Raw genomic sequence first — 48128 nt, 5'->3', positions numbered from 1 at the left:
CCGAGGCGCGCACGCGCCGGCTCGACGCCATCGGCGCCGAGCGCAGCAACTGGTTGCAGCGGGCCGAAAACGCCTCGACGCAGATTGCCTCGCTGGGCGAGCGCAGGGCCGAGGCCGAGGCCGAGCGCGAAACGCTGGCCGACGCCCCCGACGAGATCGACGCCAGGCGGCGCGCGCTGCTGTCGCAGCTGACCGAGGCCGAGACCTTGCGCAAGGCGGCCGCCGACCGTTTGCAGGAGGCCGAGAACAAGCAGGCCGAGCTGGACAAGGCCGCCACCGCGGCCATCCAGTCGCTGGCCGATTCCCGCGAAACCCGCGTCCGCGCCGAAGAGCGATTGACCGCCGCCGATGAGCGCCGGCTCGAGGTCGAGGCGCGCATCCAGGAAACGCTGAACACGCCGCCGCATCTGGTCATTCGCCATACTGGCCTGGAAGCCGACAGCCCGATGCCGGAAATGGCCGAGATCGAGCGCCAGCTCGACCGGCTGAAGGTTGAGCGCGAGCGGCTCGGCGCCGTCAATCTGCGCGCCGAGGAAGAGCAGAAGGAATTGTCGGACCGGCTGGAGACCATCGTCTCCGAGCGCGAGGACATCATCGAGGCGATCCGCAAGCTCAGGCAAGCGATCCAGAGCCTGAACCGCGAAGGCCGCGAACGGCTGCTTGCCGCTTTCGAGGTGGTCAACGGCCATTTCCAGCGGCTGTTCTCGCATCTGTTCGGTGGCGGCACGGCCGAATTGCAGCTGATCGAATCCGACGACCCGCTGGAAGCCGGGCTCGAAATCCTGGCACGTCCGCCCGGCAAGAAGCCGCAGACCATGACGCTGCTGTCCGGCGGCGAGCAGGCGCTGACGGCGATGTCGCTGATCTTTGCCGTGTTCCTGACCAATCCGGCGCCGATCTGCGTGCTCGACGAAGTCGACGCGCCGCTCGACGATCACAATGTCGAGCGCTTCTGCAACCTTATGGACGAAATGGCCGCGACCACCGAGACGCGCTTCGTCATCATCACCCACAACCCGATCACCATGGCGCGCATGAACCGCCTGTTCGGCGTGACCATGGCCGAGCAGGGCGTCAGCCAACTGGTCTCGGTCGATCTGCAGGCCGCCGAGGCGATGCGCGAGGCGAGCTGACGCAGCATGCTTTGTTGATTTCGTCGGCGATGGCCTCGATCCGACTGTTGCAACAGGACCGTCGCCCTTGCGACCTGCTTGCGACGCGCATTCTTTAAGGTTCGAAGAGGAATTTAAGCGCCACCTGAGAGCGAACGCCAAAGTCCACTTGCAAAGCGCCCGGCCAACGCGAAAGCGATGCCAACAAGGCACAGATGGCAATAGGCTCCCACCGCAATTCAGCTGCCACGTTTATCGGAAGCCCAGGAAGCTCAGTATCGCAATCACGATAACGACTGCTCCGATGAGCCAGATTATGTTGTTCACCGTATCTCTCCCGAATTAGTTGCTGGGAGTGAACTCGTAAGAGCCTACTAATGTTCCCGCATTTTCTGCGTCGAAACAAAATGGCGGCCATCGCTTCGTCGATTGCCAGACCAAGGTCCGAACAGGGTATGACTGAAGTCCTGACGTCCGAGCCATAGGCCTGAAGGCGGGCAACCTATGCCCTCCCGATACATTGGAACCGGGCTGCCGAGCATGAGTCCCTTCATCGGTGGTCAATCGGGTGCCCGCCATTCCTGAGAGGTTAGCGGGCACCCGATTGTCGTGACACCGCCAAGCGGTGTTCGTTCAATAGAGAGGCTGACAGTGACCTTTGTCCAGAGATCAGTGCGTGACGGCGCAACCCGACCCGCAAACGACAACGACAGTCCTGCGGAAGTTTCTTCCGTTCTTGACCTCATACCATCGGCTGACGACGACAAGGTCGCTGAGCTTGTCAGGCGAACAGAGCGCCTGGCAATCGCAGTGGTTATCGGAATCGCGGTTCTGCTGATCTTGGCGCCGGTGGTTTACCTTGCACTTTCTTACGGGATCTGAGACGGCCCGACCTAGGAGATCTAAGATGGCCTGATTGGTCGTATTCTCGTAAATCTGAAAAGTTGTGCCGACAGTCCTCCTCGCAAGACAAGTGTTTCCCGTTACAGATCATGAGATCGAACGCGACGACATAGAATGGTCGCGCGCAGGGCTGCTTTGTCGAGTTGCGTAACCTTGGTGGCCGGCTTGAAAGAGCGTGCTCACCAGAATTTGCCAACAAGAGCTGTTGTCGCAATTACTTCCTTCACACGCCGTGTTGCGCGGGAGCAGCCGTCACTGATCGCGCCCGTGGACCGACGACGCTACTCGGAACCAAAGGGATGGGGCGCGGTTATCCCCGCGAAGGGATAATTAGCAGATGGAGATATTACAATGAAAACAATGATCGTGAGCGCCTTGGCGCTGTTCCTTGCCATGCCGACGGTAGCTCCGGCAGCTGAAGCTGACGTGGTCATCACGACCCACCATCGTCATCATCACAGGAACGTCAGAATCATCAATGACCAAGGTCAACGCCTTCATCACCGCAGACATGGCACGGTTGCCTTCTACGACCACGGCCGCAGACATCATCGCCGGGATACTGTTATAGTGACCGGCTCGATCGAGCGTAGCCATCATCGCTATTATCGACATCATCGGCATCATCCCGTCGTCATCCAGGACGACAACGATTACTGATCCTCTCCGCACGGCCCCGGCTCTGTCGACGGAGTCGGGGTCGCGTGGGAGTCAGATAGCTCCTGACGGCAGCCATCCATAAGGTCGGTAAATTTTATTTCATGTAAATTGGCTGGGGCTCCTGGAGCTTTCGAAATTTCGTCCAGCCGAATTGCGCCCGCTCATCAAGTTGCAGGTTAAGTCTGCTAGTCTGGCGCAATCTGGCAGTTCGGGCCGACCCATTTGTTCATCGAGGTGTCGAGTTCATTTCCCATGTCGGCGGCGCTACATACCGGATAACGATCGTCACCCTGGCGGCGCATGCTAAGGGACTTGTATTGGCGCAACAGCGCATCGTGGTCGGGCGGCTGTTGGTCTTTCTGCTTCAGGGAAAGCTGCATCATGCAGTTGGCAAAGGCATCGGTGCCTTCCTGAAAACCAAACCCGGCACACTGGCGCTTGTTTTCTGACTGTTGACCGGCATTGCCCTGGTCTGTTGTGCAGCCCACCAAGGAAGTCACTACGGCCAGAAACGGCACAACCGCAACAGCGCGCATTCGTCTTTTCCTCTTAACTTTGATGCTTTTAAAGTTTCCCCAAATGTCGGCCAACCGCAACCCATACACGGCGCGGGTAGAACGATTCCCACAGGCCGGATGCCATGTCGATTATCCGCTTGGGTGTAACACTTAGAATTCGTAATTTCTAAGTGCTTGAACACCGACGAACAGGGATGGCTGGGGCGCCAGGATTCGAACCTGGGAATGTCGGTACCAAAAACCGATGCCTTACCACTTGGCGACGCCCCAGCAAACGAGCTTTGCCCGCTGCGCGCGGCCTTATAGGACGAGCGGCACGAAAGCTCAATGCCGAGTTGGCCACTGTGCAAAACTGATCCACCGCTTGGCGCGGGGACGCGCTATTCGCCCCAGACCGCCAACTCGTTGCCAGCGGGATCGGTGAAATGGAACCGCCTGCCGCCCGGGAACGAGAATATCGGCTTGACGATCGTGCCGCCGGCGCTTTCGACAACGTCGAGCGTTGCTTCCAGATCCTGCGAATAGAGCACCGGCAATGGTTTCGCCGGCGCCTCCGCTGCATCGGCCTGGAAGCCGCCATCGAGCCCTTCGCCGAAGGCCGAATAGGTCGGCCCGTAATCGGTGAACGACCACGAGAAGGCGGCGCTGTAGAAAGCCTTGACGCTGTCCAGCGTTGCGCCGGTCGCGGGCAGTTCGAGATAGTCGAGTTTTCCGTTGAGTTTCATCACGCTGCTCCCAACTTGTTCCCTATATGTTCTATATCTTGGGCAGCGATCCGGCAAGTCTTTTCGACGCAGCTTTTGCTTAATCGATTGTAGTCGCCGGGCTTCGCTGCCACACCTTGCCTTTCGCACTGCAGCATAATAACGCTCGGGTCGGAACGCGGGGGAACCGGGTCTTGGCCCCGGTGTTCTATCTTCCGAGGACTTGGAGGGCGAGCATGACCAAATGGGTCTACACCTTCGGCGATGGCGCCGCGGAGGGACGTGCGGGCGACCGCAACCTTCTCGGCGGCAAAGGCGCCAATCTGGCCGAGATGTGCAGTCTTGGCCTGCCCGTGCCGCCGGGCTTCACCCTCACCACCGAAGTCTGCAACGCCTATTACGCCAACAGCAACAGCTATCCGGCCGCGTTGCAGGCCGATGTCGTCAAGGCGCTGGACCATATCGGGCAGCTGACGGGGCGCCGTTTCGGCGATCCGTCGAAGCTGCTTCTGGTCTCGGTCCGCTCCGGGGCCAGGGCCTCGATGCCGGGCATGATGGACACCGTGCTCAATCTCGGCCTCAATGACGAGACGGTCGAGGCGTTGGCAGCCGATTCCGGCGATGCCCGCTTTGCCTATGACAGCTACCGCCGCTTCATTCAGATGTATTCCGATGTCGTCATGGGTCTCGACCACGAAGTGTTCGAGGAAATCCTGGAGGACCAGAAGGCGAGCCTCGGCCACGAGCTCGACACCGAACTGACAGCGCAGGAATGGCAGAGCGTCATCGCCCTTTACAAGGCCAAGGTCGAGGAGGAACTCGACAAGCCGTTTCCGCAGGACCCGCACGAGCAGCTGTGGGGGGCGATCGGCGCGGTGTTTTCCAGCTGGATGAACAACCGCGCCATCACCTACCGGCGCCTGCACGACATCCCGGAAAGCTGGGGCACGGCGGTCAATGTCCAGGCCATGGTGTTCGGCAATATGGGCGAGACGTCGGCCACTGGCGTCGCCTTCACCCGCAATCCCTCGACGGGCGAAAAGATGCTCTATGGCGAGTTCCTGGTGAACGCGCAGGGCGAGGATGTCGTAGCCGGCATCCGCACGCCGCAGAACATCACCGAGGCGGCGCGCATTGCCGCCGGCTCGGACAAGCCGTCGCTGCAGAAACTGATGCCGGACGCGTTTCGCTCCTTCGTCGACATCTCCGACCGCCTGGAACAGCACTACCGCGATATGCAGGACCTCGAATTCACCATCGAGCGCGGCAAATTGTGGATGCTGCAGACGCGTTCCGGCAAACGCACCGCCAAGGCGGCGCTGAAGATCGCCGTCGAGATGGCGCGCGACAAGCTGATCACGACGGAGGAGGCGGTCGCCCGCATCGATCCGGCCTCGCTCGATCAGCTGTTGCATCCGACCATCGACCCCAAGGCCGCGCGCGATGTCATCGGCGTCGGCCTGCCGGCTTCTCCGGGCGCGGCGACCGGCGAGATTGTTTTCTCCTCGGGCGATGCCGAGGATCTGAAGACGCAAGGTCGCAAGGCAATCCTGGTGCGCATCGAAACCAGCCCCGAAGACATTCATGGGATGCATGCTTCGGAAGGCATCCTGACCACGCGCGGCGGCATGACCAGCCACGCCGCCGTGGTCGCGCGCGGCATGGGCAAGCCTTGCGTTTCGGGCGCCGGCTCGCTGCGTGTCGACTACAAGGCCGGCACGCTGATGTCGATGGGCCAGACCTTCCGCAAGGGCGACATCATCACCATCGATGGCAGCAACGGCCAGGTGCTGAAGGGCGCCGTGTCGATGCTGCAGCCGGAACTGTCGGGCGATTTCGCCGCCATCATGGAATGGGCCGATGCGGTGCGCCGCATGAAGGTGCGCACCAATGCCGAGACGCCGCTCGATGCGCGCATGGCGCGCTCCTTCGGCGCCGAAGGCATCGGCCTCTGCCGCACCGAGCACATGTTCTTCGACGGCGAGCGTATCGTCGCTATGCGCGAGATGATCCTGGCCGATACCGAGAAGGACCGCCGCACCGCGCTTGCCAAGCTGTTGCCGATGCAGCGCTCGGATTTCCTCGAACTGTTCGAGATTATGGCCGGCCTGCCGGTGACGATCCGGCTGCTCGATCCGCCGCTGCACGAATTCCTGCCCAAGACGGAAGCGGAGGTGGCGGAGGTCGCCGCCGCCATGAACGTCTCGCCCGACAAGCTCAGGCAGCGCACAGAAGCCCTGCACGAGTTCAACCCGATGCTCGGCCATCGCGGCTGCCGTCTCGCCGTCTCCTATCCCGAGATTGCCGAGATGCAGGCGCGCGCCATTTTCGAGGCAGCCGTCGAGGCCGGCAAGAAAGCCGGCGCGCTGGTCGTTCCCGAGATCATGGTGCCGCTGGTCGGCCTGGTGAAGGAGCTCGACTACGTCAAGGCGCGCATCGATGCGGTCGCCAAGGCTGTCATGGACGAGACCGGCGTCAAGATCGACTATCTCACCGGCACGATGATCGAGCTTCCGCGCGCGGCGATCCGCGCCCACGTCATCGCTGCTACGGCCGAGTTCTTCTCCTTCGGCACCAACGATCTCACCCAGACCACTTTCGGCATCTCGCGCGACGATGCGGCGTCCTTCCTCGAGACCTATCGGCAGAAAGGCATCATCGAGCAGGACCCGTTCGTCTCGCTCGACATCGAGGGCGTCGGCGAACTGGTGCGCATGGCTGCGCAAAAGGGCAGGGCGACACGGCCCGACATCAAGCTCGGCATATGCGGTGAACATGGCGGCGATCCGGCCTCGATCCGCTTCTGCGAAGAGGTCGGCCTCGACTATGTCTCGTGCTCTCCCTACCGCGTGCCGATCGCGAGATTGGCCGCAGCCCAAGCCGCGGTGCAGATTGCCAAAACAGCAGTGCCGCGCCCCAAAAAGAGCGCCGCGGCATCCTGATTTCGACACAGTCCTTTCGGTATCGATGAAACGGCCACCCGTGGGTGGCCGTTTGGCGCTAAGCTTACGATTTTGTAAGCAAATTCACGCTGATGTGCGCGCCCCAACACGCAATCCCGACATCGTTTCTTCCCAATTTCACGGCCCCCCAACCCGCCCGGTGCCGAGAAAAAGATGTTACAGATTTCGCCCAGACCCTTCCGCTCGATCCTGATTATCCAGACCAAGTTCATCGGCGATATTGTTCTGTCCTCCACGCTCGCCAAGAACCTGCAGCTCGAATATCCCGGTGTCAGGATCGTCTTTCTCTGCGAGGCGCGCCTCGCCAGTTTCGTCACCGCGCACGGCATCGCCGCCGAGGTCGTCAGCTTCCGCCGCGCCGCCATGCGCGGCACCCCGCTGGAGCGTGGGCGCGAGCTCTATTCTATGATCAGCAAGCTGCGCCAATTCCGTTTCGACCTGACCATCGACCTCACCGATTCAAAGACATCGCGGCTCATCGTCAGGTTCCTCAACGCCAGCACCCGCATCGGCTACAATCCTCCGGAAAGGCCGCTGCGCTGGCATGAGCGCCAGCCCGCCAATGTCTTTGCCGAGCCGTTCGGTTTTGGCGAACGTCACTATCTCTACCGCTACCTTTCGCCGCTCGAGCCGCTCGGCGTCGGCCTGCGCGTGCGGGTGCCGTCGATTCGGCCATTGCCGATGGAGACGGCGAGGGCCCAGGCATTGCTGGACAAACACCATTTGCGGCCAAACGGCTTTATCGCGGTGCATGCCGGCGCAAGTTTTCACGGCCGGCGCTGGCAGCATGAACGCTTTGCCGCCGTGATCGACACGATTTCGCGCGAAACCGGACTGGATTTCGTACTCGTCGGCGGCCCTGACGAGCGCAAGCCGGCCGAGCAGATCCTCGCCAGTGCCGCGTCGATCGTCAACCTCGTCGGCGCGCTGTCGCTGGAAACGCTGCTGGCGGTGTTGCAGCAGGCGCGGCTGTTTGTCGGCAATGAGAGCGGCCCCATGCACATGGCAGCAGCGGCCGGAACGCCGGTTGTCGGCCTTTTCGGCCTGACCAGCCCGGCCGTCTGGGGACCGGTCGGCGTGCCCAGCCTCGCCTTGCAGCCATCCATGCCGTGCAATTGCGTGGCGGGCAGCCTGTGCAATCCGCTCGATCCCAGCAAGGCCTGCTGCGTCTGGCGCCTCGAGGTCGAACCGGTCGTCGCGGCCGTGCGCGAAGTCCTGTCACGCACGCATGTGGAACTGGAACACGCCGTCTGACGGTGCGCGGCGGTCACATTGTCGGGATATCAGCTTTCTCACGGCCACTATCCCGATTTCCGCCTTGTTGCGGGTCCTGGGATGCGGCTATGACAGCGCCGATTCTCAGACAAGACAGGCATCCCTTGCAAAAGCTGTTTTGCGCCTTGGCGCTATCTATCGTGGCCGTGTCCTCGGCCCAGGCCGCGCCGCTTGTCGAGCCGGCGCTGCATCTGAAGGCTGAGGACGGTAGCAGTGTCGGCCGCGTCGCGCTTACGCTCGACGCCTGCGGCGGCCAGACCGATACGAGGATCCTGTCGGCGCTGGTGGAGAACCGGATTCCGGCGACGATCTTCGTCACCGGTATCTGGCTGAAGCGCAACGCCGCCGCCGTCGAGATCATGCGCGCGCATCCGGACCTGTTCGAACTGGAAAACCATGGCGGCCATCACATCCCGGCCGTCGACACGCCGCGCAAGATCTATGGCATCCGCAGCGCCGGCAGCCCGGAAGCGGTGCAGGCCGAAGTCGAATCGGGCGCTGCCGCTCTCGCTGGCACCGGCGAGCCGGCGCCGAAATGGTTTCGCGGCGCGACCGCCGAATACAGCCCGTCGGCTATCGCCATGATCCGCAAGCTTGGCTTCAAGGTCGCCGGCTTTTCGATCAACGGCGATGGCGGCTCGTTGCTCGGCGCAAAAGAAACCGCCCGGCGCATCGCCGCCGCCAAGGATGGCGATGTCATCATCGCCCACATCAACCAGCCGACCCACGCCGCCGGCGAGGGCGTCGTGCAAGGTCTGCTCGCGCTGAAGGCCAAGGGGCTGATGTTCGTGCGGCTGGATGACGCCGACGGTGTCGGCAACGACGGGACGACTGATTAGGATCAGGCGGCGGCAGGCAGTTTCACCGCCTTTGGACTGACGTCGCCGACGTTTGAGATTAGCCGAGGCCTCTGAGCTTCGTCATCCCAGGATGAAACAGGAGCGAAGCTCCGTCGCGAAGACCCTGGGATGACGAAGCGAGCAACGGCGGCTTGAGTCGCTTGCTCAGGCCGGTGCTGCTTCGATCGTCACCCTGTCGGGATAGAAGGCGCCGTGGTCGCGAATCTCAGCCATTTCGTCGAACGGCTGCTCATAGCCCCACATTGCGTCCTTGCCGGTCTCGCTGGCCGGCAGCACGCTCCAGTAGCTGGCGTCGCCCTTGTAGGGGCAGTGGGTCGACAGGGTGGTTTTGCCGAGCTGGGTGAAGTCGATGTCTTCGAAGGGGATGTAGAATGCCTGGCGGTAGGGCGGTTCGGACAGAAGCTTCGCCCGCGTCGATGAGGCGATCACCGTATCGCCGGCACGCACGACCACGGTACCGCGATAGGGTTCGACGGTGATGACCTTGCCGGGATTGCTCTGAAAGCCGGGGGCGGGGTTGGCGATCTGGTCCATGCGGGGTTCTCCTTGTTCGATTGGGAGCACAGTCCGATTGAGAGCGTGCGGGATGCTTCCCATGTCTCTAAAATGTGTCTGGAGAACCCGTTGCGCAAGCCTTCGCCAGTAGCCCAGAGCTGGCCTTCCGATCACTAAAAACGATCCCGCGTGGAATGCTCAGGCTGCGGTCTTGAACACGTCCATGAGGCCGGCATAGGCCGCGGCAATACCGGCTACCGGGTTGGTGCTTCTTGACGTCGTCTCGACCTTCAGTGGGCCGCCGCCTGTCGGCAAGGTGAGCAGCAGGAACTGGCGATTGCCGCCATCGCCGATCGATGCGGCGGCGACATGCTGGCCTTCGCCTTCGTTCTGGACGCACATTTTGAACAGCAGCGTGCCGCCGACCGCTTCAAGGGCGCCGCCGACCACCTCGACAAATTCGTCTTCGGAGACCTTTTTGGCCTCCGGCACGAGATCGGCCAGACTTGCGGCAAGCGTGTCTTCAAGCTCTTTGTCGTCGAGTTGAATATCGTCCAACTGCACGTCTTGGGCCTCGCTGTCATCCAGCTGCCTGTCGTCGATCTGCCTGTAATCGATCTGCTTGCCGTCGATCTGCTTGCCGTCGAGCTGCGTGTCCATGCGAACCTCTTTCAGTCGCCAATCCGCACCCCTACCCCGTTAACGAACCTTAACGTCGACGATGGCCGGATTGTGGCGGTTTTCCCCGCCTTTCGATCACTGCTTGCTTCAGCCGTTAACGGTTGGAGACGTCATGGCTGGACAATCCGTCCGTTCGTCCCACAATGGAACAAAAGACGGGAAAAACGAGGAAGCAATGGGAGGAACCAGATGCTCGGACTGATGCAGGAATGGCCGCTGCTCTGCCACAAGCTGATCGACAATGCCGAGCGGCAGCACGGGACGCGCGAGATCGTCTCGCGCTCGATCGAAGGTCCTGTCGTTCGCACCACCTATGCTGAAGTTCATCGCCGCGCGCTCAAGGTCGCTCAACGGTTGGAGCGCGATGGCTTTGTGCTCGGCGACCGCATCGCGACCCTGGCCTGGAACACGGCGCGCCACATAGAGGCCTGGTACGGCATCATGGGCATCGGCGCCATCTACCATACGCTCAACCCGCGTTTGTTCCCCGAGCAGATCGTCTGGATCATGAACAATGCGCAGGATAGAGGGATCTTCGTCGACCTGACCTTCATGCCGCTGCTGGAAAAGATCGCCGGCGCGGTCAAATCGCTGAAAAAGGTGATCGTCCTGACCGACAAGGCGCATCTGCCTGAAACGACGCTGTCGAATGTGGTTGCCTATGAGGACTGGTTGAACGAGGCCGATGGCGACTTCGCCTGGAAGGTTTTCGGCGAAAACACCGCAGCCGGCATGTGCTACACCTCCGGCACGACGGGCGATCCCAAAGGTGTGCTCTACAGCCACCGCTCGAATGTGCTGCATGCCATGATTGCTGCCATGCCCGACGCCATGGGCCTCTCCGCGCGGGACACGATCCTCCCCGTCGTGCCGATGTTTCATGCCAATGCCTGGGGCCTTGGCCAGAGCGCGCCGATGATCGGCGCCAAGCTGGTCATGCCCGGTTGCAAGATGGACGGCGCCTCGATCTACGAGCTGCTCGACACCGAGAAGGTGACCTTCAGCGCCGCCGTGCCGACCGTCTGGATGATGCTGCTGCAGCATCTGGAAGACACCGGCAAGAAGCTTCCCTATCTCAGCAAAGTCGTCATCGGCGGCTCGTCCTGCCCGCGCGCCATCATCAGGAAATTCCAGGACAATTACGGTGTCGAAGTCATCCATGCCTGGGGCATGACCGAAATGTCACCGCTCGGCACGCTGTGCACCATGAAGCCGCAGTATCAAGCGCTCGAGGGCGAGGACCGGCTCGATATCCAGGGCAAGCAGGGCTACCCGCCCTTCGGGGTCGAGATGAAGGTGACGGATGACGACGACAAGGAACTGCCTTGGGACGGCAAGACCTTCGGCCGGCTGAAGGTGCGCGGTCCAGCCGTCGCCAGCGCCTATTATGGCGGCGTCGGAGCCGAGCAGTTCGACAAGGACGGCTGGTTCGACACTGGCGATGTCGCCCATATCGATTCCGGCGGCTACATGCAGATCACCGATCGCGCCAAGGACGTCATCAAGTCGGGCGGCGAGTGGATATCGACCATCGACCTGGAGAACCTCGCCGTCGGCCATCCCGATGTCGCCGAGGCCGCGGCGATCGGCGTCCATCATTCGAAATGGGGCGAGCGGCCCTTGCTGGTCGTGGTCGCCAAGCCCGGCAAGGAGCCGAGCAAGGCCGATATACTGGCGTTCATGGACGGCAAGGTGCCGAAATGGTGGATACCCGACGACGTCGCTTTCGTCAGTGAAATCCCGCACACCGCCACCGGCAAGATCCAGAAGATCACCTTGCGCAAGCAGTTCAGCGACTACCGCCTGCCGACGGATTGACCGGGACCGTGCGTTTCCTTGACCTTCAAGCTACCGGCCGCAAAAACGTTAGGGCAGGGGATGTTCAATTTGAGCATCCTTTGCTCTAAGCGTCTGTGCGGGTTGGGGCGGTGCTGAAGACAATGGAAATTGACGAGCGGCAGACATCGAAGGCGGCCGGCTGGTCGCGGCGCACGGGCGCTTTTGCCCTGGTCCTGCTGCTCACCGTGCTGGCCGGCCATCATTTCGAACTGGTCGAAACGCCGGCCTTCCTGTGGGTGCTGGCGATCGTCGCCTTGCTTGCCGCGTTCGCTTTGCTGTTTGCCGGCCTCGCTTTGTCCCGGCTGTGGCATTTCGGTGACCGTGGCGGCCGCGACCTCTCGGTCGGCGCCCTGCTGGCGCTGCTGGTGCTGACGCCCTACGGCTTTGCCACCTATTTGGCGGCGACCACGCCGCCCCTGAGGGACATTTCGACGGACCTCGACAATCCGCCGGTGCTCGAGACCAGCGACCGCACCAAGGACATGAACGTGCTCGCGCCGCCAACGCCTGGCGAAGTGCGCCTGCAGGCCGACGCCTATCCGCTGGTCACCGGGCACAGCTACAATCTGCCGTTCGAAACCGTCGTCGACGCCGTTGAAACCGTGCTCGACCGCCGCGATTGGCAACTTACTGCGCCATATCCGGTGACGGACGGTCAAGACGAGGTGACGATATCGGCCGTTGCCCGGAGCTTCGTCGTAGGCCTGCCCGCCGACGTCGCCATCCGGGTCAGCAATGATGGCGACACCATCGTCGTCGACATGCGCTCAGCCTCCCGCTACGGCCGCTACGACCTCGGCGACAATGCGGCGCGCATCGTCGGGTTCCTCGCCGAACTCGACCAGGAGGTTGCAGGGCAGGTGGGTGCCGCGCCGGCTGAGTAGTTCTACCCCACCGGCACAAAAACGCCGTCGATGGCCGGGTCACCCTGGGTAGCAACCAGGCCGCGCGCCACCAGGTCCTCGAGATGGGCAAGCACCGACAGGCCGGCGGCGCCATGCAGGCGCGGGTCGGTGTCCCGGTAGATAGCCTTGACCATGTCCGGGATCGTCCGGTCGCTGTCGCGGATCCGTTCGAGGATCGCCCGTTCGCGCATCTTGCGATGGGTCTTGAGGCCGCGCATGAAGCTGCGCGGCGCGGTCACCGGGCCGCCATGGCCGGGCAGCAGCAGGCGATCGCCGCGCGCGATCAGCCTGTCGAGCGAGGCCATGTAGTCGGCCATCGCTCCGTCCGGCGGCGCCACGATCGATGTCGCCCACGCCATCACATGGTCGGCTGAAAACAGGATGCCGGTGCCTTCGAGCGCAAATGCCGCGTGATTGGCGGTGTGGCCCGGCGTCAGCACCGTCCGGATCGTCCAGTCATCGCCCTCGACCAGCGCATTGTCGGGCAACGCGATCTCCGGGACGAAAACCGTGTCGGCGCTGGCGTCGAGCGGGTTGATCTCGCCGATCCGCAGCGGCCTTGCCGGGCGGTGCGGGCCTTCGGCCAGTACAATAGCGCCGGTGTGCGCTTTCAGCCGGGCGGCCAGCGGAGAATGGTCGCGATGCGTGTGGCTGACGAAGATATGGCTGACCGGCCGGTTTGCGATCACCTTGAGCAGCGTCTGGAAATGCGCCTCGTCATCGGGGCCGGGATCGATCACCGCCAGCGTATCGCGCCCGACGATGTAGCTGTTGGTGCCGTGAAAGGTGAACGGGCTGGGGTTTTTGGCGGTGACGCGCAAGACGTCCGGCGCAACGGTGACGCCCTCGCCATATGCCGGATCGAAGCTGGTGTCGAATTTGAGCGCCATGGCGGTGTCGTTGAATCTCTGTTCAGGAAGACGGCAAAACTGATTGCCGCATAACACGGAAGCCAATATAGAAAAACGCAAGGCCGCGATCTGCGGCAATCCGGATTGGGGAAGACCATGGCACTTGCAACGACGATGCGCCCGCTTGTTTCTCTCGCTTTGCCCCAGGAGGGCGCGCAGCGCCTGGCAACCCAGCTTTTGCTGGCCATCGCCGGAACGCTGCTTTTGACCCTGTCGGCCAAGACGAAAGTCGTGCTCGGGCCGGTCGACATCTCGCTGCAGACGCTGGCCGTCCTGCTGATCGCCACTGCATTTGGCCTGCGGCTTGGCGTCGCTACCCTGCTTCTCTACATGGCCGAAGGCGCCATGGGCTTCCCGGTCTTCCAAAGCACGCCTGAAAAGGGCATCGGCATCGCCTACATGATCGGCGGCACCGGCGGTTATCTCGCCGGCTTCGTCGTCATGGCGGCCATTGTCGGCTGGGCCGCCGACCGCGGCTGGGACCGCCACCCGATCAAGTTGTTCAACGCCATGCTGGTCGCCGAAATCGTCATGATGGCCATGGGCTTTGCCTGGCTGGCCACCCTCATCGGCGCGGAAAAGGCGTGGCAGTTCGGCGTTTTGCCGTTCGTCCTCGGCGACCTGATCAAGGTTGCGCTCGCCGCCAGCCTGGTGCCGGCGGTATGGTCGCTGCTGCCCAAGCAGCCCTGAAACCGGACAAATGAATGAGCCGGCGGGTCCAAGGCCCGCCGGCTTTTTGTTGTCACGCGTCCGCCAGCCGATGGTGCAAGCCGGTTGCCAAATCGCCACGCCCATTTGCACCGTCAGCTTGTGCCTGGTCGGTCAAATTGCCGCGAGGCGGCAGATGCAGAGCAATTCTGGCGCCGATCCACGGCCGAGATTGAATTGACAAGCCATTGCGCGAAACCTAAGCACGGGCAACTTGATTTCGAGGCGGGGGCCGGTAATTCAAGGAGAGCTTGTTGAAGGGAATAATCCTTGCAGGAGGCAGCGGGACGCGTCTGTATCCCCTTACATTAGCGATCTCTAAGCAGATTCTGCCGATATACGACAAGCCGATGATTTTTTATCCGCTGAGCGTCTTGATGCTCGCCGGTATCCGCCAGATTTTGATCATTTCGACACCTCGCGACTTGCCGGTGTTTCGGGAGTTGCTGGGCGACGGTTCGGAATTCGGGGTCGAATTCTCCTATGCCGAGCAGGCGCAGCCCAACGGGCTTGCCGAGGCCTTCATCATCGGCCGCGACTTCATCGGCAAGGATAATGTGTCAATGATTCTCGGCGACAACATCTATTTCGGCGAGGGCCTGTCGCAGCTCTGCCGCACTGCTGCGCAGCGCCAAAGCGGCGCGTCGGTGTTCGCCTACCATGTCGAGGACCCGCAGCGCTACGGCGTGGTGTCGTTCGACAAGCTCAGCGGCACGGCTTTGACGATCGAGGAGAAGCCGCGGGAGCCGAAGTCCAACTGGGCGGTCACCGGCCTCTATTTCTACGACAATGAGGTCGTCGACATCGCGTCGACGATCAAGCCCTCGGCGCGCGGCGAACTCGAGATCACGGCGGTCAACAACGTCTATCTCGAGCGCGGGAAATTGCATGTGCATCAGCTCGGCCGCGGCTATGCCTGGCTCGACACCGGCACGCATGACAGCCTGCATGAAGCCTCTTCCTTCGTGCGCACGATCGAGCACCGCCAGGGGATCAAGGTCGCCTGTCCTGAAGAAATCGCTTTCGAGCAGGGCTGGCTGACCGCCGACAAGGTGCTTGAGCGCGCCACGCGCCTGGGCAAGAACGAATACGCCGCCTATCTGCGCCGGCGTGTCACCGAGCTGACGGAGACATAGGGTGCTGGAAGTCAGGCAGCTCGGTTTGGACGGCGTGCTGGAAATCGTGCCGAAGCGGCACGGCGATGCGCGCGGTTATTTCATCGAAACCTGGAATGCCGAGGCCTTTGCCGAGGCCGGCATCGATCTGCGTTTCGTCCAGGACAATCATTCCTATTCGGCTGCCGCAGGTGTCGTGCGGGGGCTTCACTATCAACTGCCTCCACACGCGCAGGACAAGCTGCTGCGCGTAATCAGAGGCCGCATTCTCGACGTGGCGGTCGACATCCGCCGCAGCTCGAAAACCTTCGGAAAATGGGTCGCGCTCGAAATATCGGCCGAGAGAGGCAACCAGATCCTCGTGCCGAAGGGTTTCGCGCACGGTTTCGTCACGCTCGTGCCGGACACCGAGGTTCTGTATAAGGTCACCGACACCTATTCGCCGGCGCATGATCGATCGATCCGTTTCGACGATCCTGATATCGGCATCGATTGGCCGTCGCCGGCCGGCGCCTTCGAGCTCTCGGCCAAGGACCTCAAGGCGTCGGCGCTTGCTGAGGCCGAGGTGTTCGCATGACGCGCGACGATGTGAGGAGAGCGCCATGAATTTTCTGGTGACAGGCGGTGCCGGCTTCATCGGCTCGGCCGTGTGCCGGCATTTGTGCGCCAATCCGGCCTACCATGTGACCAATCTCGACAAGCTCACCTATGCCGGCAATCTGGCCTCGCTGCGCACCATCGAGAATGCACACAACTACAAATTTGCGCAGGCCGACATCTGTGACGAGCGGGCGGTTCTCGACATCCTCCACCGCGACGAGATCGACGTCGTCATGAACCTCGCCGCCGAAAGCCATGTCGACCGCTCGATCGACGGACCCGGCGCCTTCATCGAGACCAACATCGTCGGTACCTACCGGGTGCTGAATTCGGCGCTCGAATATTGGCGCGGCCTTGACGAGGACAGGAAGGCGCGCTTCCGCTTCCACCATGTCTCGACCGACGAGGTGTTCGGCGATCTGCCCTTCGATGGCGGCATGTTCGTGGAGGAGACGCCTTACGCGCCATCCTCGCCCTATTCCGCCTCCAAGGCCGCATCCGACCATCTGGTGCGGGCCTGGTACGAGACGTACGGCCTGCCGGTCGTGCTCTCCAACTGTTCGAACAATTACGGGCCTTATCACTTCCCCGAAAAGCTGATCCCGCTGGTCATCCTCAACGCGCTCGACGAAAAGCCGCTGCCGGTCTACGGCGCTGGCGCCAATGTGCGCGACTGGCTGTTCGTCGAGGATCACGCCCGTGCTCTGGAACTGGTCGCCACAAAGGGCCAGCCCGGCGAAAGTTACAATGTCGGCGGCAATTCCGAGCGTACCAACCTTGGCGTCGTCGAGACGATTTGCGGCCTGCTCGACATCAGGCGTCCGCGCAGCGGCGGCAGGAGCTACCGCGATTTGATCAGCTTCGTCACCGATCGGCCCGGCCACGACCGCCGCTATGCAATCGATGCCTCCAAGATCGGCCGGGATCTCGGTTGGGCGCCGGCGGAGAGTTTCGACAGCGGCCTTGCAAGGACCGTCGACTGGTTCCTCGACAACAAATGGTGGTGGGGACCGATCCGCGAGCAGCGCTACGCCGGCGAGCGGCTGGGGCAAGTCCGGTCGCGCGGCCAGGTTGAAGGCAGGAAGGGCGCGGCGTGAGGCTGGTTGTCACCGGACGCGACGGTCAGGTCGCTGCCAGCCTGCTGGAGGCCGGGCAGAGGCGCGATGGCATCGAGGTCGTCACCCTCGGCCGCCCAGTGCTCGATCTGGCGCGGCCCGATACGGTGTTCGACGCACTCGCGGCAGCGCGGCCGGATATCGTGGTGTCGGCTGCCGCCTACACCGCCGTCGACCAGGCCGAGGACGAGCCCGATCTTGCCTTCGCTGTGAACGCCGTCGGCGCCGGCAAGGTCGCCGAGGCGGCCGCGAAGCTCGGCGTGCCCGTAATCCATCTGTCGACCGACTACGTCTTCGATGGCACCAAGGACGGCGCCTATGTCGAGACCGACGCCACCGCACCGCTCGGCGTCTACGGCGCCTCCAAGCTTGCCGGCGAGCTGGCCGTGGCCGCCGTCAATCCGCGCCATCTGATCCTGCGCACCGCCTGGGTCTACAGCCCGTTCGGCAAGAATTTCGTGAAAACCATGCTGCGGCTGGCCGGCGACCGCGACGAGATCGCCGTGGTCGCCGACCAATGGGGAAATCCGACATCCGCACTTGATATTGCCGACTCGATCCTGCATGCGGCGGCGGTGTTGCGCGGCGACGACAGCTTCGACGGCTATGGGATCTACCATCTCGCCGGAGCCGGAGACGTCAACTGGAGCGGCTTTGCACGCCACATTCTGGAGGCAAGCCTGTCACATGGCGGGCCGTATGCTGCGGTACGGGATATTACGGCGCGCGACTACCCGACCAAAGCGCGTCGCCCGGCTAATTCGCGTCTTTCGACGCAAAAATTCACAGCCGCATTCGGATCGGAGGCACAGGGGTGGCAGCAATCGACAGGGCTTGTGGTGCGCCGCATCTTGCAAGCCCAGCCGGCAGCATGGAAAGACGTAGCGATTGTGTCTGTTAAGCGATGAAACAGCTTGTCGCTATCTTTATGTCGGCCGAGTCGCCATATCGCGGCGCCTTCATGTCTGTCGCGGAAATTACCAAGCCTGAGCAAGTTACACTGAAGGAAGTATCATAATGTCGGGTGTATCAATGGTTTGGCTTCGGCTCGCGCAGTTTGACATACGGCTTCGTTACCGGAATTCGACTTTCGGGCCTTTCTGGATTACGCTGAACACGGCAATATTTGCCCTTTCAGTTGGGCTTCTATATGCTGTCTTGTTTAAGCAGCCTATCAGGGAGTTCATACATCACTTGGCTACGAGTGTAGTCTTGTGGCAATTTCTATCTGGAGCAATAATTGAAGGTTCGGAAACTTTAATTGGATCTCACGATCTTCTTCTAAATACGAAGATCTCGCCGGCCTCATGCATATTTCGTTGTGTCTCTAAGAACATAATAATATTGATGCACAATGTGCTAATTATATTCATAACTCTAATTATTGCCTATCCGAACTCCGGCTTGAACATACCAATGTTCATCGTCGGAACCGCGCTGTTGGCTGCCCATGCCGCCTGGATATCGACCATCGTAGCGATTGTTTCTGTGCGATACAGAGACGTTCCGCTGATCACCGCTGCCGTTATGCAGCTTCTGTTCATGCTTTCGCCGATTATCTGGACGGCAAAGGTTCTCCCTACCAGCTCTCCGTTCCTGGTCTACAATCCTGTCGCCTACATCATCGATGCAGCGCGAACTCCACTGATGAGCGACGGCACCGACTACATGAGCGTGCTCGTGTCCGCCATTATTGCCGGCGCGGGGAGCATCGCCGCCTATCTTCTCTATCGAAGGACGGAGCACCGAATTCCGTACTGGCTTTGAATTCTGACGCCGTCACACAATTATATTGGAAGCCCCATGTCACCGCCATCCATTCATCTGAGCGACGTCACCGTCCGAATTCCGGTCTGGTCCGCTCCGGCAAATCGTTCTCTCAAGCAAGCCGCGCTCCGTTTCACCACGGGCGGGCGTTTGCTGGCCGGTGACTCCGGCCGTTTCGAAGTCGCGGCTCTCGATGGCGTGTCGCTCGATCTTAAACCCGGCACCCGGCTGGGGCTGAGCGGGCACAACGGTGCTGGCAAGACGACACTGTTGCGCGTCTTGGCAGGCATTCTCAAACCCACCAGCGGGACAGCTGTGATCAACGGGGACTCGGCCGTCCTGATAACGCCCTCCATGGGTTTATCTCCCGAACTCACGGGCCGAGAGTTCATCCGGCTCCAGAGCCTCATGACCGGTATCGCCCCCCGTGAAATCGAGCGCCAGACCGAATCGATTATCGAGTTCTCGGAACTGGGCGATTTCATAAATTTGCCGGTACGCACCTACTCGTCCGGCATGCAGACACGGCTGTCGTTTTCGGTTGTCACCGCATATCCGACCGATATCGTGCTTCTTGACGAGGGGCTGGGCACGGGCGACGCGTCATTTCAAAAGAAGGCCAGAGAGAGAATGGAGCATTGGCTCAACAATGCCGCCATTGTCGTGCTGGCATCGCATTCCGATGCCCTGATCCGGTCGATGTGCAGTTCCGCGGTGTTTCTCGAGAAAGGTCGCGTCGTGAGAGAGGAGACCTTTGGCTAATGCGTCGTCAGCTGACTGCAACGCTCGCCGGCGCCGGCGCCCGCATCTTCGGGCACCAGGATTTGAAACAATCCTACCATAAGGTCTTCGACCCCGACGTTCCCCTGCAAAGCTATAGGGGCAGGCTTGCCTATTGGTGCATGTCGGCGGCGCACCGCCTTGGCTTCCTCTCCGACCTGCAACTGTCCTACCTGTCGCAGCTGCCGCTCGTCCCGGCGGTCGCTCCGCCAAACCATGTCTATGATCACGAGTTCTTGAACCTGCGGCTGAATCGAATCTACGACATGCCGGACGTCGAGATAGACGAGCGCCGGCCGCAGACGATCAATGTCCTGGTTCCTGCTTTCGACTTCAAATCGATCTCGGCCGGGTTCTTCGGCGTCTTCCAGATGGCGCTGTTCTTGCGCAAGACGGGCATCAATGTTCGCCTCGTCCTATTTGATAATTTCTATTTCAATATCGCCGACTTCAGAGAAAAGGTTTTGAAATACCCCGGTATGGAGGGTGTCTTCGACGAACTCGAAGTCGAGTATATCGGCGAGAGGCGGAAACCTCTTGCTATATCGCGCTACGATTATGCCGTGGCAACCGTTTGGTATTCAGCCTATTTTGCAGAAAAGATTACAGCGCGCACAGAGAGAAAGAAGTTTATATACCTGATACAGGACTATGAGGCTGCATTTTATCCGGCAAATAGTCTATATGCCGTTGCAGATCGTACATACGCGATGGACTACGACGCGATATTTTCAAGCGAAAGCCTTATGCAGTTCTTCATTTCGAATGATGTCGGCGGCATAAGGTCTCGCGGCATGTCGCATACGTTTTTCAACAACGCCTGCTCGTCCAATCTCCTGCCCAAGGACATGTTCATCCAACGCAATCTTGCAAAGAAAAAGAAGACGATCGTCTTCTATTCTCGGCCGGTGGTGGATCGGAATATGTTCGAACTTACAGCGTTAGCTCTTACGACGGCCTTCAGGCGGGGCATTTTCGACCCCGAGGAATGGGATTGCGTGGGCATGGGCTTGGGAGAAGGTGTTGTCGAGCTGCAGCCCGGGGTTCGATCGGTTTCGTTGCCAAGGATGGACCTCAGCAAATACATCGAGGAGGTCTCGGGTTTTGATATCTGTCTCACGCTGATGGCTTCTCCGCATCCGAGCATGATCCCGATGGATCTGGCCGGATCCGGCTGTGTCGTTGTGACAAATACCTTCAAGACAAAAACTGATGATTATTTGAAGGGCCTCAGCGGAAATATCATCCCGGCTGCTTCGGAATTGAATGAAATCGTTTCAGCTTTGGAGCTGGCAAAGTCGAGGAGCGAGGACCTGGAGCAGAGGTACAAATTCGCCAAGGCAATGAAGTATCCGCGGGATTGGGACCAGTCGCTCACTGCCAAACATCTGAATTTTTTCAAGCGTCGCCTGCAGGTTCGCGCGGAAAAAGCAGCAACAGGCAAACAATAACCGTCATGAATTTTTTCGATTGCCGGCGCCGCGGTCGGGGCGACTGCGAACATTGGGACACTAGGAGCGTAAGACGGTGGCGATGGCTACATCACACAAGGCGGTCAGACTCGCGTTGCCGCGGGGGCCACGAACCCTGATAGTGGTCGGATGTGGCCGGGGCGGCACAAGTCTCGTCGCCGGTGCGGCCATAATCCTGGGCGTGCCCATGGGATCGTCACCCGATTCCATCATCCACGAGGATATGGAGCTCGTTTATGCGGCCCAGGGTCGGGACATCGATGGCCGCCTGATCGATGATTCGGCAGATGATGGCTTGAAGAAGCTGGAAGAGATCATCGAGGCGAGAAATGATGCCAATGATCTATGGGGTTGGAAAGATCCGTCTGCCGATCTTTACCTCGGGGCGATAGCGGAGGTCGTGAGGAACCCGTTCATCGTGTTCGTCAACCGTGACATGGCTGCGGTCGCCCAGTCCGAAGTCAAGCAGATGCAGTCCTCGATCGAGCAAGCCTATGACCTGGCGCTGATCAGGTACAGCAGATATTGGGAATTGCTGCAGCGATTGCAGTGGCCGACGCTCCTTGTCAGCTATGAGCGTTCGCTGTTGAACCCGGAGTCACTGTTGTGCGAGATCGCAGATTTTATTGGACTTGAGCCCCCCAGCGAAAGACAGCTTGATTTCATCAAGCAGTTCGCTTCCGGGCGGGATTATCAGGAACTGGACTTGGCAAACGCCGCTGTCTAGGCTTCCTTGATGGCTTGCCGGGCACTTTCGTCGGGGGGCGAGAGACAGTGGTAACAAGGACGTAACCTTGGCATGGGGGCGCATGCATTGGACCAGCCTGTGTTGGGTTTCATCGTTGGTGGGGTGCAGAAGTCCGGCACGACCAGCCTGTTCGGCTATCTCAGCCAACACCCACAGCTGGCGACGCCGTCCGTCAAGGAGATGCATTTCTTTGACGACGAGACGCAGAACTGGACGGAGCCGGACTATCGCAAGTTGGGAAGCTTTTTTTCCGACGATGCTGGGAGAGGCATCGGATTTGACGTGACCCCGATCTATCTCTTCTGGCCGCCATCGCTGGAACGGATAAAGCGATACAATCCCGCAATTAAGCTTGTCTTCATCTTTCGCGATCCGATCGAGCGAGCGTGGTCGCAATGCGTATGGAGACCGGTAACCGGTCGGAGCATCTGCCTTTTCACCTGGCGATCCGGCAAGGCCGCTGGCGACTAAAGGGATTGGATCAGACCGATCCGGCATGGCGTGTGTATAGCTATGTCGAACGGGGCTTTTACGCACGCCAACTACGCCGGCTATTTGCCTTGTTCCCGAGGGAGAACGTTCTGCTCCTGCGTTCACTGGATTTGTTGAGGGATCACCAACCTACGCTGGATGCCGTTGCTGGGTTCCTTTCCATCCAACCGTTTCTCCCCCTTGCTCCGCGAACAGATCATCTTGGGAGACGATGTGAGAACGAGCTTCGACCGGAGGACGTAACCTATTTGCGCGAGGTTTTTTATGATGACACCGTCGAATTCTCCCGACTTTCGGGGCTGTCGGTTTCCGACTGGCCGACTATTGATTCGGGCTTGGCGGTAGAAGGCTGATGGAGCGACCCAACATCCTCTTCATCGTGGCTGACGACCTCAATTCCTGGATTGCGCCGTTGGGCCGCCATCCGGACGTCAAGACGCCTGACTCGCGTCGCGTGGAACGACGTTTCTGCGCGCCTACTGCACGGCGCCCTATTGCAATGCCAGCCGGATGTCCGTGTTCACCGGATGCCTGCCGACGACAACGGGTGTCTATCAGAACGAGCCATTCTGGGGGGCGCCGCTGCGCAAAGTTACACTGCTCGAGCGCCTGCGCGAAGCCGGGTATTTCTGCATGGGTGCGGGGAAAGTGTTCCATGGAAGTTTCGACTACGCCGATGCAGGGCGCAACAGGACGCCGTCGGCAAGATGGAGCGACATCGAGAACCGCCCAGCCTTGTGGGACGAATTCCATACGACCGCGTCCGAGCCGATGCCTTTGCATCGGCCGCTCAACCGCATGTTTGATTTTGATGATTTCCCGAACGTAGCGTCGATGAATCATCACTTCGATTGGGGCGCCATCGAATCCGCTCGCGAGCCGGAGATGCCCGATTTCAAGACCGCGGACGCGGTTTGCGCCTTCCTGCAAGAACCGCACGAGCAGCCATTCTTTTGCGCGACGGGTTTCTACAAGCCGCATTTGCCCTGGTACGTACCGCAACAATTCCTTGATCTTTATCCTCTCGACAAGGTCAGCCTGCCCTTCGTCAAGAATGACGACCTTGACGACGTTCCCGCCATCGCAAAGGCTTTGGCTCTGTCGCCGCCTGATCACGAAACCGTCCTGAAACACGGGCAATGGCGCAACGCCGTCCAAGGCCTATCTCGGGGCCATCTCCTACTGCGACACTCAGATTGGACGTGTGCTTGACGCACAACGGGTTCCACCTGGGCGACAAGCTGCACTGGCGGAAATTCGTGCTGTGGGAGGAAGCAACGCGAGTGCACTTCGTTCTGGTGCCGCCACGAGGTATGGCGACGTCGGCTCGCGTCGACCAGCCAGTCAGTCTGGTCAACTTGTTTCCTACGCTTCTTGATCTTTGCGGGTTCGAGCCACCGGCGGACATAGACGTCCGTTCACTCATGCCTTTGGCGCGGGGTGGCAAAATGGAAGACCATTGTGCGATCATGACATGGTTGCGCGGCAATCATTCTGTGCGGTCAAGCCGCTGGCGCTACACGCGCTACTCCGACTTGTCGGAAGAACTCTATGATTTGAGCGCCGACCCCTATGAGGTGGAACAATCTGGCCGGCGACGCCCGCTTTGAGCAAATGCGCATGGATCTCGGTGCGCGCCTCCCGCCCGATCGTCTGGATTGAAGGTCAGCCAAGGGAATTTCCAAAAAAATATCTGGCGATGACTACAACTCCACGCTATGCGATACAAAGCGGCGGGGCTGGGGATTGGCACTCTAAACAGGTGATCGGTGACGGGTTTCCGTCGCTCTCGCACTACGTTAGTGTCCAAGTCCTTGCGCCTGGAGTTCAGTACTACCCAATGACATCCTATGTAGAGGTCGTGTCCGGACTTCGGCCGAAGATGCGGCGCGCCATTATAATGATCCAGGATCTGGTCATGGTCCTGGTCGCGGTGGCGCTGAGTCTGGGGCTTTCTCAGTCGAGACTTTCATTCGACGCGCTCTCCACGGCCGGCCTGGCGTGCTGGGCAAGTATTGTTTTTCTCAGCCATATGCTGTTTCGCTATTGCGGCCTCTACAACACCGTGTGGCGTTTCGCCTCCACGCCGGACTTCTTCAACATCCTGAAGAGCTGCGCCATCCTGACCGTCACGCTCTATGTCGTCTCGCTGGCGGTTCGATCGTTTCAGCCGGTGACCGGCCTCAACGAGCGCCAGTTCATCGTCTTTTTCCTCGTCTCCTTCACCATCATATCGGCGCCTCGGCTCTATTACCGGTTCCTGCGCGACGGGGCGAGCTGGCGAATCCTGAGCCGCAACGCAAACAATGCGGCGATCAAACAAGCGCTGTTCGTCGGCAGGCTTGGCGAAGCAGACGTCATCATCCGCTTCACACGCACGGCCGAGCCGGCCGAATATTCCATCGCCGGCATCATGGCCATCGAGAACGGCGCGCCGTTGGGCACGCAGATACAGGGCGTTCCGGTGGTGGCCGTGCGGCCCCGCCTGGTCGAGGTCCTCGAAGAATATGCAAGAGGCACCAAAAGCCTCGACATGCTGATTTTCGGCAATGGCACCGAGCGCGAGATCGAGGAATACTCGGAGCTGGTCCGTGTCGCCCGTCACAGCGGCATCGCCGTCGTCCAGTTCTCCGGTGTCTCGGAGCTCGGGCAGGGCGGAAAGCTGGTTCTCGACGCTGTCGAGATGGAAACGATCCTGCGCCGCTCCACGGTCCCGTCGGACGTTGAGCGCATTGGCGGCTTCGTCAGCGGCAAGCGCGTCCTGGTGACCGGCGGCGCCGGCTCCATCGGCCGCATCCTGGTCAAGCGGGCGCTGGAACTCGGCGCCGAGGCGGTTCTGGTTGCCGACATCTCGGAGTTCGGGATTTTCCAGCTCGACCAGCAGGTTGACGAAAAGGATCATGCCCGGCTCAAGAGCCGCATCGTCGATGTCACCGACCGGCGCCAGATCACCCGCGCCGTCACCGACTTCAAGCCCGACATCATCTTCCACGCCGCCGCGCTCAAACATGTGCCGCTGCTCGAGGAAAACTGGGAATCGGCGATCCAGACCAATATTTTGGGCACCCTCGTCTGCGCCGAGGTTGCCGCCAAATGCGGGGTGCCGCAGTTCCTGCTGATTTCCAGCGATAAGGCGGTCGATCCGACCTCGGTGCTCGGCATGACGAAACGCGCCGCCGAGCAGATCGTCTCTTCGCTGCACGAAACGCACGCCACCGAACCCAATGGCCGTCGCTCCGGCACCAAGTTCATCGCCGTGCGGTTCGGCAATGTCTTCGGCTCCAATGGTTCGGTCGCCACCATCTTCCAGGCGCAGATCGAGGCCGGCGGTCCGGTCACCATCACCGATCGCCGCATGACCCGCTACTTCATGACGGTGGCCGAAGCCGTCGACCTCGTCATCATGTCGGCAGCCGATGCCGAGCGGCGCCAGAGCAAGGACGACTACGCCATCTATATGCTCGACATGGGCAAGCCGGTGCCGATCCTCGAAGTCGCCGAAACCATGATCCGCATGGCCGGCAAAAGCCCCTACACCGACATTCCGATCCGTTTCACCGGGATCAGGCCGGGCGAGAAGCTTCACGAGGTGCTGCATGGCGGCAATGAGGAGATTGTCGCGCTCGATATCCCCAAGATCTTCGGCCTCAGAACCGATGTCGTGGGGTGGCCCAGGGTCCAAGCGGCGCTGACATTGCTGCAGGCGGCCATGCGCGATCAGGACAAGGCCTCGGCGCTCGCCGTCATGGCCGGCCTCTATCAGGCGGAAGAGCCTCCAAGTGACGCACGCCGGGAAACCGTTGCGAAAACAGTCGGGCAAGCTGGTTAGAGCAATTCCAGAAAAAGTGTGGAGCGGTTTTCCCGTCCGGGATTGCGTCAGAACAAAGAGCCTGTCCTGATCGACCGGGATTGGCTATTGAAACCGATCCGATGGCCGTTCCCAGGCGTTTGCAGATGATTTTGAACCAGTGAGCAGACAAGATCAGCGCGTGGCCGTGCTGCTGGGCACGAAAGATGGCGCGGCTTTCCTTGACGAGCAGTTCGCGTCGCTGGCTGCGCAATCGCATCCTGTTGTCGACCTCTGGGTTTCCGACGACGGTTCGACAGACGGCACCTCGGCCATTATCGGCGCCTGGCAGAGCCGCTGGTCCAAGGGCCGGTTGACCCTGTCGAATGGTCCTCGCCAAGGCTTTGCCGCCAATTTCCGCGCGATGATCATCGATCCGCGCATCGAGGCCGACTACTACGCCTTCTGCGACCAGGACGACATCTGGGAGCCGGACAGGCTGGAGAGCGCCATTGCCTGGATGCAAGGGCACGATGCCGGAACGCCGCTGCTGTTTTGCTCCAGAACCGCGACCATGTCCGAAACCGGAGCAGCGCAAGGGTATTCGCCGCTGTTCCAGCATCCACCCGCATTTCGCAATGCGCTTGTGCAAAGCATTGCCGGCGGCAACACGATGATGATCAACCGCGCCGCGCGAAAGTTGCTGGCAAAGGCATCGGCAAGGACCGAGTTCGTCAGCCATGACTGGTGGACCTATCTGATCGTCACGGCTGCCGGCGGCATTGTCCGCTATGACCCGCGACCGCTGGTGCGCTACCGCCAGCATGAGGCAAACCTGGTCGGCGCCAACGTGTCGTGGAAGGCGAGGCTGTCGCGGCTGGGGCGCCTCTTCAGGGGCGAGTTCGCCGTCTGGACCGATCACAATCTGAGCGGTCTGGCGGTCAATCGCGACATCCTCTCGAGGGATGCCGCCGCTTGCCTCGGCCTGTTCATCAGGGCGCGCAAGGGCGGTATCTTGCGACGCCTGCGCCTTCTCCGGAAAAGCGGCGTCTACCGGCAGACGCTGACTGGTACGCTTGGGCTCTATCTGGCCTTCATCTGGCGGCGGATCTAGAGCATGCCGAGATGGCCATGAGGGGACCCAAGCGAGCGTTCGATCTCGTCGCGGCGGCGGTCCTGTTGCCGCTGACCTCGCCCGTCACCCTGCTTGCCATACTGGCAATCAGGCTGTCGTCGCCCGGACCGGCACTCTTCTCTCAAACCCGTGTCGGCCAGCACGGGGTGCCATTTGCCTGCCACAAGCTGCGCACGATGGTTGTGGGAACGCCGTCTCTGCCCTCGCATCAGGCGCCGGCAATTTCCGTCACTGCCGTCGGCAAGGTGCTGCGGAAATTCAAGATCGACGAGCTGCCGCAGCTCTGGAACGTGCTCAAGGGCGAGATGAGCCTGGTTGGGCCGCGTCCATGCCTGCCCACGCAAACCGAATTGATCGAACGCCGCAGGCAATTGGGTGTGCTTGCGGCGCTTCCGGGCATTACCGGGCTCGCGCAGATGAAAGGCATCGACATGTCCGACCCAAAGCTCTGCGCCGAAACCGATGCCGAGTATTTAAAGTCGGCATCGGTGGGCCTCGATGTCCGCATTCTCATAGGCACGATTTTCTACCGCCGAACGGCACCCGTTTTGTAGCGGCGTGCGAGCTCGGTCAGCTGTTCCAGCGTATCGGTCTGCGGCGCCCAGCCTTCGGATACCAGCAGGGACGGATCGCAAATTTGGGTCGCGGTCATCGCCTCCCACGCCTTGCGTTTGCCGATCAAGGTCAGTGCTGCCCGCACCAGGCCGCCGGGCACTCTGGACAGCTTCAACGAGTAGCCATAACCGTCCCGGAAGGCCATGATGATGGATGAGACCGGGAGGGGCGGGAGGTCGCAGGCGACGTAGGCGGGGCGAAGCGACTGCGGACGGCTGAGCAGATAAACAGCGGTTCGCGCCGCACTCTCGCATGACATCAATGATCGGAGGCCACTGAAGGTCGCCGCCGGCAGCGACAAGGCTATAGGCACGCCGCCCAGGCGCATCAGGTACGCCAGGTTTCCCTTCATGCCTTCGCCATAGACCGGCGGCAGGCGCAACGTCGTGGCGTCGGTAGGCCTGGAGGCATAGGCTTCGAGCATCCTGGTCTCGCCTTCTCGTTTCGAGCGCCCATAGGCGCATTGCGGGGCAGGGGGCGTCGCCTCGCTGATCGTTCCGCTGAAACCGGGACCGGCCACTGCCCGGATCGACGACAGATAGATGAAGCGCCCGCTTGTCCGCCAGGCGGCCGCGCGCGCCAGCTGGGCGGTCAGTGTCGCGTTGGCGGCCATGAAGTCGGCTTCGCTCGCCTTGCGGTCATTGTTGAGCGCCGCACAGTGGACGACATGGGTGACATCTCGCATCAGCGCCTGGAATGCCTGGGCCGGCGCGTCGAATTCCGGCAACAAAACCGCATCGCTCACGGGATCGAGCCGTTCCGGGTGGCGCGATGCCATGCGCACCCCGAACCCGGCTTCGCGCAGCTGGTTGACGACCTGCCTGCAGATGAAACCCGTCGCGCCTGTGACCAGCACTTTCACGGCCGGCTTGCCTGGGGCGCCGGGGCCGGTGCCTGTTGTTCCGGCAGCATTTGTTGCCGGCCCGATGCAAGATATGTCCCGGACACCAGGAACACCATCAGTGTGGCATCGAGGATGTCGTGGCCGACCAGGATGCCGGTCAGGCCGCCGATGAGGTAGGTGATCGCAGTGACGACAATCATCGTGGCGCCGAACCGCTCGATCGCGTCCGTGCTGGTGCGCAGCACGATGGCCGCGTTTCTCGCGGCAACGAAGAACACAGCCGCGAGCGTTACGGCTCCAAGCAGCCCGGCCTCCACCAATGCAGTCAGGAAGCCATTGTGAAAATGGCTGAAGCCCGTGGACGGCATGTGGAACTGATTGTGGAATCCATCCTTTATCAGCTCACGGCTTGCAGCAATGCCGTGACCGAAAATCGGCATGTCGTGGAAGGCGCTCAGCCCAATCTGCCAAAGTGCTGCGCGCAAGCCGAGCGCGGTCGTGTGGTCGCCCTTCGTGGCGAGCGCATCCCAGTCGCTGAACAGGAAGGCCGCGCGCTCGGAAATGATGGGGAGACCAATGACCGCGATGACGATGCCGATCGCGCCCGCAATCAGCAAAAGCCGAATGGCGTTTCTGTTGTTGAGCTTGCGACGGTTGATCAGCAGGACCGCGATGCCGGCCACCAGCATCGCCAGCCAGATGATCCGCGACCCCGAATAGACAATGGCGACCGCGCCGGCCAGTGTCGCGCAGGCCAGCAACGCCCTGTTCTTTTCGACACCCGATAACGCGCCTGCCAGGCACATCATCATGCTGAGGCAGGCGACGGTCGCGAACACGATCGGATTGCCGGCGCCGCCTTCGGCCCGTATGCCCAGCCCGTGATATTGCACGACCGCCAGCAGCAGGGCGCCAAAACAGGCGGCGGCGCTCGCCAGCACGACGATGCGCGTCAGCGTGGTTTTCTCGGTAATGCTCCAGGTCGCGTATGAGACAGGGAAAAACAGGAAGGTGATCAGCCCTGCCAGATGCGGCGCATCCCTGGCGATCGAATTGTTGACGATGGAGGCGAGCACGCTGGCTGCGCAATAGGCATAGATGGCCACCGTCATCGCGGTCATCGGCCGGTCGATGTTGAAACGCCGTCTTTTCAGCGCAAGCAGAAGCACCGACCACAGGCCGCCGCCATTGAACAAAAAGCTGACCCCCGATCCCAGTACCGGCGGGAAAAAGAAGCACAAAATGGAGAAGGTGACGTTGATCCGTGACGGCGAAACGTGCTGCTTGATGGCGGAGATCGGGGTCAATGCTCTGGTTCACAATGCGCTGGGTCGCGTGGCGACGGACAATGTTTGGCGGCGGCATTTGCGGCATGCCGCCCGGCGCAGGTTCAGGAGCCGGTATAGCGGCTGGGTGCGGTTTTCGAAAGTGCGACGAGGTCGGGCCGGCGTTTCTTTCGGTCCAGGCAAGATTTTTCCCGGCCTTTGAATGCTATCGCTCCGTCGGGCAGGAATTTTCGGATTCTAGGCTTTTCATGGAAAATTCGTTGCCGATCGGTGTGGCCGCCGCCTTTCCAGCGTTGTTATATCAGGTGGCGATCTGCTAGAACGCCGGCACGAACCGATAGTGTCCAGCAGTGAAGCTTGAACCGGGCGGCTGAAAAGGACGCCCGATCCATCTGATGCAAGGTCTGGATTGCACGAGAGAACGCTCACAGTCCATGAACATCGCGCTTACGCACCTGCAGCGGCTCGAGGCCGAGTCCATCCACATCTTCCGTGAGGTTGCCGCCTCGTTCTCCAAGCCGGTGATGCTCTATTCCGTCGGCAAGGATTCCTCCGTGCTGATGCATCTGGCGATGAAGGCCTTCTATCCGGCCAAGCCGCCTTTCCCCTTCCTGCATGTCGACACCACCTGGAAGTTCCGCGAGATGATCGCCTTTCGCGACCAGATGGCGCAGAAGCTCGGCTTCGACCTGCTGGTCCACGTCAATGAAGACGGCGTGCGCGACGGTATCAACCCCTTTGACCATGGCTCGAACACCCACACCCATGTCATGAAGACGGTGGCGTTGCGCCAGGCGCTCGACAAATACGGCTTTGACGCTGCCTTCGGCGGGGCTCGGCGCGACGAGGAGAAGTCGCGCGCCAAGGAGCGCATCTTTTCCTTCCGCAACGCCCAGCATGTCTGGGACCCGAAGAACCAGCGGCCGGAGATGTGGAAGATCTTCAACACCCGCATCGCGCCGGGCGAATCGATCCGCGTGTTTCCGTTGTCGAACTGGACCGAGCTCGATATCTGGCAGTACATTCTGCAGGAAAACATCCCGATCGTGCCGCTCTATTTCGCCAAGGAGCGGCCGGTGGTCGAACGCGACGGCATGCTGATCATGAAGGATGACGATCGCATGCAATTGCGCCCCGGTGAGACGATGGAGAACCGTCTGGTGCGTTTCCGCACGCTCGGCTGTTATCCGCTGACCGGCGCCATCGAATCCGACGCCGACACGCTCGAAGCCATCGTCGGCGAGATGCTGACGGCGCGCACCTCCGAGCGCCAGGGCCGCCTCATCGACCGCGATGAAGCCGGCTCGATGGAAAAGAAGAAGCGCGAGGGATATTTCTGAGCATGCGCCATATCCTGGCCAAGAGCCTCGCTCCCACCGACGGCGTGCGCGAATACATGGCGGCGCAGGAGAAGAAGTCGCTGCTGCGCTTCCTCACCTGCGGCTCGGTCGACGACGGCAAGTCGACGCTGATCGGCCGTCTTCTGTCCGACACAAAGCAGATCTTCGAGGACCAGCTCGCCGCACTCGAGCGCGATTCCCGCAAGCACGGCACCACTGGCGACGACATCGACTTCGCGCTTCTGGTCGACGGCCTCGAGGCCGAGCGCGAGCAAGGCATCACCATCGACGTCGCCTACCGCTTCTTCGCCACGCCCAAGCGCAAGTTCATCGTCGCCGACACCCCCGGCCATGAACAGTACACCCGCAACATGGCGACCGGCGCATCGACTGCCGATCTCGCCATCGTGCTGATCGATGCGCGCCAGGGTGTGCTGCGCCAGACCCGGCGCCACTCGATCATCGCTTCGCTGCTCGGCATCCGCCATATCGTGCTTGCCGTCAACAAGATCGACCTCGTCGATTTCGACCAGGCGGTGTTCGACCGTATCGTCGAGGATTACCGGCAGTTCTCGCACGAGCTCGGCTTCCAGACGATCGTGCCGATCCCGATGTCGGCCCGCTATGGGGACAATGTCACCAGCCGCTCCGGCAAGACGGCGTGGTATTCCGGCCCGTCGCTGATCGAGCATCTCGAAACCATATCGGTCGACGAGGCCGCGGTCGAACTGCCGTTCCGGTTTCCGGTGCAGTATGTCAACCGGCCCAATCTCGACTTCCGCGGCTTTGCCGGCACCATCGCGTCCGGCTCCGTCGCGCAGGGCGACGAGGTGGTGGTCGCCAAATCCGGCAAGGCCTCGCGGGTCAAGCGCATCGTCGCGCAAGGCGGCGATCTTGCCCAGGCGGTGGCCGGCCAGGCCATCACCCTTGTGCTCGATGACGAGGTCGAGGTCTCCAGAGGCAACATGCTGGTGTCGCCGGCGGCACGGCCGCAGGTCGCCGACCAGTTCGCCGCCAACATCGTCTGGTTCGACGAGGCAGCGCTGCTGCCGGGACGCTCCTATATACTGCGCACCGAGACCGACCAGACCAGCGCCACCGTCACCGACCTGAAATACCGGGTCAACGTCAACGACTTCGCTCGCGAGGCGGCGAAGTCGCTCGAGATGAACGAAGTCGGCATCTGCAATATCTCGACCCGGGCGCCGATCGCCTTCGACACCTTCGCCGACAACCGCGATACCGGCGCCTTCATCCTGATCGACCGCATCACCAATGCCACGGTTGGCGCCGGCATGATCCTGCATTCCTTGCGCCGCGCCGAAAACATCCATTGGCAGTCGCTCGATGTCGGCAAGCGCGGCCGCTCCGACCTCAAGAGCCAGCGCCCCGCCGTATTCTGGTTCACCGGTCTTTCCGGCTCGGGCAAGTCGACCATCGCCAATCTGCTTGAGAAGAAGCTGTTCGCTTCGGGGCGTCACACCTACATTCTCGACGGCGACAATGTCCGCCACGGCCTCAACCGCGATCTCGGCTTCACCGACGCCGATCGGGTCGAAAACATCCGCCGTGTCGCCGAAGTGGCAAAGCTGATGGCCGATGCCGGGCTGATCGTCATCGTCTCCTTCATTTCCCCCTTCAGCGCCGAGCGGCGCATGGCCAGGGAGTTGATGGCCGACGGCGAGTTCGTCGAAGTGTTCGTCGATACGCCGTTCGAGGAATGCGCCCGACGCGACCCGAAAGGCCTTTACGCACGGGCGCTGAATGGCGAGATCAAGAACTTCACCGGCGTCGATTCCCCGTATGAAGCTCCCGAAAATCCCGAAATCCATCTCAAGACACTCGGCAAGACGGCCGAGGAGATGGTAGAGGCTCTGGAACACTGGCTGAATGAGCGCGACATTGCCGAAGACCAATATGACAGCGGCGGCGGCATCTGACGACGAAGTGATGCTCGACGTGTTCGAGCGCCTGGCGCTCGAAGCCGGACGCGAGGTGATGCGGGTCTTCAAGGCCGGCTGCGCGGTCGACAGCAAGTCGGACTCCTCGCCGGTCACGGAAGCCGACCGCGAGAGCGAGACGATCATCCTCGCCGGCCTGCGTGCGGCCTATCCCGATGTTCCCTGCGTGGCCGAGGAAGAGGTCGCCGAAGGCATTGTGCCGCCCGATCTGGATGGCGCCTTCTTCCTGATCGATCCGCTCGATGGAACGAAGGAATTCGTCAACCGCCGGACCGATTTCACCGTCAACATCGCGCTTGTCCGGCACGGCGTGCCGGAGATCGGCGTCGTCTTCGCACCGTGCAGCGGGCGGTTCTTCTCTGGACGGCCGGGCTGGGCCGAAGCAATCGAGGTCGATGGCGACTTCCGTATCGTCGGCCGCCGGCGGATTTCGGTTAGGAGGGCGGTCACGCCGCTGGCGGTCGTTGCCAGCCGCTCGCACAACACCCCGGAGACCGAAGCCTTCATCAAGGATCTCGGCGCCGCCGAGATCGTCTCGGTCGGCTCATCGCTGAAATTCTGCCTGCTCGCCGCAGCCGAAGCCGACATCTATCCGCGCTTCGGCCGCACCATGGAATGGGACACGGCGGCCGGCGACGCCGTACTGCGCGCCGCCGGCGGCATGACGCGCACGCTGGACGGCGAGCCGCTCACCTATGGCAAGCGCAAACAGAGCGACGCCGAGGATTTCGCCAACCCGCATTTTATTGCGAGCGGGAAGGCGGCGGACGCGGCGTAACTTACGCCGCCGCTACATGCGCCGAGTTCGAGCCAATGTAGTTGCGGATCGTCTCGATGATGCGGTCCTGGTCGGCTTCGCTGAGATAGGGATGCATCGGCAGGCACAGGATGCGCTTCGGCAGTTCCTCCGAAACCGCAAGCCCGGTCGGCGTGCGCGGATAGTCGCGATAAGCGACCTGCTCGTGCAGCGGCTTCACATAATAGATCACCGAAGGGATGCCCTTTTCGCCGAGATGCGCCCTCAACCCGTCGCGCTTCGGCGTCTCGATGGCGTATTGCGCCCAGGCCGAGCGGCCACCGCCCAGATTGCGTGACGTCTTGACGATGTCGCCGAGACCTTCGGCGTAGCGCTTGGCCACCACCTGGCGGGCGACCATCTCGTCTTCGAGGATGGCGAGTTTCTCGATCAGGATCGCCGCCTGGATCGTGTCGAGGCGTGAATTGATGCCGACGCGGACATTGTCATACTGCGTCTCGCCCTTACCGTGGAACGCAAACGAGCGCAGCTGGTCGGCCAGCGCGTCGTCATTGGTGAACATCGCGCCGCCATCGCCGTAGCAGCCCAGCGGCTTGGCCGGATAAAAGCTGGTCGAGCCGACATGGCCGAAGGCGCCGCACATTGTGCCGTCGGCCGAACCGCCGATCGACTGCGCCGCATCCTCGATCACCAGCAGCCCTTCGCGCTTGGCAATCGCCATGATCGCCTCGTAGTCGGCGGCAAGCCCGAACAGGTCGACGGGAATAATCGCCTTCGGCTTCAGCCGGCCTTCCTTCTTGATCATGGCGATCGCCGCCTCGAGGCTGGCGATGTCGATGTTGTAGGTCTCGGCGTCCACATCGACGAAAACCGGTTCGGCCTTGGCAAGCGCCACCACTTCCGCCGTCGCGGCAAAGGTGAAGCTCGGCACGAACACCGCGTCGCCGGGGCCGATACCGGCGGCAAATAGCGGCAACAGCAGCGCGTCGGTGCCGTTGGCGCAGGCCACGACATGCTTGGTGCCGATATAGGCTGCGAGCTTGTTTTCGAATTCGGTGACTTGCGGTCCGAGGATATAGCGGCCTTCCTCGACGACATTGTCGATCGCGGCCTTCAGCCGGTCGCGGATACGTTCGCGCTGCGCGCCAAGATCGATGAACTGCATGTCGGCCTCAAAACGGTGTGGTGCGGGCTGCCCCGGGGACAATGACACGCACAGAAACAACAACTTAACCGGGCCGCTGGTACCAGAGTTGGGCCGGTCTAGAAAGCCGGACCGGCCGCGGGACGGGTTGTCTAGGTGTCGCAGCCTGTTACTTCAGGCTTTCCCTGCATTGCCGCAAGATGCCGGAAATCCGGGCTTCGCCGCCTATTAATCCGGCTGATTCAGTGCGTCTTTCCGGCTCGCGGAAACATAAAGTGATCGGCTGCTTGCAGCGGCTGGCGGCGGACTAAGCGTGGATCAGGCGATTTCGTGCCGCCAGGGCGGGTTGGCGCCGGCCCGCGACACGGTCACCGCCGCCGCTTTGGCGCCGAGGGCCAGCGCCTGACGGATGGCGTCCTCCGAAAGGCCGCCGATCCCGGCCTTGGTGAGCAGGCCTTGCTCGTGCAGCGAGGCCAGAATGCCGGCATTGAAAGTGTCGCCGGCGCCGACCGTGTCGACCACTTCCACCTTATGCGGCATCACCGTGACCTTGTGATCCCTGCTGTAGCCGACTGCGCCTTCGCTGCCATGGGTGACAACGATCAGCTTGGGGCCCCGATCGAGCCAATTGCGGATGACGTCCTCATGCGAGCCGGCCTCGCCGAACCAGTGCAGATCCTCATCCGATAGCTTCACGATGTCGGCCATCGCCATCATCGAGCGGATGCGCCGGAGGTGCTTGGCTTTGTCGGGGATGAAGTTCGGCCGGATGTTGGGGTCGAGCATCATGACGCGGCGTTCGTGCTCGCGTTTCATGAATTCTTCGTAGGCAGCACCCGCCGGATCCGAAATCAGGCTGATGGCGCCAAACAGCATGGCTTCGATCTCGGCGCCGAGTTCCGGCAGGTCCGCTGTCGTCAGCATGCGCCCGGCGGTGTTTTCGTCATAGAAAGTGTAGGTCGCCTGGCCGTTGGTGAGCCGCACGAAGGCGAGCGTGGTCGGGCGAGGGGAGGTGTGCGCATAGGTGGAGCTGACCTTGCTTGCGCCGAGCGCCTCGCGGAACTGGCCGCCGAACAGATCCGACGACAGGCCGGAAAAGAAGCCGGCGGGCGCGCCGAGGCGGCCAAGCGCGATCGCCGTGTTGAACACCGCGCCGCCGACATAGGGCGCAAAGGCCGGCTCTCCCTGTGTCGTGGTGCGCGGCAGCATGTCGATCAGGGCTTCGCCGCAGCAGAGGATCATGATTTCTTGTTCTCCGGCGGATAGATCACGCCCTTGCGGATGATGATGTTGGCATAGAGCCGGGGTTCGCTGGTGGCGACGATCGCATATGCCGACCGGACGCGTGCATAGAAGTCGGCGCCCGCCAGCGCAACCACCTTGCGGCCCGGCGCGCGCCTGGTGCAGATCGTTTCGATTTCATGGTGGACCGGATCGGCGACCGAGGGATCGCCTTTGACCGAGGCACGAAACAGCGCTTCCGGCACGAAATCATCCACCGGCAGAACGCTCAAAATGGCGTCAAGCACCGGTATGAGGTGAAGACCGTCGGCGCGGATCAGCCGGTTTGCCTGTTCTTCCGCCGGATAGTTGCCGTCGACAAGCGCGATCTCGTCGCCATGGCCCATGGCGCGCAATGTCGCCAGAAGCTCCGGACCGAGCAGCGACGGAATACCGATCAGCATTCAGGTGCTCCGGGAAATGGTGGTCGAACCGATGAGGAAGCGTTCGGACAGCGGCAGGCTGGCGCCGCCCAGCGCCCGGGCATGGATGCCGACGGTGCCTTCGCGCACCACCGGAAGCTTCAGGCCTTCGCCGTCAATGGTGCCGATCGCCTGCCTGACGGCATCGACGAGCCGGCGGCGTACGGCGAGCGGCATCCAGCCATCGATCACCGCGGCCTCGAAATCGATCACCGAGGACGCCGCGACAATGGCGTAGGCAAGCGCCTGCGAGGCGGTGGCAATCCAGTCGTCCAGATCGGCGCCGATCTCGCCCCATTCCTGCGGCGAGGTCCAGAGATAGGAGCCGTCAATGCCGCGTGCGTTAAGCGCCTTTTCCAGCATGGCGATCGAGGCGACGTCGATGAGCTGCGTCGGCTTGCCGTCTGGTCCCGGCACCGGCATCGAACCCAGCGCCCCGGCATTTCCGGTTGGCCCGCCGAACAGCCGGCCGTTGAGCACGATGCCGCCGCCGGCAAAGGCGCCGATATAGAAATAGACGAAGTCGCGCGAGCCGCCGGTCTGGCCGAACACCAGTTCGGCGCCGCAGGCGGAGGTGGCGTCATTCTGCAGATAGACCGGGAATTCGCACTGCGCCTGGATGTCGGCACGGATGTCGCGATGGCGCCATTCGTCCATGATGTCGCGCGGCGCGCCGGCGGTGTCGGCCCAGTTCCACAGTTCGAACGGCATGGCGATGCCGAGCCCGGCAATGCGCTTGTCCTGCGCAGGTGTCAGTTCGGCGCGCATCGTCTTCATGCCTTCGGTGACGAACTCAACCGTCTCGCGCGGCGCCGGATAGCGGTAGGAGTGCTGCAGCATGGAACGCACAGTTCCGAGGAAATCGATCAGCACCAGTTCGGCGCTGCGGCGGCCGATCTTGAGGCCGATGAAGAAGGCGCCTTCGGGGTTCAGCGCCATCGGGATGGAGGGCTGGCCGATCTTGCCGCGCAACGGCGCCTGGCGCAGCAGCAGGCTGTCTTCCTCCAGTTCGCGCATGATGACCGAGACGGTCTGCGCTGAAAGCCCGGTCATGCGCGCAATGTCTGATTTGGCCAAGCTGCCGTGCTGGCGAACCAACGACAGCACCAGCCGCTCATTGTGGTCGCGCATGCCGCTCTGGTTGGTGCCACGGTGGAGACGGCTGGCGGCCGCCTCGGGCGAACCGTGCCTCGCAATGCCGGTCTCCACCCTTGTTCCTTCCCTTGGTTTATTCTTACTGCTTTTGCGGCAGAATGAGTGAACCGCGCAAAGCTGTCAATAATAAATAAGAGTGATTTAATTATTGACAGGCGGCTCCCGCTGGTGTCATTTGAGGGCGCGTCCACACTGGGAGAACTTCAGTGGATGCGCTCGAGATGCCGGTTGGCGGCATCCGCATGGTTCCATGGGAGGAAGATCGTGACCAAAGCTTTATTGAAGTCCACCGTGTTCGCCGCGGCGGGCCTCGGCCTGATGGCGTTTGCTTCGACAGCATCGGCCGCCGGGGTCGGCGCCTGCCTGATCACCAAGACCGACACCAACCCCTTCTTCGTCAAGATGAAGGAGGGCGCGACCGCCAAGGCCAAGGAACTTGGCGTCGACCTCAAGACCTATGCCGGCAAGATCGACGGCGATAGCGAGAGCCAGGTGGCGGCGATCGAAAGCTGCATCGCCGACGGCGCCAAGGGCATCCTGATCACCGCGTCCGACACCAAGGGCATTGTGCCGACGGTGAAGAAGGCGCGTGACGCCGGCCTGCTGGTGATCGCGCTCGATACCCCGCTGGACCCGATCGATGCCGCCGACGCGACCTTCGCGACGGACAATCTGGAAGCCGGCAAGCTGATCGGCGCCTGGGCAGCCGCGACCCTCGGCGACAAGGCCAAGGACGCCAAGATCGGCTTCCTCGACCTGACCCCCTCACAGCCGACCGTGGATGTGCTGCGCGACCAGGGCTTCATGATGGGCTTCGGCATCGACGTGAAGGATCCCAACAAGATCGGCGATGAGGACGATGCCCGCATCGTCGGCCACGACGTCACCAACGGCAATGAAGAAGGCGGCCGCAAGGCGATGGAAAACCTTCTGCAGAAGGACAACTCCATCACCGTCATCCACACCATCAACGAGCCCGCCGCTGTCGGCGCCTACCAGGCGCTCAAGGCGGTCGGGCTCGAAAGCCAGGTGCTGATCGTCTCGGTCGATGGCGGCTGTCCCGGTGTGAAGTCGGTGACCGAAGGCGTCATTGGCGCCACCTCGCAGCAATACCCGCTGCAGATGGCGGCACTCGGCATCGAGGCGATCGCCGCCTTCGCCAAGGACGGCGCCAAGCCTAAGCCGACCGAAGGCAAGAATTTCTTCGACACCGGCGTCAACCTCGTCACCGACAAGCCGGCCAATGGCGTGAAGTCGATCGACACCAAGGAAGGCCTCGCCAAGTGCTGGGGCTGATGGCTGTCTGACAGCCAGCGACAAGCTGACGGCCGGGGGCTTGATCCCCGGCCGCTTCGGGTGGACGATGCGTCACGCGAATAATCCCGGCAGCAGACCGGACAGGCGCGAGCGGGTATCGGCATGGAGCTGAAGCCCAGGGGAGGAAACATGGCTCAAGCACAGGAATTCGAGAAGGTTCTCTCGAGCAGCGACACAAGCGTTGCCGCCTTTGACGAGCACAAATCGGCCGTCAAGCGCATCCAGCATTTCCTGCACTCCACGCCGGCGGCGGTGCCGCTGATTGTGCTGGTCCTGTCGATCGTAATTTTCGGCATCGCCATTGGCGGGCGTTTCTTCTCATCCTATACGCTGACGCTGATCCTGCAGCAGATCGCCATCGTCGGCATCCTCGGTGTCGCGCAGACACTGGTCATCCTGACCGCCGGCATCGACCTGTCGATCGGCGTGATCATGGTGATTTCGGCCGTGATCATGGGCAATTGCGCGGTCAGCTACGGCATGCCGGCCGTGCTCGCAGTGCCCATCGGGCTTGCCGCCGGCGCGGCCTGCGGCCTGCTCAACGGTTTGCTGGTCGCCTACATGAAGCTGCCGCCGTTCATCGTCACGCTCGGCACCTGGAACATCGTCATGGCGACGAACTTCATCTATTCGGCCAACGAGACGATCCGCGATACCGATGTCGACGCCCAGGCGCCGCTGCTGCATCTCTTTGCCCTGAGTTTCAAGATCGGCACAGCGGTGCTGACACTGGGCGTCATCGCCACGGTCGTGCTCGTTTTGATCCTCTGGTACGTGCTCAATCACACCGCCTGGGGCCGCCATGTCTACGCCGTTGGCGATGATCAGGAGGCGGCGAAGCTGTCTGGCATCCAGACCAAGAAGGTGTTGATGACGGTCTACACCCTTGCCGGGTTGATCGCCGCTTTTGCTGCCTGGGTTTCCATCGGCCGCAACGGCTCGATCTCGCCGTCAGCCGCCGTCACCGACTACAACCTGCAGGCGATAACCGCGACGGTGATCGGCGGCATTTCACTGTTCGGCGGGCGCGGCTCAATTCTGGGCACGCTTTTCGGCGCGATGATCGTCGGCGTCGTCTCGATGGGCCTCAACATGCTGGGCGCCGATCCGCAATGGAAGGTGCTGCTCACCGGTGTGCTGATCATCGGCGCCGTGGCGATCGACCAATGGATCAGAAAGGTTTCGGCATGACCGTGGAACCCATCCTCACCGCGCGCGGCCTGATCAAGCGCTATGGCCGTGTCACCGCCCTCGACAATGCCGACTTCGACCTCTACCCCGGCGAAATCCTGGCCGTCATCGGAGACAATGGCGCCGGCAAATCATCGCTGATCAAGGCGATTTCCGGCGCCGCCGTGCCCGACGAAGGCGAGATCCGTCTTGAAGGCAAAGCTGTCGCTTTCAAATCGCCCATGGAGGCGCGCGAGGCGGGCATCGAGACGGTCTACCAAAACCTGGCTTTGTCGCCGGCTCTGTCGATCGCCGACAACATGTTCCTCGGCCGCGAGATCCGCAAACCCGGCTTCCTCGGCGACTGGCTTCGTATGCTCGACCGGCCCGCAATGGAAAAGCGCGCCCGCGACAAGCTGACCGAGCTTGGGCTGATGACCATCCAGAACATCAGCCAGGCGGTGGAAACGCTGTCGGGTGGCCAGCGTCAGGGCGTGGCGGTGGCGCGCGCCGCCGCTTTCGGCAGCCGTGTGGTGATCATGGATGAGCCGACCGCGGCACTCGGCGTCAAGGAGAGCCGCCGCGTGCTGGAACTGATCCTCGACGTCAAGAAGCGAGGCCTGCCGATCGTGCTGATCTCGCACAACATGCCGCATGTCTTCGAGGTTGCCGACCGCATCCATATCCATCGGCTGGGTCGCCGCCTCTGCGTCATCGATCCCAAGCAATATACCATGTCCGACGCCGTCGCCTTCATGACGGGAGCGAAGGTTCCGCCGGAGGCTGCACTCGCTGCCTGATCCGCTCGACGGATAAATTGCCGCAGGGGAACTGGCGGCATGCTGGTCTAAATCGATTGAACGTATGTTGCGATGCACTAGGATAGGCTGGGACTGAGAGCGAAAGCCGGTATGATCGCAGCACGATCACGAGAGGCAGTATGACGCGAACAATGACAGCCAAAGCCCCCGATCTCGAAATACCCGATCCCAAGACGCTGGCCGACGAAGTCTTGCTGGCTCTCAAATACCGGGTCGGCAAAGGCACCTCCGTTGCCACGCAATATGATTGGCTGACAGCCTCGATCAAGGTCGTGCGCGACCGCATCGTCGATCACTGGATGCAGGCGACGCAGGAGGCCTACGCCCAGCAGGAAAAGCGCGTCTATTACCTGTCGCTCGAATTCCTCATCGGCCGGCTGATGCGCGATGCCTTCTCCAATCTCGGCCTGATGGACAATATGCGAGAAGCGCTCAAGTCGCTGGGCGTCGACCTCGACCTCATCGCCGGGCTCGAACCGGATGCAGCGCTCGGCAATGGCGGTCTTGGCCGGCTCGCCGCCTGCTTCATGGAAAGCATGGCGACCGTCGACATTCCCGCGCATGGCTACGGCATTCGCTACGCCAACGGCATGTTCCGCCAGGAGATCCATGATGGCTGGCAGGTCGAACTGCCCGAAACCTGGCTCGACCACGGCAACCCATGGGAGTTCGAGCGCCGCGAACGCGCCTTCGAGGTCGGCTTCGGCGGCTCGGTGGAATCGATCACCTCCAAGGATGGCCGGCTCGAACGTCACGTCTGGAAGCCGACCGAGCATGTCCAGGCCGTCGCCTACGACACCCCGGTGGTCGGCTGGCGCGCCAACCGCGTCAACACGCTGCGGCTTTGGTCCGGCATGCCGATCGATCCGATCCTGCTCGACAAGTTTAACGCCGGCGACCACATCGGCGCGCTGGCCGAAAGCAACAAGGCCGATGCCTTGTCGCGTGTGCTTTACCCCGCAGATTCCCACAAGGCCGGCCAGGAACTGCGGCTGCGGCAGGAATATTTCTTCTCCACCGCGTCGCTGCAGGACATCGTCCAGCGCCATCTCAGCCAGTATGGCGATCTCGCCTCGCTGCCCGACAAGGCGGCGATCCATCTCAACGACACCCATCCGGCGATCGCCGTGCCGGAGCTGATGCGCCTGCTGATGGACGTCCATGGCATGGATTTCGACCAGGCCTGGGATATTACCAAGCGCACCTTCGGCTACACCAACCACACGCTGCTACCGGAGGCGCTGGAAAGCTGGCCGGTGCCGCTGTTCGAACGGCTTTTGCCGCGCCATATGCAGATCGTCTACGCCATCAATGCGCAGGTTTTGCTTGAGGCCCGCGCCACCAACCAGTTTTCCAATGAGCAGATCAGCCGCATCTCCCTGATCCAGGAAAATGGCGACCGCCGCGTGCGCATGGGTAACCTGGCCTTTGTCGGCTCGCACTCGATCAATGGCGTGTCGGCGTTGCACACCGAGCTGATGAAGGAGACGGTGTTTGCCGATCTCCACAAGCTCTATCCCGATCGCATCAACAACAAGACCAACGGAATCACGCCACGCCGCTGGCTGATCCAGTGCAATCCAGGCCTCACCGCGCTCGCCCGCGCGGCGATCGGGGACCGTTTCCTCGACGACATCGACGCCATCAAGGGGCTCGAAGCCTTTGCCGGTGACGCCGCCTTCCGCGACAAGTTCGCCGCCGTCAAGCGCTCCAACAAGGTCAAGCTCGCCAATCTGGTCGCCGACCGGCTCGGCATCAAGCTCGACCCGTCGGCGCTGTTCGACATCCAGGTCAAGCGCATCCACGAATACAAGCGCCAGCTGCTCAACATCCTGGAAGCGATCGCGCTCTACGACCAGATCCGCTCGCATCCCGAACAGGACTGGATGCCGCGCGTCAAATTCTTCGGCGGCAAAGCGGCGCCCAGCTACCACAATGCCAAGCTGATCATCAAACTGGCCAACGACGTCGCCAAGGTCATCAACAGCGACCCGTCGGTGCGCGGGCTGCTGAAAGTGGTGTTCGTGCCGAACTACAATGTCAGCCTGGCCGAGGTGATGATGCCGGCCGCCGACCTGTCCGAGCAGATTTCGACTGCCGGCATGGAGGCGTCGGGCACCGGCAACATGAAGTTCGCGCTGAACGGCGCCTTGACCATCGGCACGCTCGACGGCGCCAATGTCGAGATCAAGGAATGCGTCGGCGACGACAACATCTTCATCTTCGGCCTGAGCACGGCGGAAGTCGCCGAGCGGCGCAGCAATGGCTACAACCCGCGCGCCGTGATCGAGGGCTCCCCTGAATTGGCGCAGGCTGTTGCCGCAGTATCGTCGGGCGTGTTCTCGCCCGACCAGCCGGATCGCTACCGCGAGCTGGTCGACGGTCTCTACAACAGCGATTGGTTCATGGTGGCGGCGGATTTCGACGCCTATGCCGCCGCCCAGCGCGATGTCGACGCCGTCTGGCGCAACAGCCCCGATTGGTACGCGCGCGCTATCCGCAACGTTGCCCGCGTCGGCTGGTTCTCTTCCGATCGCACGATCCGCCAATATGCGAAAGAAATCTGGAACGTGCCCGCCTGATATGATTGCATGAGGCCACGAGCAAAGGGTCTTGTGCACAAGAACTGGTTCCCAGGGAGGGACACCGCCTGATGAAGAAACCGCGCGCGACCGCGACGACGAGCGAGTCGGACGGGCTGGCGTCAGCCGGCGATGTCGCCGCAATTGTTGCAGGCACGCATGGCGATCCTTTTGCAATCCTGGGCGTGCATGAAGCCGGCAAGGGTCTGGTTGCCCGCTGCTTCGTCCCCAATGCCGAGTTCGTCACCGCATACACGCTGGCCGGCAAGAACGCCGGCGAACTCACGCGGCGCGACGACGCCGGTTTCTTCGAAGGCAGACTGTCGATCAAGAAGCGTCAGCCGCTGCGCTATCACGCCAAAAATGCCGGCGGCGACTGGTGGCTGACCGATCCCTATTCCTTCGGCCCGGTGCTCGGCCCGATGGACGACTACTATATCGCGCAAGGGTCGCACCTCAGGCTGTTCGACAAGCTCGGCGCCCATCTCCTCGACCATGAAGGCGCGTCGGGCGTCAATTTCGCCGTCTGGGCGCCCAATGCAAGGCGCGTCTCCGTGGTCGGCGACTTCAACGAATGGGACGGCCGCCGCCATACGATGCGCGACCGCCGCGACACCGGCATCTGGGAGCTGTTCATTCCCGATATCGGCGCCGGCCACCCCTATAAATACGAGATCATTGCCCCCGACGGCGTGCGCCTGCCGCTCAAGGCCGATCCGTTCGCCTTCAAGTCTGAACTGCGCCCGGCCACAGCATCGGTGACGGCGGTGCCGCCGGCGCATGAATGGGGCGACGAGGCGCATCGCAATTACTGGCGAAAGGCCGATCCGCGGCGCGAAGCCATATCGATCTACGAGGTCCATGCCGGTTCGTGGCAGCAGCACGATGATGGCAGCTTCCTGTCATGGGACGAACTCGCCAACCAGCTCATCCCCTATGCTGTCGAGACCGGCTTCACCCACATCGAGTTCCTGCCGATCTCCGAACATCCCTATGACCCGTCATGGGGTTATCAGACAACCGGACTTTATGCCCCCTCGGCGCGCTTCGGCGACCCCGACGGCTTCGCCCGTTTCGTCGACGGTGCGCACCGCGCCGGCGTCGGCGTCATCCTCGACTGGGTGCCGGCGCATTTCCCGGTCGACGCGCATGGCCTGGCCAATTTCGACGGCACAGCACTTTATGAGCATGCCGACCCGCGCAAGGGTTTTCATCCCGACTGGAACACCGCGATCTACAATTTCGGCCGCCGCGAGGTGGTGTCGTTCCTGGTCAACAATGCGCTGTTCTGGGCCGAGAAATACCATGTCGACGGTTTGCGCGTGGATGCAGTGGCCTCGATGCTCTACCTCGATTATTCGCGCAAGGCCGGCGAGTGGATCCCCAACGAGAAGGGCGGCCGCGAAAACCTCGAAGCAGTCTCCTTCCTGCAGAAGATGAACAAGGAGGTCTACGGCCACCATCCCGGCGTGATGACCATCGCCGAGGAATCGACTTCATGGCCGAAGGTCTCGGCGCCGGTGCATGAAGGCGGGCTGGGCTTCGGCTTCAAATGGAACATGGGCTTTATGCACGACACGCTGGAGTATTTCGCCAAGGAGCCGATCTTCCGCAAACATCACCACAACGACCTGACCTTCGGCCTGACCTACGCCTTCTCCGAGAATTTCGTGCTGCCGCTGTCCCATGACGAGGTCGTGCACGGCAAGGGCACGCTGCTCGGCAAGATGGCCGGCGACGACTGGCAGAAGTTCGCGACTTTGCGCGCCTTCTATGCCTTCATGTGGGGCTATCCCGGCAAGAAGCTGTTGTTCATGGGCCAGGAATTCGCCCAGCGCCGCGAGTGGAGCGAGGCGCGCGCGCTCGACTGGAACCTGCTCGACTTCCACCCGCATCGCGGCGTCTGGCAGACGGTGCGCGACCTCAACTATCTCTATCGCTCGCGCCCGGCGCTGCATGCACGCGACTGCGAGCCGGACGGCTTCTCCTGGCTGATCGTCGACGACAAGGAAAACTCGGTCTTCGCCTGGCTGCGCAGCGCGCCCGGCGGCAACCCGATCGCCGTCATTTCCAACTTCACGCCAGTGCCGCGCGACAATTATCGCGTGCCATTGCCCAAGGTCGGCAAATGGCGCGAAATCATCAACACCGACGCTTCGGACTACGGTGGTTCGGGCAAGGGCAATGGCGGTGTGGTCGAAGCCAGGGCGGAAGGAGGAGGCATTTCGGCAACGATGCTTTTGCCGCCGCTGTCGACGATCATGCTTGAACTCGTTGCGGACTAGGTCCGTCAACTCGTTACGGATTAGGTCCGTCGACTCGTTGCGGACCGGGCGATGCTCCAGACTGGTAATTTGGGAGGGTAAAAATGGCAGACTTGAAGAGAACCCAGCCGCTGGCGCGCGATGCCATGGCCTATGTGCTGGCCGGCGGCCGCGGCAGCCGGCTCAAGGAATTGACCGACCGCCGCGCCAAGCCGGCTGTCTATTTCGGCGGCAAGACGCGCATCATCGATTTCGCGCTGTCCAATGCGCTGAATTCCGGCATTCGTCGCCTCGGTGTCGCCACCCAGTACAAGGCGCATTCGCTGATCCGCCACCTGCAGCGCGGCTGGAACTTCCTGCGCCCGGAGCGAAACGAAAGTTTCGACATCCTGCCGGCCTCGCAGCGTGTCTCGGAAACGCAGTGGTATGAAGGCACCGCCGACGCCGTCTACCAGAACATCGACATCATCGAGGCCTATGGCCCTGAATACATGGTGATCCTGGCCGGCGACCATATCTACAAGATGGACTACGAGCTGATGCTGCGCCAGCACGTCGATGCCAATGCCGACGTCACTGTCGGTTGCCTGGAAGTGCCGCGCTTGGAAGCGACCGGCTTCGGTGTCATGCATGTCGATGGCAAGGACAACATCATCGCGTTCGTCGAAAAGCCCGCCGACCCGCCCGGCATTCCCGACAAGCCGGAATTCGCGCTGGCCTCCATGGGCATTTATGTCTTCAAGACCAAGTTCCTGATGGAACAACTGCGCCGCGATGCGGCCGAGCCGGGTTCGAGCCGCGACTTCGGCAAGGACATCATCCCCTACATCGTCCAGCACGGTAAGGCGATCGCGCATCGCTTCGCCAAGTCCTGCGTGCGCTCGACGGCCGAGAACGAAGCCTATTGGCGCGATGTCGGCACGGTCGACGCCTACTGGGAAGCCAATATCGACCTGACCGACATCACTCCCGAACTCGACCTCTACGACCGCGACTGGCCGATCTGGACCTATGCCGAATTGAAGCCGCCGGCAAAGTTCGTGCATGACGAGGATGGCCGGCGCGGTTCGGCCGTCTCCTCGCTGGTCTCAGGCGATTGCATCGTCTCGGGTGCTTCGCTGAAGCGCAGCCTGATCTTCACCGGCGCGCGCATCAACTCCTATTCGACGCTGGAAGAGGTCGTCATGCTGCCCGACGTTCATGTCGGCCGGAACGCAAAGTTGAAGCGCGTCGTCATCGACCACGGTGTAAGGATACCGGAAGGGCTGGTGGTTGGTGAAGACCCTGTTCTCGACGCCAAGCGTTTCCGGGTTTCGGAAAAGGGCATCTGCCTGGTCACGCAGGACATGATCGACAAGCTGAAGCTGTAAGACGGGGTACCATAAACGCATGCAGGTTCTGTCGGTCACGCCCGAGATATTCCCGCTGATCAAGACCGGCGGACTTGCCGACGTGACCGGCGCATTGCCGATCGCGCTGGCCGCCAGGGGCGTGACCATGCGCACGCTCATCCCCGGCTTTCCCCAGGTGATGGACGCCTTCAAGAAAAAGAAGGCTGTCTACCAATACCCGCTGCTGCAGGGCGGCAAGGCTTCGGTCCATGCCGTCAAGATCGCCGGGCTCG

43 protein-coding genes, 1 tRNA gene and 1 pseudogene (1 of these 45 only partly in view) are annotated in these 48128 nt (G+C 61.8%); 33 read left to right on the top strand and 12 right to left on the bottom strand.

Translation table 11 applies throughout. The features are described 5' to 3' along the window. A partial coding sequence (locus X733_RS146550; protein WP_023692670.1) for a chromosome segregation SMC family protein occupies positions 1-1133 on the top strand: 1133 nt, incomplete at its 5' end. A 1233-nt stretch (positions 1134-2366) separates the two neighbouring features. Next, positions 2367-2675: a hypothetical protein gene (locus tag X733_RS1000000168330; RefSeq protein ID WP_081740696.1), complete on the top strand. Its 309-nt coding sequence runs from the start codon at positions 2367-2369 to the stop codon at positions 2673-2675. A 185-nt stretch (positions 2676-2860) separates the two neighbouring features. On the opposite strand, the gene X733_RS146565 is transcribed toward X733_RS1000000168330, so the two are convergent. From X733_RS146565 to X733_RS146575, 3 genes are all read right to left on the bottom strand, one after another. Then, on the bottom strand, positions 2861-3211 hold the full coding sequence (locus tag X733_RS146565; protein WP_023819241.1) for a hypothetical protein: 351 nt from the start codon (positions 3209-3211) through the stop codon (positions 2861-2863). Positions 3212-3388: 177 nt separating this feature from the next. Next, a tRNA-Gln gene (locus tag X733_RS146570) sits at positions 3389-3463 on the bottom strand. Positions 3464-3573: 110 nt separating this feature from the next. After that, positions 3574-3918: a VOC family protein gene (locus X733_RS146575; RefSeq protein WP_023670692.1), complete on the bottom strand. Its 345-nt coding sequence runs from the start codon at positions 3916-3918 to the stop codon at positions 3574-3576. A 215-nt stretch (positions 3919-4133) separates the two neighbouring features. Here X733_RS146575 and ppdK point away from each other — a divergent pair, with 215 nt between their 5' ends. From ppdK to X733_RS146590, 3 genes are all read left to right on the top strand, one after another. Then, complete coding sequence (gene ppdK / locus X733_RS146580) at positions 4134-6839, top strand: pyruvate, phosphate dikinase (RefSeq protein WP_023819240.1); 2706 nt, start codon at positions 4134-4136, stop codon at positions 6837-6839. Between the two features lie 174 nt (positions 6840-7013). Next, positions 7014-8114, top strand: coding sequence for a glycosyltransferase family 9 protein (locus X733_RS146585; RefSeq protein WP_023670694.1), 1101 nt, complete (start codon positions 7014-7016; stop codon positions 8112-8114). 89 nt (positions 8115-8203) lie between these two features. Further along, positions 8204-8974 carry a polysaccharide deacetylase family protein gene (locus X733_RS146590; RefSeq protein WP_050485822.1) on the top strand — a complete coding sequence of 257 codons (771 nt, stop codon included), beginning with the start codon at positions 8204-8206 and terminating at the stop codon, positions 8972-8974. A gap of 165 nt (positions 8975-9139) precedes the next feature. Here the strand turns inward: X733_RS146590 and X733_RS146595 are convergent, their stop codons facing one another. Together X733_RS146595 and X733_RS146600 are read right to left on the bottom strand one after the other, a co-directional pair. After that, positions 9140-9529 carry a DUF427 domain-containing protein gene (locus X733_RS146595; RefSeq protein WP_023670696.1) on the bottom strand — a complete coding sequence of 130 codons (390 nt, stop codon included), beginning with the start codon at positions 9527-9529 and terminating at the stop codon, positions 9140-9142. A gap of 159 nt (positions 9530-9688) precedes the next feature. Next, positions 9689-10048, bottom strand: coding sequence for a hypothetical protein (locus X733_RS146600; protein WP_023670697.1), 360 nt, complete (start codon positions 10046-10048; stop codon positions 9689-9691). Positions 10049-10360: 312 nt separating this feature from the next. Between X733_RS146600 and X733_RS146605 the strand changes: the two genes are divergently transcribed. After that, the gene (locus tag X733_RS146605; RefSeq protein WP_023703205.1) at positions 10361-11989 is read left to right on the top strand and encodes a fatty-acid--CoA ligase; all 1629 of its coding nucleotides are present in this window, start codon (positions 10361-10363) and stop codon (positions 11987-11989) included. A gap of 122 nt (positions 11990-12111) precedes the next feature. Continuing rightward, the gene (locus X733_RS146610; protein ID WP_023703206.1) at positions 12112-12894 is read left to right on the top strand and encodes a DUF1499 domain-containing protein; all 783 of its coding nucleotides are present in this window, start codon (positions 12112-12114) and stop codon (positions 12892-12894) included. A 2-nt stretch (positions 12895-12896) separates the two neighbouring features. On the opposite strand, the gene X733_RS146615 is transcribed toward X733_RS146610, so the two are convergent. Continuing rightward, positions 12897-13805 (bottom strand): MBL fold metallo-hydrolase, encoded by a 909-nt coding sequence (locus X733_RS146615; RefSeq protein WP_023692735.1) that lies wholly within the window; start codon positions 13803-13805, stop codon positions 12897-12899. Positions 13806-13922: 117 nt separating this feature from the next. On the opposite strand from X733_RS146615, the gene X733_RS146620 reads away from it, so the two are divergent. From X733_RS146620 to X733_RS146680, 15 genes and pseudogenes are all read left to right on the top strand, one after another. Continuing rightward, a complete protein-coding gene (locus X733_RS146620) occupies positions 13923-14516 on the top strand; it encodes a biotin transporter BioY (RefSeq protein WP_023703207.1) in 594 nt (197 codons plus the stop codon). A 272-nt stretch (positions 14517-14788) separates the two neighbouring features. Then, entirely contained in the window at positions 14789-15670 is an 882-nt protein-coding gene (rfbA, locus tag X733_RS146625) for a glucose-1-phosphate thymidylyltransferase RfbA (protein WP_023698135.1), read from the top strand. Between the two features lies 1 nt (position 15671). Next, the gene (gene rfbC / locus X733_RS146630; RefSeq protein ID WP_023670703.1) at positions 15672-16226 is read left to right on the top strand and encodes a dTDP-4-dehydrorhamnose 3,5-epimerase; all 555 of its coding nucleotides are present in this window, start codon (positions 15672-15674) and stop codon (positions 16224-16226) included. A gap of 25 nt (positions 16227-16251) precedes the next feature. Next, positions 16252-17346 carry a dTDP-glucose 4,6-dehydratase gene (gene rfbB, locus X733_RS146635; RefSeq protein ID WP_023725246.1) on the top strand — a complete coding sequence of 365 codons (1095 nt, stop codon included), beginning with the start codon at positions 16252-16254 and terminating at the stop codon, positions 17344-17346. Beyond that, complete coding sequence (gene rfbD / locus X733_RS146640; RefSeq protein ID WP_023735563.1) at positions 17343-18272, top strand: dTDP-4-dehydrorhamnose reductase; 930 nt, start codon at positions 17343-17345, stop codon at positions 18270-18272. The genes rfbB and rfbD overlap by 4 nt, the downstream gene beginning before the upstream one ends. A gap of 109 nt (positions 18273-18381) precedes the next feature. After that, complete coding sequence (locus tag X733_RS0135160; protein ID WP_023735561.1) at positions 18382-19131, top strand: ABC transporter permease; 750 nt, start codon at positions 18382-18384, stop codon at positions 19129-19131. Positions 19132-19167: 36 nt separating this feature from the next. Beyond that, positions 19168-19893 (top strand): ATP-binding cassette domain-containing protein, encoded by a 726-nt coding sequence (locus X733_RS146645; protein WP_023687183.1) that lies wholly within the window; start codon positions 19168-19170, stop codon positions 19891-19893. Further along, a complete protein-coding gene (locus X733_RS146650) occupies positions 19893-21362 on the top strand; it encodes a hypothetical protein (RefSeq protein WP_023805752.1) in 1470 nt (489 codons plus the stop codon). Before X733_RS146645 ends, X733_RS146650 begins: the two co-directional genes overlap by 1 nt. Before the next feature lie 82 nt (positions 21363-21444). Next, the gene (locus tag X733_RS146655; RefSeq protein WP_023805751.1) at positions 21445-22110 is read left to right on the top strand and encodes a sulfotransferase family protein; all 666 of its coding nucleotides are present in this window, start codon (positions 21445-21447) and stop codon (positions 22108-22110) included. A gap of 102 nt (positions 22111-22212) precedes the next feature. Continuing rightward, positions 22213-22602 carry a sulfotransferase family protein gene (locus X733_RS1000000167255; protein ID WP_023819239.1) on the top strand — a complete coding sequence of 130 codons (390 nt, stop codon included), beginning with the start codon at positions 22213-22215 and terminating at the stop codon, positions 22600-22602. Between the two features lie 480 nt (positions 22603-23082). After that, positions 23083-23835 (top strand): annotated as a pseudogene (locus X733_RS146660) (sulfatase-like hydrolase/transferase); the annotation flags it as partial. Continuing rightward, the gene (locus tag X733_RS146665; RefSeq protein WP_023819237.1) at positions 23832-24233 is read left to right on the top strand and encodes a sulfatase/phosphatase domain-containing protein; all 402 of its coding nucleotides are present in this window, start codon (positions 23832-23834) and stop codon (positions 24231-24233) included. The pseudogene X733_RS146660 and the gene X733_RS146665, both read left to right, overlap by 4 nt. A gap of 230 nt (positions 24234-24463) precedes the next feature. After that, complete coding sequence (locus tag X733_RS146670) at positions 24464-26452, top strand: nucleoside-diphosphate sugar epimerase/dehydratase (protein ID WP_031193607.1); 1989 nt, start codon at positions 24464-24466, stop codon at positions 26450-26452. Between the two features lie 139 nt (positions 26453-26591). Further along, positions 26592-27524: a glycosyltransferase family 2 protein gene (locus X733_RS146675; RefSeq protein WP_023819235.1), complete on the top strand. Its 933-nt coding sequence runs from the start codon at positions 26592-26594 to the stop codon at positions 27522-27524. Between the two features lie 17 nt (positions 27525-27541). Continuing rightward, entirely contained in the window at positions 27542-28099 is a 558-nt protein-coding gene (locus tag X733_RS146680) for a sugar transferase (RefSeq protein WP_023819234.1), read from the top strand. On the opposite strand, the gene X733_RS146685 is transcribed toward X733_RS146680, so the two are convergent. Both X733_RS146685 and X733_RS146690 read right to left on the bottom strand, forming a co-directional pair. After that, complete coding sequence (locus tag X733_RS146685) at positions 28072-29022, bottom strand: NAD-dependent epimerase/dehydratase family protein (RefSeq protein ID WP_023819233.1); 951 nt, start codon at positions 29020-29022, stop codon at positions 28072-28074. The genes X733_RS146680 and X733_RS146685 overlap by 28 nt on opposite strands. Next, positions 29019-30311, bottom strand: a complete 1293-nt coding sequence (locus X733_RS146690) for an O-antigen ligase (RefSeq protein WP_031193605.1) — start codon at positions 30309-30311, stop codon at positions 29019-29021. The genes X733_RS146685 and X733_RS146690 overlap by 4 nt, the downstream gene beginning before the upstream one ends. Before the next feature lie 41 nt (positions 30312-30352). On the opposite strand from X733_RS146690, the gene X733_RS146695 reads away from it, so the two are divergent. From X733_RS146695 to cysQ, 4 genes are all read left to right on the top strand, one after another. Continuing rightward, a complete protein-coding gene (locus tag X733_RS146695; RefSeq protein WP_023819231.1) occupies positions 30353-30610 on the top strand; it encodes a hypothetical protein in 258 nt (85 codons plus the stop codon). A 114-nt stretch (positions 30611-30724) separates the two neighbouring features. Beyond that, positions 30725-31630, top strand: coding sequence for a sulfate adenylyltransferase subunit CysD (gene cysD / locus X733_RS146700; RefSeq protein WP_023670717.1), 906 nt, complete (start codon positions 30725-30727; stop codon positions 31628-31630). A gap of 2 nt (positions 31631-31632) precedes the next feature. Further along, on the top strand, positions 31633-33570 hold the full coding sequence (cysN, locus tag X733_RS146705) for a sulfate adenylyltransferase subunit CysN (RefSeq protein ID WP_023670718.1): 1938 nt from the start codon (positions 31633-31635) through the stop codon (positions 33568-33570). Between the two features lie 10 nt (positions 33571-33580). Continuing rightward, complete coding sequence (cysQ, locus tag X733_RS146710; protein WP_031193602.1) at positions 33581-34369, top strand: 3'(2'),5'-bisphosphate nucleotidase CysQ; 789 nt, start codon at positions 33581-33583, stop codon at positions 34367-34369. 1 nt (position 34370) lies between these two features. Here the strand turns inward: cysQ and X733_RS146715 are convergent, their stop codons facing one another. From X733_RS146715 to X733_RS146730, 4 genes are all read right to left on the bottom strand, one after another. Further along, complete coding sequence (locus X733_RS146715; protein WP_023819229.1) at positions 34371-35513, bottom strand: DegT/DnrJ/EryC1/StrS aminotransferase family protein; 1143 nt, start codon at positions 35511-35513, stop codon at positions 34371-34373. 297 nt (positions 35514-35810) lie between these two features. Then, positions 35811-36734, bottom strand: a complete 924-nt coding sequence (locus X733_RS146720) for a carbohydrate kinase (protein WP_023819228.1) — start codon at positions 36732-36734, stop codon at positions 35811-35813. Further along, entirely contained in the window at positions 36731-37177 is a 447-nt protein-coding gene (locus X733_RS146725; protein WP_023715700.1) for an RbsD/FucU domain-containing protein, read from the bottom strand. Before X733_RS146725 ends, X733_RS146720 begins: the two co-directional genes overlap by 4 nt. Then, positions 37178-38404, bottom strand: coding sequence for an ROK family transcriptional regulator (locus X733_RS146730; RefSeq protein ID WP_023819227.1), 1227 nt, complete (start codon positions 38402-38404; stop codon positions 37178-37180). Positions 38405-38629: 225 nt separating this feature from the next. On the opposite strand from X733_RS146730, the gene X733_RS146735 reads away from it, so the two are divergent. The 7 genes from X733_RS146735 to glgA all read left to right on the top strand — a co-directional run. Then, the gene (locus tag X733_RS146735; RefSeq protein ID WP_023670724.1) at positions 38630-39646 is read left to right on the top strand and encodes a sugar ABC transporter substrate-binding protein; all 1017 of its coding nucleotides are present in this window, start codon (positions 38630-38632) and stop codon (positions 39644-39646) included. Between the two features lie 150 nt (positions 39647-39796). Continuing rightward, positions 39797-40858 (top strand): ABC transporter permease, encoded by a 1062-nt coding sequence (locus X733_RS146740; RefSeq protein ID WP_023819226.1) that lies wholly within the window; start codon positions 39797-39799, stop codon positions 40856-40858. Next, positions 40855-41637: an ATP-binding cassette domain-containing protein gene (locus X733_RS146745; RefSeq protein WP_023670726.1), complete on the top strand. Its 783-nt coding sequence runs from the start codon at positions 40855-40857 to the stop codon at positions 41635-41637. Before X733_RS146740 ends, X733_RS146745 begins: the two co-directional genes overlap by 4 nt. A gap of 140 nt (positions 41638-41777) precedes the next feature. Beyond that, positions 41778-44240 (top strand): glycogen/starch/alpha-glucan phosphorylase, encoded by a 2463-nt coding sequence (locus X733_RS146750; protein ID WP_023819225.1) that lies wholly within the window; start codon positions 41778-41780, stop codon positions 44238-44240. 71 nt (positions 44241-44311) lie between these two features. Next, entirely contained in the window at positions 44312-46525 is a 2214-nt protein-coding gene (gene glgB / locus X733_RS146755) for a 1,4-alpha-glucan branching protein GlgB (RefSeq protein ID WP_023819224.1), read from the top strand. An 83-nt stretch (positions 46526-46608) separates the two neighbouring features. Further along, positions 46609-47874, top strand: a complete 1266-nt coding sequence (gene glgC, locus X733_RS146760; protein ID WP_023715696.1) for a glucose-1-phosphate adenylyltransferase — start codon at positions 46609-46611, stop codon at positions 47872-47874. Positions 47875-47893: 19 nt separating this feature from the next. Then, positions 47894-48128, top strand: the 5' end (the start) of a protein-coding gene (glgA, locus tag X733_RS146765; RefSeq protein ID WP_023819223.1) for a glycogen synthase GlgA. Its footprint extends 1211 nt past the window's final position; 235 of the gene's 1446 nt are visible here — the first part of the coding sequence; its start codon is at positions 47894-47896; its stop codon lies beyond the right edge, outside the window.

The organism is Mesorhizobium sp. L2C066B000, from assembly GCF_000502335.1.
Taxonomy (GTDB): domain Bacteria; phylum Pseudomonadota; class Alphaproteobacteria; order Rhizobiales; family Rhizobiaceae; genus Mesorhizobium.
Note: the sequence above shows the minus strand (reverse complement) of the source record. Positions and strands in the feature narration are given on the sequence as shown.

What these genes read in the sequence shown, in the direction of transcription:
- glgB (WP_023819224.1), top strand. Translation starts at nt 44,312, where the DNA reads ATGAAGAAACCGCGCGCGACCGCGACGACGAGCGAGTCGGACGGGCTG.
- X733_RS146725 (WP_023715700.1), bottom strand. Translation starts at nt 37,177, where the DNA reads ATGCTGATCGGTATTCCGTCGCTGCTCGGTCCGGAGCTTCTGGCGACA.
- X733_RS1000000168330 (WP_081740696.1), top strand. Translation starts at nt 2,367, where the DNA reads ATGAAAACAATGATCGTGAGCGCCTTGGCGCTGTTCCTTGCCATGCCG.
- X733_RS146610 (WP_023703206.1), top strand. Translation starts at nt 12,112, where the DNA reads ATGGAAATTGACGAGCGGCAGACATCGAAGGCGGCCGGCTGGTCGCGG.
- X733_RS146575 (WP_023670692.1), bottom strand. Translation starts at nt 3,918, where the DNA reads ATGAAACTCAACGGAAAACTCGACTATCTCGAACTGCCCGCGACCGGC.
- X733_RS146645 (WP_023687183.1), top strand. Translation starts at nt 19,168, where the DNA reads ATGTCACCGCCATCCATTCATCTGAGCGACGTCACCGTCCGAATTCCG.
- X733_RS146655 (WP_023805751.1), top strand. Translation starts at nt 21,445, where the DNA reads ATGGCTACATCACACAAGGCGGTCAGACTCGCGTTGCCGCGGGGGCCA.
- X733_RS146720 (WP_023819228.1), bottom strand. Translation starts at nt 36,734, where the DNA reads ATGATCCTCTGCTGCGGCGAAGCCCTGATCGACATGCTGCCGCGCACC.
- X733_RS146585 (WP_023670694.1), top strand. Translation starts at nt 7,014, where the DNA reads ATGTTACAGATTTCGCCCAGACCCTTCCGCTCGATCCTGATTATCCAG.
- X733_RS146605 (WP_023703205.1), top strand. Translation starts at nt 10,361, where the DNA reads ATGCTCGGACTGATGCAGGAATGGCCGCTGCTCTGCCACAAGCTGATC.
- X733_RS146680 (WP_023819234.1), top strand. Translation starts at nt 27,542, where the DNA reads ATGAGGGGACCCAAGCGAGCGTTCGATCTCGTCGCGGCGGCGGTCCTG.
- cysD (WP_023670717.1), top strand. Translation starts at nt 30,725, where the DNA reads ATGAACATCGCGCTTACGCACCTGCAGCGGCTCGAGGCCGAGTCCATC.
- X733_RS146590 (WP_050485822.1), top strand. Translation starts at nt 8,204, where the DNA reads ATGACAGCGCCGATTCTCAGACAAGACAGGCATCCCTTGCAAAAGCTG.
- rfbB (WP_023725246.1), top strand. Translation starts at nt 16,252, where the DNA reads ATGAATTTTCTGGTGACAGGCGGTGCCGGCTTCATCGGCTCGGCCGTG.
- X733_RS146695 (WP_023819231.1), top strand. Translation starts at nt 30,353, where the DNA reads ATGTTTGGCGGCGGCATTTGCGGCATGCCGCCCGGCGCAGGTTCAGGA.
- X733_RS146620 (WP_023703207.1), top strand. Translation starts at nt 13,923, where the DNA reads ATGGCACTTGCAACGACGATGCGCCCGCTTGTTTCTCTCGCTTTGCCC.
- X733_RS146615 (WP_023692735.1), bottom strand. Translation starts at nt 13,805, where the DNA reads ATGGCGCTCAAATTCGACACCAGCTTCGATCCGGCATATGGCGAGGGC.
- X733_RS146650 (WP_023805752.1), top strand. Translation starts at nt 19,893, where the DNA reads ATGCGTCGTCAGCTGACTGCAACGCTCGCCGGCGCCGGCGCCCGCATC.
- ppdK (WP_023819240.1), top strand. Translation starts at nt 4,134, where the DNA reads ATGACCAAATGGGTCTACACCTTCGGCGATGGCGCCGCGGAGGGACGT.
- X733_RS146740 (WP_023819226.1), top strand. Translation starts at nt 39,797, where the DNA reads ATGGCTCAAGCACAGGAATTCGAGAAGGTTCTCTCGAGCAGCGACACA.
- glgC (WP_023715696.1), top strand. Translation starts at nt 46,609, where the DNA reads ATGGCAGACTTGAAGAGAACCCAGCCGCTGGCGCGCGATGCCATGGCC.
- X733_RS146745 (WP_023670726.1), top strand. Translation starts at nt 40,855, where the DNA reads ATGACCGTGGAACCCATCCTCACCGCGCGCGGCCTGATCAAGCGCTAT.
- X733_RS146670 (WP_031193607.1), top strand. Translation starts at nt 24,464, where the DNA reads ATGACATCCTATGTAGAGGTCGTGTCCGGACTTCGGCCGAAGATGCGG.
- cysN (WP_023670718.1), top strand. Translation starts at nt 31,633, where the DNA reads ATGCGCCATATCCTGGCCAAGAGCCTCGCTCCCACCGACGGCGTGCGC.
- X733_RS146715 (WP_023819229.1), bottom strand. Translation starts at nt 35,513, where the DNA reads ATGCAGTTCATCGATCTTGGCGCGCAGCGCGAACGTATCCGCGACCGG.
- X733_RS146595 (WP_023670696.1), bottom strand. Translation starts at nt 9,529, where the DNA reads ATGGACCAGATCGCCAACCCCGCCCCCGGCTTTCAGAGCAATCCCGGC.
- cysQ (WP_031193602.1), top strand. Translation starts at nt 33,581, where the DNA reads ATGCTCGACGTGTTCGAGCGCCTGGCGCTCGAAGCCGGACGCGAGGTG.
- X733_RS146565 (WP_023819241.1), bottom strand. Translation starts at nt 3,211, where the DNA reads ATGCGCGCTGTTGCGGTTGTGCCGTTTCTGGCCGTAGTGACTTCCTTG.
- X733_RS146750 (WP_023819225.1), top strand. Translation starts at nt 41,778, where the DNA reads ATGACGCGAACAATGACAGCCAAAGCCCCCGATCTCGAAATACCCGAT.
- X733_RS0135160 (WP_023735561.1), top strand. Translation starts at nt 18,382, where the DNA reads ATGTCGGGTGTATCAATGGTTTGGCTTCGGCTCGCGCAGTTTGACATA.